This is a genomic window from Chryseobacterium sp. MP_3.2 (genome assembly GCF_035984805.1).
Lineage (GTDB): Bacteria > Bacteroidota > Bacteroidia > Flavobacteriales > Weeksellaceae > Kaistella.
Genome location: NZ_JAXCHW010000013.1, coordinates 1 through 57671, shown reverse-complemented (window position 1 = coordinate 57671; position 57671 = coordinate 1). Strand labels below are relative to the sequence as shown.

The following is a 57671-nucleotide window of genomic DNA, read 5'->3' as shown; positions in this document are numbered from 1 at the left end:
CGGCTTTCAGTTGTAAAAAGCTCATCATAAAGGTGAGCAGTAAAAATATTCTTTTCATTTATAAATTATTTATAGTGCTAAAATAAGAAAATCATTTCAATTGGAACTTTTTTGCAAAAAAAATGGATGAGAAAATCTCATCCATTTAAAAAACGTTTTAAAGAAATTTATTTTTTGATCAATTTAGTATTTTCTACCGCTCCATCTCCGTAGAATACTTGTAAAATATAAGTTCCTTTTACTAAAGAAGATACATTTACTTGACTTGTGGATTTAGAAGACTGCAATTTTTTACCAGTCATATCAAAAATTGAAATTGCTTTAATTGGTTGTTTAGCAGTTACATTAACTACATCTACTGCTGGATTTGGATAAATTTTCAATCCAGATTTCACTGCATTTTCGCCTGTTGCCAAAAAGTTTCCATTAAATTTAAGAATCCCTGTTGTTCCTGTTGTTCCATTACTAAATTGTCCAGCCCAACCTGTAGTAGGATTTAAGAATTGCACTTTTCCTCTTTGCACCCCTGCATCAATACTGGTCCAAGTTAATCCACCATCCGTAGAATAAGAAGAACCCATAAAATTAGGAGCTCCAGAATTAATTCCTGTACTCACGTAAGTATTTGCAGTTCCAGGAACGTGCGTGATGTCACCAAAATACCAGGTTCCGGTAGTAGTAACAGGATCCCAAGACGCTCCACCATCAGTTGTACTGTATAATACCGCAGAGGTTGTACCGACTGCGCCCGCTCCATCTACAGCAATTAAAAGTCCATTGCTTGTATCTTTAAAGGCCATAACACCAGATGAGCCAGAAGTTGTAACTCCTCCAAAATCCGTTACCGGGCTAAAGTATGATGTCCAGTTTAATCCCCTGTCCGAAGAACGGAAAATTCTACCGATATCGCTACCAAACCAAATTGTATTTCCAACTACTTCTTTTAATCCTACATAACTATAATCACCTATAGAAGCAGGTCTATTTGCTACAACAGTCCAAGTTGTTCCACCATTCATAGTTTTATACATTTCATAGCTACCACCTAAAGGATCTCCACAAGCCCAACCTTCATTAGCATCCCAAAAATAGATTTGGTTACCAAAAGATGGCGCTGTAAATCCTACCGTTTGGCTCGCCCAAGAAGTTCCGCCATCAGTAGTTTTATAAATTTTATTAGCAAGCGGTCCCGCTTCAGATGGAGCCGTAATTACCCACGCTGTAGTAGAATTAACAGCAGCAAGGTCAGAAATTAAAGCATTAGTTCCAGGACCCGTAATGTTGGCGGTTGTCCATGTAGTACCTCCATTTGTTGTTCTAGAAACAATTTGCGGATAAGTTCCTCCACCAGAACCATCATATGCAAATGTCCAAGCGGTGTTAGCATCAGTAATCACAATTTCGTCAGTTCCGAAATTAGTGGGGAATTTTGTGCCTTGTGGTACCCAAGACTGAGCCTGAGTAGCCATTGCAACGAGCACACAACTAGTAAGTAAAAGTTTTTTCATAATATCTAATATTTAACGATTTTTGGTAAAATTAGATTATCTAGTGATAATACGCAAATAATATTGCTAAAAATTAATCACTTTACCATCTTTCATTAAATATACAATATTTTTAAAAGTAACTTTTTCCCTCTAATCTATTCTCGCAACATCTCTGTATGGGGAATATCGTCTTCTAAATAATGAAGACCTATATCTTGAAATCCAAATTCTTTATAAAACTTTAAGAGGTAATCTTGAGCAGATATCCTAATTTTTCTAGATGAAAATCTATTTTCAATAGTACTTATTGCAATTGCCATCAAAGTTTTGCCCAACTGTAATTTTCGATAATTGGGGTGGGTGAGTACTCGCCCGATTGAACATTCGTCATATTTTACGCCTGCCTTAAAAACCCTACAGTAAGCTACAGCTTTCCCCTCATTTTCAGCCCAAATGTGAACTGCTTTTTCATCCGCGCCATCGGCATCAAGATAAAAGCAGGTTTGCTCCACGATGAAAACTTCTTGCCTGATTTTTAAAATTTCGTACAGTTCAATAGTAGTGAGTTGATGGAAGGTTTTGATTTTCCAAACGGGATAAGTCATAATTCAAAATTGATGTGATTCTCTTTTAAAAATTGATTGGTGACCGAAATAAATTTAAGAATTTCTTCACCACCAACTTTTTTCTCCGCAGAAGTAACATAAATTTCAGGCAGAGACTCCCAGGTTTCTAAAAGTACAGCCTTGTATTTTTCTACATTTTCTTTCAAAACATTAGGCTTTAATTTATCCGACTTTGTAAAGGCAAGGGAAAAAGGAACGCCATTTTCTCCACACCATCCAATAAATTCAAGATCAATTTTCTGGGGAGAATGTCTCGCATCAATCAAAACGAAAAGATTTACTAAGTTTTTTCGATTGAGAATATAATTGGTGATCAGTTTTTCAAATTCCTTTCTTAAACTTTTCGAGACCCGAGCATAACCATAACCTGGTAAATCCGTTAAATACCAATTCTCATTGATCATAAAATGATTGATAAGCTGGGTTTTACCTGGTGTCTGAGAAGTCTTTGCCAAATCTTTAAAGTTTAGCATCGCATTAATAAGTGATGATTTCCCCACATTAGACCGACCAATAAAAGCATATTCTGGCATAGTAGGTTCCGGACAGTCTTGCCATCTTGTGCTGCTTGTCATAAAAGTTGCGGTCTTAATAATCATAACTAAAATTTTTTCAAATTTAATCAAATAAAAAATGGAAGCTTAAACTTCCATTTTTTTATTTTCTACTTTCTTTAGCCACTCATATAAGATTTCATTAAACTCATTTGGTTTTTCCATCATGGCTGCATGGCCACATTTTTCTATCCAATACAAATCAGAAGTGGGCAAAAATTTATGCATATCTACTGCAACTTCTGGCGGCGTCACGTTATCTTGTTTACCCCAAATCAAGCAAACAGGTGCAGTAATTTTCGGCAAATCATTTAACATATTATGTTTGATGGCACTTCTGGCAAGCATTACCGTTTTGATGCCTTTCATTCGATCATTCACTACAGAAAAGACCTCATCAACCAATTCTGGAGTTGCAATTGCGGGGTCATAAAAAACCTCTTCAGTCTTCTTCTTTATATATTCTTTATCTGATTTTCTAGGAAAGCTATCTCCGAAAGTTCTTTCATAGAGACCTGAACTTCCTGTCAAAACAAGATTTTTCACAAGATGCGGACGCGCCAAAGTTAAAATCAAACCAATATGTCCACCCATGGAATTCCCAATTACTGTTACGGGTTCAGTAGTTTTTTCTTCTATAAATTTAGCAACATATTTTGCAATGGTCGTTAGATTCGTATTCAGAATGGGCAAATCGTAAATAGGCATTACAGGAACGAATACTTTATAATCCCGATCCGAGAAAAATTTAACGGTATTATCAAAGTTACTTAAACCACCCATCAAGCCGTGTAGTAAAACTAACGGATGCCCTTCTCCAGCTTCTATGAAAGAGAATTTTTTTTCTTTTTTCGTTATAAATCTCATATAATTGCTCAAATCAGCACCGCAAAAATACAAATTTAACACCAACTTCAATTTAGTTAGATCAAATTTCTGTATAAATCGCAAAGGAAGCTATTCATTAAATAGCATTTTAAAATCTGCTAATTAATGATCATTATCTAAAATGCTAACTCCTATTTAATCAAATCTTTAGTTAAAAAATCAAAACTTATTAACATTAAGTCAAAAAGTGGGAAAAAGTGGGAGGTTTCAAATTTTTTTATATAAATTTGTCCCAAATGAAGAATTTCATCGGCACATATGAATGTAAAATAGACGACAAAGGTCGCCTGAAACTCCCTTCCTCTTTGGTAAAACAAATGGAAGATTTCGGCGGTGGCTCCTTTGTAGTAAAACGTTCTGTTTTTCAGCCATGTTTAGAAGTTTATCCAATGAACGGTTGGGAAAAGCTGATGGAAAAAATCAACAAACTCAATCGATTTCAGAAGAAAAACGCAGATTTTATCAGGCAATTTACCGCCGGATTAAAGATTGTGGAACCGGATAATGCAGGAAGAATACAAGTTTCAAAAGATTTAACACTCTTTGCCAATTTAACCAAAGAAACGGTGATTACGAGCGCAGGAGAACTGTTTGAAATATGGGATAAAAGTGCCTATGAACAAGTTATCTCCACCAATATTCATGACTTTGCAATGTTAGCCGAAGAAGTGATGGGCGATATCAATTTCGATGACGAAATTAAACCCTGAAATCTCTACTTCAACGTCAATTAAATAAGACTTCACCTAAAAATAACACATGTATCATAATCCCGTTTTGCTGAAAAAAAGTGTCGAAGATTTGGTAACAAATCCAAGCGGCATTTATGTGGACGTTACATTCGGTGGTGGTGGTCATTCCAGAGAGATTTTGAGTAAACTCTCTCCAAAAGGAAAGTTATTTAGTTTCGATCAGGATTTAGATGCACTAAAAAACACCATCGAGGACGATAGATTTACTTTAATCAATCAAAACTTTAGGTTTCTGGAAACTTCTTTAATGGCTCATGGAATTACTAAAGTAGACGGAGTTCTTGCTGACTTAGGTGTCTCTTCTCACCAGTTTGATGCTGCAGAAAGAGGTTTCTCTACAAGGAGCAATGCGCCACTGGACATGCGAATGAATGTGATGCAAACTTTAGATGCAAAAAAAATAATCGCGGATTATGAAGAAGATCAGCTTGCTGATATATTTTATTACTATGGGGAACTAAGAGATGCGAGAAAATTGGCGCGTGCTATTGCAAAATATAGACTCACCAAAAAAATAAATACCACCGAAGACCTGAAGAATGTTTTCAGCTTCATTCCAGGACACAAGCAAAATAAATTTTTTGCGCAGGTCTTTCAAGCGATTAGAATTGAAGTGAATCAAGAATTGGAGGCGCTAAAGGAAATGCTCGTACAATCTCATAAAATATTGAAACCAAAAGGCAGATTAGTGGTCATTTCTTACCACTCTTTAGAAGACCGATTGGTCAAAAGATTCTTGAAAAATGGAATGTTTGAAGGAGAACAACCACGTGATATTTATGGAAATTTCCCAAAAACTTTTGATTTGCTGCAAACAAAAGCAGTAATTCCAGATGAAGTAGAGATAGAAGAGAATTCCCGCGCCAGAAGTGCAAAAATGCGCGTAGGGATAAAATTATAAAAAAAGACGGTAACCAAGAAAATGGCTAAAAGACCAACTCCACGACCACAAAAAAAACTTACGCTTATCGATATTGTTAAGGGTAATTTTCTTAATCGTGACGAGGTAAAAATTCATTACAAGTATTTTATGCTCATCTTCTTACTGATGGTTATTATCATCTATAGCAATCACTTGGTGAGCCAAAAAATTGAGTTGGTAAATGACTTAAAAGAGCAAACAGAAGAATATAAATCCAGAAATGCCTATGCCCAAAGCAAACTCATTAAAGTAAAACTGGAGTCAGAATTAGGAAAAGAAATGGTGGTGGATTCCCTTTTATCCTTAGAAAATCATCCACATAAATTATTGATAAAATTGGACAGTACAGATGGCAGTAAATAACGAATTCGAAAAAAAACGCTCAAGAACATTGAGATGGGGCTACCTTTTTGCAGGGTTTGCCTTTCTATTGTTCATGGTTTTTTTGGGTAGAATTCTGGTTTTACAAAATACAAATGTGCAAGAAATTAAAGATGACTACATCAGCAAAAATTACCGTGAAGCGAAACTGAAAGCTGCCCGAGGAAATCTATATGCTGCAGATGGGTCAATTCTCGCAACTACTGTAATGCGATATGATGTTTACCTTGATTTTAAAACAATTAAAGACACTGTATATACTAACAATATTGGAACGTTAACAGATTCCCTTTCCAAAATGTTTGGGAAACCTAGAAGTTATTTTCGAGACAGATTAGATCAGCAAAATAAAGTCGAGAACCAATATTATTCGTTGGTAAAAGGCCTAGATTTCGACGATTATGATCGCATTAGAAATTTCCCCATCTTTAAAAGAGGAAAAAATAAAGGTGGTTTTATTATAGACCGTAATTTCAAAAGAGAATTAGCCACTACCCAAATTGGAGCAGGAACCATCGGAATGGATAATGGTCCCTTACAATCTGGATTAGAAGGTGCTTTCTCGAAATATTTAACCGGTACAGACGGAACCCGATTAGAGCAACGTGTTAATTCTAGCCAATGGAAACCCATTGATTACTGGAAAGTAAACGAACCTATTGACGGTCAAGATGTGTACACCACCATTGATTTAAGAATTCAAGATATTGCAAGTTCCGCATTAGAAAAACAACTCGTTAATTTTGATGCAGATCACGGCTGTGTTTTGGTGATGGAAGTGGCTACTGGAAAAGTAAAAGCCATGGTCAATCTTCGCCGAACAGAACCCGGAATTTATGTAGATGCTTACAATTATGCGCTAAAAGATGCTACAGAACCAGGCTCAACCTTTAAAACAGTTTCTCTTTTAGCCGCTATGGATGATGGTTTCATTGATGAAAACACGACCGTAAATGTTGGAAACGGTATTTGGACCTACGCGAAACAAAGAATTTCAGATGGTCACGGCGGTGGCACTTACGATATTTCAGACGTCTTGGCAAAATCTAGCAACGTAGGCTCCGCTAAGTTAATTACCCAATATTACGCAGATCAACCCAACGTATTTTTAGACCATCTGAAAAGATGGAAAATGTTCGACAAAATGGATGTTGAGCTTCCAGGTGTCACCAAACCTTTCATAGTTACGCCAGAAAATAAAAGATGGAACGCCGCAACTTTGGCTTCTTTGGCTTATGGATATTCTTCCCGTTTTAACTTACTACAGCTTACTACATTTTACAATGGAATCGCGAATAGAGGAGTCATGCTAAAACCACTTTTCATCGATAAAATCATGAAAGACGGCAGCATTCTTTTTGAAGCAAAACCAAAAATAATGGTAAAAAAAATGGCTTCTGAGAAGGCAATTGCCATGATGACCAGCGCACTAACAAAAGCAGTAGAAAAAGGAACCGCGAAAAGTATTTTCACACCCAATCTTAAAATGGCGGGAAAAACTGGAACTGCAAGATTTGAATATTGGAAACCAGGTCCCGCAAAGTATCAGGCAAGTTTTGCAGGCTTTTATCCTGCAGATAATCCGAAATACACCTGTATCGTCATGATCAACCAGCCAGATAATTCCAAAGGGTTTTATGGTTCCACGGTTTCTGCACCAGTATTTAAAGAAATCGCTGGGAAAACATTTTTGAAAACACCTCAGAATATTGAGAAAGATCTTTTAGTTGACCGTAAAGTTGATTTAAGCAAGATGGTAGAACGCAATGTGAAGGTTTCTTTTTCTGCGAATCAAATGCCAAAAATTACAGGTCTTATCGGGAAAAATGTGATTCCTCAATTAGAAAATCAAGGCTATCGCGTAGATTATAAAGGTGTAGGCAGGATTAAAGAACAATTTCCTCTAGAAGGAACGATTATCAATAAGAATCAGAGAATTTATCTGCAACTTCAGAATTAGAATATAGAATCTGGAGGATTCAATGTAAAGAGCCGCACGTAAAATCTGCGGAATGTATCAAAAAAGAGAAAATGAATTTAGAAGAATTATTAGCCCGAATCAAAATTTTAGAAAAGTCTGGACCAGAAAATCCACCTGTTTCTAAAATCGTTTTCGACAGCCGAAAAGTTGTGGAAGATGCGGTTTATGTTGCGCTGAAAGGCACCGTTTCCGACGGCCATTCATTCATTGATTCTTCTATCGAAAAAGGCGCCACCGTAATTATTTGTGAAAATTTACCTGAAAATTTAAATGAAAACATTACTTACATTAAAGTAGAAAATTCCTCAAAAACTTTAGGGCACCTTGCCGCCAATTATTATGGAAATCCCTCCGAGAAATTAAAATTAATAGGAATTACTGGGACCAACGGAAAAACTTCTGTGACTACCCTTTTATTTGATATTTTCAAAACTCTAGGATTTAAATCTGCGTTAATATCTACCGTCGAATATAGAATCGCGGAAGAAATATTACCCTCTACGCATACGACTCCCGACATTATTCGGCTCAATGAAATATTGGCGAAAGCCGTAAAAGTTGGTTGTGAATATGCTTTCATGGAAGTTTCTTCTCACGGCATTCATCAAAACAGAACAGAAGGTTTGCATTTCCAAATTGCAGGATTTACCAATATTTCTCACGATCATTTGGACTATCACAAAACATTTGATCAATACATCAAAACGAAAAAAAGATTTTTCGATGAATTAAATGCAGACGCAATTGCCATAACTAATGTCGATGACAAAAATGGGAATGTAATGCTTCAAAATACAAAAGCTCAAAAGAAATCTTTCGCCTTAAAAACCATGGCAGACTATCATGGCAAAATGCTTGAAGGTGATTTTAATGGAATGCTTTTAAATTTTAATGGCAAAGAATTTTGGACCACATTATCTGGAAAATTTAATGTTTACAATTTGCTTTTGGCATTTGCCGTAACCGTGGAATGCGGATTTCATGAAGACGATGTTTTAAAAGCAATGTCCACATTACAAAGAGTAAAAGGAAGATTTGAAACCCTAAAATCGGAGGGTGGAATATTCTTCATCGTGGATTATGCACATACTCCAGATGCGCTTGAAAATATTTTAGATTCCATTAATGAAATCCGCACAAAAAATGAAAGAGTGATTACCATTTTTGGATGTGGCGGCGATCGTGATCAGGATAAAAGATCAGAAATGGGCAAAATTGCCACGCGAAAATCTACTCTGGCGATTATCACTTCCGACAATCCAAGAACGGAAAATCCCGCAAACATCATCAAAGAAATTGAAGCAGGGGTAGAACCGCAAAATTTTAGCAAATACACTTCAATCCCAGACCGGAGAGAAGCAATAAAAATGGCCATCAAATTCGCAGAACCGAAAGATATCATCTTGGTTGCAGGAAAAGGTCATGAAAATTATCAAGAAATAAACGGTGTAAAACACCATTTCGATGACCAGGAAACAATTGTAGAACTAGCGCGATTAATGTCAAAATAATGCATAAGCGATTGTTGATAAATGATTGTTGATGAAAGATGGAAAATATTTATAACCAGATAATTGCGAGCAGAACTAAGCTATTGACGATAAAAATTATCAGTTGCTTATCTGATTGCCTTATTCTGACAAAGTTTCGGTTATTAGAAAACAAATTTTTCGTTTCTCAAGTTCAACAGCGGCTAATTACAGAGCTATGTTCAGAGCAAGATCGAATAATGAAAAATTTGCGAAAATTTGCATTGTTCTAGAAGAAGCAGATGAAACTCTTTTTCGGCTAGAAGTTATTCGAGAATTAAAAAAATGATATCTACTAAGGAGCTAGAAGCGTTTTTAAAAGAATCGGAAGAAATCGTAAAAGTAACTTCTGCTTATAGAAAAAAAATTAGGAGACGCAAAAGTAAATCAATTATAAACGATCAATTATAAATCATAATGTTATACTACCTCTACGAATATTTAACCGCACATGGAATTCACATTCCAGGCATGGGCGTGTTGAAATTTATCTCCTTCCGTGCAGGAATGGCGGTTTTGCTTTCCTTGGTCATTGCCCTATTGTATGGAAAAAAAATCATCAACTATTTGCGCAATAAGCAAATGGGAGAAATGGTACGTGACTTAGGTTTGGATGGACAAAAGCAAAAAGAAGGAACGCCAACAATGGGTGGTTTAATCATCATCGTGGCCACCTTAATTCCGGTTTTGTTATTTACCCGAGTTTTTAATGTGTACATCGTACTCCTCATTGTTTCAGTAGTTTGGATGGGCGCCATTGGATTTATTGATGACTATTTAAAGAAAATCAAGAAAAACAAAGATGGCTTGAGCGGAAAATTTAAAGTAATAGGTCAGGTTGGTTTAGGATTAATCATCGGTGTTACCATGTACTTTCATCCAGATGTTACCGTAAAAAGAAAATATTCTGATGCGAAGGAATTGAACAGAAACAATGTAGAAAAAAACTTTATGGCGACGGAAAAAGCCACTGTTTCTACGGTTCCCTTCATTAAAAATAATGAGTTTGATTACAGTGGAATTTTATTTTGGATGACTCCAGAAGACGCTCAAGAATGGTCTTGGATCGTATTTATTCCCATTGTAATTTTTATTGTAACCGCCGTTTCAAATGGCGCAAATATAACTGATGGCATCGATGGACTCGCTGCGGGGACCAGTGTCGTCATACTCTTGACGCTCGCTTTTTTCGCCTACATTTCCGGGAATATCATTTTCGCAGATTATCTCAATATTATGTTCCTCCCAAATATGGGTGAAACTACCATTTTTGCACTCGCTTTGGTGGGTGCGGTGATTGGATTTTTCTGGTACAACACCTATCCGGCTCAAGTATTTATGGGTGATACAGGAAGTTTAATGTTAGGTGGTGTTATTGCCGTTCTCGCTATTATTTTACGCAAAGAATTGATGATTCCTGTTTTATGTGGAATTTTCTTAGTAGAAAATCTCTCTGTGATGTTGCAAGTCGGAACCTTTAAATACAGAAAAAGAAAATATGGCTTAGAACACGCACAAAATAATAGATTATTCAAAATGTCCCCGCTTCATCATCATTATCAGAAGGAAGGATATCATGAAAGTAAAATCGTTAACCGCATGATCATTATGGGTGTAATGTTCGCGATTATTTGTTTGATTACGTTAAAAGTTAGATAAATTAAAATAAGTACAGCAATAATTTTGATACAAATTGTACAGTACACATTTTAGAAAAAAATATATGAAAATAGTTGTTTTAGGTGGCGGAGAAAGTGGTTTTGGCGCAGCTTATTTGGCGAAGAAAAAAGGGCTGAATGTTTTCTTGTCCGACAAAGGCGTGATTAAAGAGGAGTATAAAAAACTCTTGACTGATGCAGAAATTGATTTTGAAGAACAGCAGCATGATGAAGCACGCATCTTGGCGGCAGACTGGATTATAAAATCTCCAGGAATTCCTAAGAAAGCAGACATCATCTACAAAATCAATCAAAAAGGAATTAGACTTTCTTCTGAAATTGAATTTGCCGCAGAGTTTACGAGTGCTAAAATTATTGCCATCACCGGAAGCAACGGAAAAACAACCACGACTTCGCTCATTTATCACATTTTAAAAAATGAAGGATTAAGTGTTGGATTAGGCGGAAATATCGGGAAAAGTTTTGCAAAGCAAGTTGCAGATGAAGATTTTGACTATTATGTTTTAGAAGTGAGTTCTTTTCAACTAGATGATATTCAAAACTTTAGACCACACATTTCCTTATTGTTGAATTTGAGCAAAGACCACTTGGATCAGTACAATTACAATTATGAAGAATACGCTTTAGCAAAATTCCGCATCACTGAAAATCAAGAAAATGACAATTTTTTCATTTACAATAAAGATGATCAAATGAGTATGGATTTGCTGGAGAAATTAGAAATCAAAGCGAAGATGATCCCATTTTCAACTCAGGAAAAACTGAAGGAAGGTGGATTCATTAAAGATGGCAAAATGATGGTAAAACTGGATGAAGATTTTTTCATGAAGATTGAAGAGCTTTCTCTAGTCGGTAACCACAATATAGCGAATAGTTTAGCGGCCTCTATTGCAGGTAAAATATTGAAAATCAGCAATGAAAGCATTAGAAATTCTTTAATGACTTTTCAGGCCGTAGAACATAGATTAGAACAAGTTGCGGTTATTAATGAGGTTAAATTTATCAATGACAGTAAGGCAACCAACGTGAACGCTGCGTATTATGCTTTAGAAAGTATGAAGCAACCAACTGTTTGGATTGTGGGTGGAGCGGACAAAGGAAATGACTATACAGAAATCGAAGATTTAGTCAAAAGAAAAGTAAAAGCTATAGTTTGCCTCGGCTTGGATAATGAGAAAATCATTGACTTTTTTCAAGGTAAAAAAGAATTAATCTACAGCACTTCCAGCATGGAACAAGCCGTAGAAGTTTCTAAATCTTTGGCAGAGAAAGGCGATACAGTTTTGCTTTCGCCGTGTTGTGCGAGTTTCGATTTGTTTGATAATTACGAAGATCGTGGAAACCAATTTAAAGCAGAAGTTTTAAAAAATAAATAAAGAAGAGTTAAATACAAATGAATTCCCAGGATACCGATAACAAATTTGAATTACTGAAGGGCGACAAAGTGCTCTGGATCGTGGTCTTATTGATCTCGTTCTTTTCCGTATTCCCGGTATATTCCGCGAGTTCCAATTTGGAGTACATTGTAAATAATGGAACCACTACTTCGCATTTACTAAAACACATGTTTTTCGTTTTTGTGGGATTAGCAGTGATGCGTGGAATGGGCTTCATCAAATATGAATACATTGGCAAATTGAGCAGCATTATGTTGGCCATCACCATTTTACTCTTGGGTTTAACCATGTTTACAGGTCAGCAAATTGACGGCGCTTCGGCTTCCAGATGGTTGAAAATCCCTGGAACACCCGTTTCTTTCCAGCCTTCTTCTTTTGCTTATTTAATGTTAATCATTTATCTGTGTAGATTCTTAACCAAACGGATTAAGCGAGAAAGACTTCCCATCGAAAATATTTTCTACATTTTCGGTCCGGTTTTGCTTGTTTTCGGCTTAGTTGCTAAGGATAATGGGTCCACCGCTTTAATGATTCTCATTGTATCCATGATTGTAATGGTTATCGGTCAGCTGAATAAATTATACATCATTGGTTTTTTAGGACTTTCTACAGTAGCTATTGGAACCTTTATTTTCGTGGCTTTAAATACCAATTTAATTGAAAATAACCGGGTTCACACCTGGATGAGTCGGGTAGAAACTTTTACAAATACAAAAAAAACTACCGATGTAGAAGATGAAACACTGAAGGCAAAAAATTATCAGGTGATGCAGGCAAAAGCCGCCATTGTACATGGTGGGATTACCGGAATGGGTCCCGGAAAAAGCGCCTTAAAACAAATGTTACCACAGTCAGCCTCGGATTTTATATTCGCCATCATCGTAGAAGAATATGGATTTATTGGAGCCATCTTTTTGGTCACGCTCTACCTCATTATGATTATAAGAATTGTGATGATCGCCAGTAAAATGCCGGCTTTCTTTGGGAGCTTGCTGGTGCTCAGTTTAGGCGTAATGATTTTCATGCAACTCTCCGTCAATATTGCGGTGGCGGTTAATTTAATTCCCGTCACAGGTCAACCTTTACCTTTGATTAGTTACGGTGGAACCTCCATGTTGGTGACGTATTTACAACTGGGAATTATCTTAAATGTAAGTTCCAGAATTCAAGTTTATGATGAAGAAGGAATGGGTAAAAAACAAAATATCGAAGAAATAAATGATATCGCTTAAAGGTGATTTTAAATAGTTAAAAAAATAAAATGAACAAAAAATTAAAGGTTTTAATGAGCGGCGGCGGAACAGGTGGACACATCTTTCCTGCTATTGCCATTGCCGATGAAATCAAAAAAAGATTTCCGGAAACCGAATTTTTGTTTATCGGTGCCAATGGTAAAATGGAAATGGAAAAAGTTCCGCTTTCTGGATATCCAATCATTGGATTAAATATCGCAGGATTTGATCGTGGTAATCTTTTGAAAAATCTCAAATTGCCCTTTAAAGTTCTTTCCAGCTTGTCCAAAGCGCGAAAAACCATCAAAAAATTCCAGCCCAATTTTGCGGTGGGAACAGGTGGATTTGCGAGTGGACCGGCCTTATTCATGGCTTCTAATGCTGGAATTCCCATTTTCGTCCAAGAGCAAAATTCCTTGCCCGGAAAAACGAATATTTTCCTCTCAAAAAAAGCCAAAGAAGTATTTACGGCTTATCCTGAAATGGGTAAATATTTTCCAAAAACCAAAACGACTTTTTTTGGAAACCCAATTCGGAAAAAAATAATCACCGATTTAATTGATCGAGTAAAAGCGAAGGAAAAATTGGGACTAGATCCAACCAAACTCACAATTCTGTCGGTGGGCGGGTCTTTAGGTTCCAGAACGCTCAATAATGGATGGGAAGAAAATCTCCAGCAAATAATCGAAAAGGATTACCAACTGATTTGGCAAACGGGGAAAAAAGATTTTAAAGAGTTAACCTCAACCTTGGAACCTCATGCCTCTATCCAAATTAAAGAATTTATTTCGGATATGGCTTTAGCGTATTCTGCGGCAGACGTTATTGTTTCTCGCGCGGGAGCAATTGCAATTTCAGAATTGGCCATGGCAAAAAAGCCTGTGCTTTTGGTTCCATTTCCTTTTGCTGCAGAAGATCATCAAACCGTGAATGCCCAAACTCTGGTCGTAAAAAATGCGGCGAAAATGGTGAAAGATTCAGAAATGAAAGAGAAATTCCTTCCAACGCTTTTAGAATTATGTGAGGATAAAAACCTGCGCGAAGAAATGTCTAAAAACTTAGAATTCTTTGCCAAGCCGAAAGCAACAGAAGATATCGTAGATCAAATTTTAACTGCCTTAAATATTAAATCCTAAACAAAAATGAAGACGCTGGAAAATTTTCAAAATTTCTACTTTGTTGGCATCGGCGGCATTGGCATGAGTGCTTTGGCGCGGTACTTCAATGCATCTGGGAAAAATGTGCTCGGTTATGATAAGATGGTCACCAAGTTAACTTCTGCTTTAGTTTCTGAGGGAATTGATATCATATTTGAAGATGGAATTACAGAAAAAATACAAAATTTAAATCCAGATAATACACTTGTTATTTATACCCCTGCCATTAAAAAACTAGACATTTTAAATCATTTTAATGACAATGGTTTTACAGTTTTAAAAAGAGCAAAAGTTTTGGGCATGATCACGGAGAAAACAGATTGCATCGCCATCGCAGGAACGCACGGAAAAACAACCACTTCTTCTTTGGTTGCGCATCTATGCAGAGAAGCTAAACTTCCTTTCTCTTGCTTTTTAGGGGGAATTGCCGAAAATTTTAAATCGAACTTTTACTTTAATGGGGATTCGATTTCTGTAGTAGAAGCAGATGAATATGACCGAAGTTTTCTACAGCTTTCTCCAGATTGGGCCGTGATCACTTCCACAGACGCGGATCATTTAGACATTTATGGTGATAAAGAAACCATTGAAAAAGGCTTTCGAGATTTCGCAGATTTGGTTCCTTCTGGCAAACAATTATTTGTAAGAAAAGGCATTGAAATTGGAAGAGACGCGAAAACGTACGCAGTGAATGAAGAAGCGGATTATTATTCCAATAACATTCGGGAAGTAGGTGATCAGATCGAATTTGATTTCCATTCTTCTACGGGAAATACGGAACATTTTTCCTGGGAAATTCCCGGTATTCACAATGTTGAAAATGCAACAGTTGCCATCGCGCTTCTGAATGATTTTGGGGTTGATTTTGAAACTTTACAACGTGGAATAGCAAGCTTTCAAGGGATTAAAAGACGCTATACGAAATATAGATTTGAAAGTGGAAAAATTTATATTGATGATTACGCCCATCATCCAACAGAGCTGAATGCGGTGATTGGCTCCATTAAAACGTTTTATCCGCACAAAAAATTACTGGTTGTTTTTCAGCCTCATTTATTTAGCAGAACGCGTGATTTTGCCGAAGGTTTTGCAGAAAGTTTAGAAGCTGCAGACGAGTTAATCTTATTGGATATTTATCCGGCGCGGGAACTTCAGGAGAATTTTGAAGGCATTGCTTCACAATGGCTTTTAGACCAAATAAATTTAGATAAAAAAGAATTTTCGACTTTAGATCAAGCTTTTGACAAAATAAAAGAAAAAGAATTCGATGTCCTATTAACGGTCGGCGCCGGAACCATAGACACTTTATCTGATGGAATTGTAGAGTGGCTTCAAAAATATAAGTAACAAGTCAAACAATAGAAAGTCAAGTATTATAAAATGAAAAACAAATTCAGAATATTAAAAATCTTAATTACAGTAATCCTTTTTGGATTTCTGCTGAGTTTTTCATTAAAAAGATTCAATGATAAATCCATGGAAAAAGTTTCTGTGAATATGATTAAAACGCAAACTCCCGTCTATTTCATCGATGAAAAAGAAGTGAAGGAAATTGTAAAAAAATTGAATCCAACGAAGAAAATTGGGGACATAGATATCCCCGAACTGGAGAAGAAACTGAACAATCTTCCCTCCGTTGATAGCGCAAATGTATATTTGAATCTGAATGGAAATCTCAATTTAGACATCCAACAAAAAGTTCCCGCCTTTCGCTTAAATACGAATGGTAAAGATGTTTACGTAGATCATAAGGGGCAAGAATTCCCAATTTCAAAGAATTATTCCTTTCCATGCATGTTGGTGACAGGAGATATTGATGAGTCAGAATACGTTTCTTTGGCGGCTTTGGTAGATAAAATTGACCGAGATTCTTTTAGCAAAAAATATTTCATCGGTATTTCTAAAAATAAAGAGGGTTACAATTTATTAACCAGCGAAGGAAATTACAAAGTAGAAATTGGTGATTTAGACAGAATTGATCTGAAAGTAAGAGGCTTTAAAACCTTTGTCGAAAAATATTTAATCAATCAGTCTCCAGATAAATACACCAAGATTTCTGTAAAGTATGACAATCAGATTGTAACCACTCTAAATCCAAACTTCGAGGAGAATGACAGCATTATAAAAGTAGGAAATAAAGAGTTATCAAAACTTCCAATTCTTGCTCAGAAAAAAGCAGAAGCCATCAAAAAACCATTGACTGCGGCAAAAAAAGAAGATCGCCCAAAACCGCCTGTCAAAAAAGCAGTAGTAAAAGCACCGGTGAAAAAAGCAGAGCTTACAGTGAAAAAAGAAACTCCGAAAGCGAAGGCACCAGTCCCCAAAAAAGCAACGGTTAAACCCAAGGCAACGGTTAAAGTAGAGTAAGCAAATAGTGACATTATAAAAAGATGGGATGGAAATCCCCAAAATTATCTAAAAATCAAATCGACATATAAATGGAAAATCACGAGTATTCAGTAGGCCTCGATATTGGAACCACAAAGATTGTGGTGATTGTCGGGAAAAGAAATGCCCACGGAAAAATCGAAATTCTCGGCGTTGGAAAAGCGAAAAGTTTGGGCGTTCACAAAGGTATCGTGAACAATATTTCCCAAACCATACAATCCATCAAAGCAGCAGTTTCGGAGGCACAATCCAGTTCTGGCGTACCTATTCATAAGGTTACCGTAGGTATTGCTGGCAAACACATTCGGTCGCTTCAGCATTCAGATTATATTATGCGGGAACAACCGGATCAATATATTACAGAAGACGACATCGAAAAATTAAAAGATCAGGTAAAAAAATTGGTGATGCTTCCCGGGGAAGAAATTATTCACGTTTTGCCTCAAGAATATAAAATTGATTCCGAAGGAGAAATTCAGGAACCCATCGGAATGCACGGTAAGCGTTTAGAAGCCAACTTCCATGTGGTAGTAGGACAAATGGGAAGTATTAGAAATATTGCACGTTGTGTAAAAGAAGCCGGATTAGAAATGGAAGCGCTCACTTTGGAACCGCTTGCCTCTTCCGAATCGGTGTTGACCAAAGAAGAAAAAGAAGCTGGAGTTGCCATCGTAGACATCGGTGGTGGAACTACGGATATTGCTATTTTTAAAGACAATATTATTCGTCATACCTGCGTCATTCCTTACGGTGGCGGAATTATTACGGATGATATTAAAGAAGGATGTTCAATTATTGAGAAACATGCCGAACAGTTAAAAGTGAAGTTTGGTTCTGCCGTTCCAGAATTGGAAAAAGACACCACTTTCGTTACCATTCCCGGTTTACACGGAAGACCAGACAAAGAAATTTCTCTGAAAACATTGGCTCAAGTGGTGAATGCAAGAGTAGAAGAGATTTTGGAAATGGTCAATACAGAGTTGAAAGCGTACGGCGCCTTTGAACAAAAGAAAAAATTAATTGCGGGTATCGTATTAACGGGTGGTGGTTCTAATCTTCGCCATCTTCGTCAATTGGCCAATTACACTACAGGTTTTGATAGCCGAATTGGTTTTGCTAATGAATATGTGGCAAATGATAAAAACGAACATTTAAAAGGGCCAGAATACGCAACTTCCATTGGTTTATTAATGGAAAGTTTAAAAATTCGGGACAAAAAACCCGGAACTGAAAAACCTCAGCAAATTGTTGAAACTCCAAAAGCAGAGACCACCGTAGACACAGAATTGATGGAGGCTCCACAATTTCGCGGGGAAGAAATTCACGTTCCCAAGGAGGAAGACAAGAAAAATGGCAGATTAACCATTGGTCAGAAAATTATGGAAAGTGTAAAAAAATTCTTCGAAGAAGTAGAATAACTTAAAAATACAAAAAATTATGGAAAATATCAATACGCCAGGATTTTCATTTGATTTACCAAAAGGAAATTCTTCAATTATAAAAGTGATCGGAGTTGGTGGCGGTGGAAACAACGCCCTGAAACACATGTACGAAAGAGGAATTCATGGAGTAGATTTCGTGATATGCAATACAGATTCTCAGACTTTAGATAATAATCCAGTGGCGAACAAAGTGCAGCTTGGATTGAATATTACCGAAGGTTTAGGCGCTGGAGCAGATCCAGAAGTGGGTGAAAAAGCTGCGATCGAAAGCATTGAAGAAATAAAAGCTGCGATGGGTCAAAATACCAAAATGGTATTTATTACCGCCGGAATGGGTGGTGGAACCGGAACTGGTGCCGCTCCTGTTATTGCAAAAGTGGCAAAAGACATGGGAATTCTTACGGTTGGAATCGTTACCGTACCTTTTAGTTTTGAAGGGAAAAGAAGATTAGATCAGGCAGAACTTGGTCTAGATAAATTAAGAAATAACGTAGATTCTTTAATCGTTATTAACAACGATAAATTGCGTCAGCAATATGGAAATCTCGGTTTCAAATCTGGTTTCTCCAAAGCAGATGAAGTGTTGACGAATGCTGCAAAAGGAATGGCAGAAGTAATTACGGGTTATTTTGATGTCAACATCGATTTCCGGGATGCGAAATCTGTATTGGCAAATTCTGGTACGGCATTAATGTCTAACGGAGTTGCTTCTGGAGAAAACAAAGCCGAAGAAGCCGTGAGAAAAGCATTGGACTCTCCTTTATTGAATGACAATAAAATTACAGGTGCTCAAAATGTCTTACTCCTCATCCGAAGTGGTTCGGAAGAAGTGACCATGGATGAAATTGGAGTAATCATGGATCACATTCAGCAAGAAGCTGGTAATACTGCAGATATTATATTTGGAGTTGGTACGGATGAAGAATTGGGCGATGCAGTTAGCGTTTTGGTCATTGCAACAGGTTTTGCAAAAGATCACCACAAACATTCGGGTGTTACAGAGAAAATTAAATTTACCTTAAACGATTCTCTAGATACCAATACAAAAAAGGACAATTCCTATAAGCAAAAAGGAGAAAGAGAAGAAATCACCAGAGAAGATTTTACCAGAAAAAGCCTCTTCGTTTTGGATGATGAAGATGATATGATTTTTCCTTCTCCCCAAATGAAAAGCGCGGAGCAACCCTCAATTATTGAAAAAGAAACTCCTACAGGTGTCCAATTTTTCAACTTAGAAGAAGAGGAAACTCCAGATCGTACTTTTGATATTGGTAATGGACCGAAAGCAGAATTTGATCTCTTTACTTTTGATAATGATCCGGTGGAAGAACCTGCCTCTCAATCTTTCAAATTTGAAACAGAGGAAAAACCGACGCAGCACAAAAATTTATTTTCCGAAGAAAATTCTGTCGATTTCAGTTTTTTCGTAAACGAACCGATTGAGGAGCCTAAAGTTGAGACCCCACAACTTAGAGCAGAGATTAAACCTGAACCGGTTCAGAAAATAGAGATAAAGGTGGAAGAAATAGTGGCAGAACAGCCAGCGGAAAAAGCAGAAGAAAAAATCAAATTTAACATCGAAGAAGATTTTACTTTTATCGCGAAAGCTACGGCTACAGAAAAAGTAACGGAACGCAGAAATAAACTGAAGGAATTTAACTCCAGATATCAAAATACAGAGTCTGATGATCATTTTGATACAGTTCCCGCTTTTCGTAGGAAAAATATTGTCTTAGAAAATGGAAACGCTTCTCGCCAACAAATTAATAATTTCTTATCTGAAAATGAGAACGGAAGAATGCAGGTGCGTGAAAACCGTTTTTTAAATAAAGACGTAGATTAAAAAACAATGTGATGCTTGCTTGATTCGATAATCAAAAAGTTCCGAGTCATCAAATCATTTAATTACCAAAGAAAATTATGAGCTTAGAAATAATCATCAGCGACGCGATTAAAGACGCCATGCGAGCGAAAGATAAAGTGGCCTTAGATGCGTTACGCGCTGTAAAATCACAAATTTTATTATTGAAAACGGAAGCAGTTGGTGCAGAAGTTTCCGCAGAACAGGAAATTGCAATTTTGCAAAGAATGATCAAGCAGAGAAAAGATTCTTATGACCAATTTACCGCCCAAAACAGAAGTGATTTAGCTGAAGTGGAAGAAGCGCAGAGTAAAGTCATTGAGAAATATTTACCGCAGCAGTTATCTGCCGAAGAACTGGAAACAGAGATGAAAGCAATTATTGCTCAAACTGGTGCAGAAAGTGCCAAAGATATTGGGAAAGTAATGGGAATGGCAAGTAAAAATCTTGCGGGGAAGAGTGACGGAAAAAGCATTTCCGACATGGCGAAAAAATTACTTTCCTAGAATTATAATTGATTAAAGATCTTTGATATTTGATTAGTGCCCATTAATCTTTCATAATTTATAATCGATCAATTATAATAAAAAGTAGGATATACAACCTTTGCATATCGATTTGATTGAAACCCGGAACATTAAGTTTCGGGTTTTTTATTTTCCTAAATTTGACTAAATTTTTTTAGATGCAGATTTATCATTACTTCACGGTCATCATTATTCTGGCCGCCGCTTTCGGATATTTTAATAAAAGATTTCTGAAACTTCCCAGAACCATCGGCGTTATGATTATTGCCCTACTTACTTCCCTCGGAATTGTTTTGGCGGCTTCTTCTTTCCCAGAATTATTTGTGCAGACCAAAGAAATGATTCTCTCCATTGATTTCTATACCATCTTAATGGAAATCATGCTGAGTTTTTTACTATTTGCAGGTTCTATTCACATTCGGCTCAATGACATCAAGTCTGAACGTGTTCCGATCATCGCTTTTTCTACCATTGGAGTTTTGCTCTCCACCTTTATTGTGGGTGGTTTGATGTATTTCCTATTACAGGCCTTCAACTTAAATATTCCTTTTATTAACTGCTTACTTTTCGGAGCCTTAATTTCACCTACCGATCCCATTGCGGTGATGGGTATTTTGAAAACTGCCAATATTCCAAAATCTTTAGAAACGAAAATCGCTGGCGAGAGTTTATTTAATGATGGAGTTGCTGTAGTTTTATTTTTGGCAATTCTAGAAATCTCCAAAGTAGGATTTGAGAATATGGGTTTTGCAGATATCTCATTATTGTTTGCTAGAGAAGCAGGGGGCGGAATTATTTTAGGTACTCTTTTAGGCAGCCTTGGAACTTATATTCTAAAAACAATTGATGATTATTCTGTGGAAGTCATGGTGACATTGGCTATGGTGATGGGTGGATATTGGCTCGCTTCATCACTTCATATCAGTGGACCTTTAGCCATGGTTGTTGCCGGAATTTTTATCGGTAATCGCGGTCGAGAAGTTGGGATGAGTCGCATTACTGAAGAATACATCGATAAGTTCTGGGAAATGGTAGATGAAATTTTAAATGCCGTTTTATTCCTCTTGATTGGATTGGAATTACTCGTCATAAATTTCGAAAAAATCTACATCCTTATTGGAGTGATTGCCATTTTCGTGGTGCTTTTAGCACGATTTGTTTCCGTGGGAATTCCTTTTTTCCTTTTAAAGAAGAGGGCTCATTTCGAAACCAATTCCTTTCCAATCTTAGTCTGGGGCGGCATTCGTGGTGGGATTTCTGTCGCCTTGGCTTTAGCTTTACCCCGAGAAAGTTCTGGTGATATGTTTGTAACGGTAACTTACATTATCGTTTTGTTCTCTATTATATTCCAAGGTCTAACCATCGGCAAACTTGCTAGGAAACTGACAGTAAAATCAGACAATAAGTCTCAATAGATAATTGGTATTGTTTTGATAGCTGTAATAAGGAAGAGGTTTGGTCAAAATGGTTTAATTTTGCAACCTTAAAGTTTAATTCAAAAATAAAAAATATGTACCCAGATGATTTAGTAATGCCCATGAAGCATGAACTTACAGATAAAGGCTTCCAAGATTTAACTTCTGCAGCCGCAGTAAATGAATCTCTTAAAAAAGAAGGAACCACTCTATTAATGATTAATTCCGTTTGTGGATGTGCAGCCGGTGCAGCAAGACCAGGTGCCGTTTTTTCTTTAACAGGAGATAAAAAACCAGATTACTTAGCCACTGTTTTTGCAGGTTATGATAAAGAAGCAGTAGACGAGGCAAGAAAACATTTAGCACCATTTCCACCAAGTTCACCCTGTATCGCACTTTTCAAAGATGGCGAATTGGTTCACATGTTAGAAAGACACCACATTGAAGGAAATCCAGCGGGCGCAATTGCAGCTAATCTGCAAGGCGCTTACGACGAATTTTGCTAAAAATTAATTTTTAGTACCTTTCTAATTCCGCTTTTCAAAAGGCGGAATTTTTTTGTTTAAAGTTTGTAGTAAAGCTTTAAGCGAAAAATATTATATTTGTCAATATGGCGACGAAAGCTCTCTTCAATACGGTGGTTAATTGGTTTATTCGGCAACGGATTGATCAAATCCAAAACTTTAAAGATCATCCGATTGAAACACAAGAAGGGGTCTTGTTTTCTCAGCTTTATCACGCAGAAAATACGGATTACGGTAAAATCTACGGTTTCAGTTCCATTTCTACCTATGATGATTTCCGAAGGAATGTTCCCATCGTTTGTTATGAAGATTTTGAACCTTTTATTGAACAGGCGCGACAGGGAAAACCAGATATTTTTTGGCCCGGTTATATCCGAAAATTTGCCAAATCATCTGGAACAACCAACGCGAAAAGTAAATTTATCCCCATTTCTACAGAGAGTTTAGAAGACTGCCATTTTAAAGCAGGGAAGGATTTGCTCTCTATCTACGCTAATAATCATCCAGAAAACACCTTATTTCAAAATAAAAATCTACGCTTGGGTGGAAGCGCAGAATTGTACGAAGATTTCAACACTAAATTTGGAGATTTATCTGCCATCATGATAGAAAATCTTCCTTTCTGGATAGAAATTACCACCACGCCGAGTAAAAAAGTTTCCCTCATGTCTGAATGGGAAAGCAAACTAAAAGCCATCGTAGCGGAAGTGAAAACGGAAGAAGTAGGCAGTTTAACGGGTGTTCCAAGCTGGATGATGGTTTTATTGCAAAGAACTTTAGCGGATACCGGAAAAAATAGTATTTCTGAATTGTGGCCCAATTTGGAAGTTTTTTTCCATGGCGGAATCAGTTTTAAACCGTACAAAGACCAATATCGCCAAATCATTGGCAAAGACATTAACTACTACGAAATTTACAATGCTTCCGAGGGGTTTTTTGCCATCCAGGATCAGCATGAAAGTGATGAAATGTTACTCATGCTGGATTATGGAATCTTCTATGAGTTTATTCCCATGGAAACCTTTGACCCTAATAATTTAGAAGCAATTCCTTTGGCCGAAGTAGAACTTGGAAAAAACTACGCCATGGTCATTACCACAAACAGTGGATTATGGCGCTACTTGATTGGAGATACGGTACGATTTACGTCCATTTCTCCCTTCAGAATTAAAGTCTCGGGGCGAACAAAACATTACATCAATGCATTCGGCGAAGAATTAATGATAGACAATGTAGAAGCTGCCATTCTTCGAACGTGTGAACAGACCAACGCTTCCGTTACAGAATTTACGGGTGCTCCTGTATTTATGAAAGATGGAGAAAATGGCGCGCATGAATGGATTTTCCAGTTTTGCAAAGAACCTGCTGATTTGGAGGAATTTTGTGATTTGTTTGATGGTCATTTAAAGGACATCAACTCCGATTATGAAGCGAAACGCTATCAAAATATTACTTTAAAAAAACCCATCATTCACGTTGCAAAACCAGAACTTTTTTACAAATGGATGGCTCAACGCGGAAAACTAGGCGGCCAGAACAAGGTTCCACGATTAAGCAATGACCGGGAATATATAGATCCGTTGCTTTTGCTGAACGAGTAAATTCTATTTCAGCACGAACTCCTGGTCCCACTAAATGACGGGTAAGCAATTGTTACAATTCAATAAGCACTTACACAATAGCCACTATTTTCTACTTTTACGGTACAAAATATATTCTTTTTCAAATCCATTTATAAATACCCGACGAACCCTATTAATTGGTTATATTTGAACGCTTTAAATAATAGATGAGTACCCAAACTAACTTGCAATGTTCGCCCTTAAAAAGTTCCATTCGGTGGAATTTTATATTGCTGTGCTTTTTACTTTTGAGCTGCATGTCTTTGCAGGCGCAAATGTACATTGGAGAAGGCGCAACGGTTACTGTTCAGGGTTCCACCATAATAAGTGCAGACAGCATCACTATTATTCCCAATTCTGAAACGAAACACAATTTTTTTGTAAAAAAATCAGAAACTGGATATCAATTAACAAGCACGGAGAAAACAGATGACTTGCTTGATAAGACTTTAAAACTAGCTTCTAAAGAAAGTGAGGAAACACCAGTAAAGTCAAAGGAGTTTCTAGGGGAAGACACAAGCAAAATTAGTCGTGCCCCAATCCCGAATCCAAAACCCAAAATTAATTACAGTGATAAAAGCAGTGATCATTTTAAAAGTAAAGCACACCAACAATTATTTGCGTTGGTTGGAAATTCTTTAAATAGCGGTAAAAAAGCGATCACAGCAGTCAATTCACGCGAAAAAACCGCAGCATTTATTTTTATTCAGATTAAAGAGGTTGGCAATACTTTCTATTTAAATAATTCGCCCCTTAACATCTATCTGAATTCCTACAGATCCAGACCGCCCCCATTCACGGGACATATCTAAAGTTTTCTTCTTTCTATAATCCTGTATTTCAGCAAAGCGTTTGTCTTTTCCTGAGAGGATTTAACATTTAATTTAATCATTTAATGAAAAATTTATATCAACTAAAAAACCATTTTAGTTTTAAAACAGCTGTTATTGCGCTGGTTCTATTAATAAGCAGCAATCCCCTTTTTGCAGATGGTTCCAAAGACCTTTATCCAAGTGGAACCCTTGGATATCGCGCGCATTTGCGTTCAAGTACTGCCATCACTACTAATTATCCATTTCCGACAACTGGAACACATTATGTTTATGCAAGGGACAATGAAACAATTACATTGGCTTCTAGCGCACAACTTGCAGGTAATGCTTCCGCTATTCAACTATATAGTCCTTCTGGAGCTGTAGTAGTAAATGATAATACTGCGGCTGGATTAATTCCTAATCGTGCTGCAGAGTTAGCGGGTCCACAAATAAGCGGAGCAGCCAGTGGTGGAACTTATATTCCTCTTTATTATAAGGTACCCGTGGGAGGTGCAGGAATTTACCGCGTAGAGTTTCTTGCCAGATCAACCACTGATTCTTCTACGACGATTCTTGCCAATGCTGAATTTACTCAGGCTGCTACTTCATCAGTCTTGGCTTGGGATATTTCCGTGATCAACACTGGTAATACTTCTTATATTAAAGGCCGTGTTTACAGCAATGTCTTCAATTTAAATACTGGAACTACTGCAGGAGAAGCTAATGGATTTTACGGATTAATGTATGTCCTCACCAAAGATGGCTACACCTACCGCGTAGATAATAATGGCAATAATGGTTTGTATTTCACCTTTTTTGTGAATAATAATGGCTTTTTGAATACCTCTACCCAGTTGCCACTTTATAAAAGTTTAAACACATCAACATTAACTACATCCAATGTGCAAAATCCTAAAAATGCAGATTTGGGATCGCAGATTACGCATAAAATATTTTACACTTTGCCTGCAAGTGACTTACCGACCAACTCCAATGGCGCGGTGCCGGGAAATAGTACCTGGCTAAAAAATCCCACGAGTAATCCAACCGTTTCTGGTGTATCATTAGTTGGTGCAGAGGGAGTAAACGGACAGGTGAGCAACAAAGGAGGGAACATTAATTTTACAGCATCTGCACAAGGCAATTTCTTAATCACCATTAAAAGTACCGCAAATCCTTTAGCTTTCCCTACACGAGTAATTAGTGGAGCTGCGATTATTGGAGCGAACAGCGTGTTGTGGGATGGAAAAGATGGTGCAGGAGCTTCTTTGCCTTCAGGAACATTTCCAGCAGAAATAAGTGTACAGTTTCAAGGAGGAGAGGTGCATTTCCCCTTTATTGATATGGAGTATAATAAAAATGGTTTCAAACTAGAGCTTTTAAATAAAGATAATTTGAGTCAAGTGCTTTCTAACATTGTCTATTGGGATGATTCGAATGTAGCAAATGGAACAAACGGAACAGATGCTCCAAAAGGAAGATATTCTGACCCGAAAAATAACAGTCACTTATCCCCAACCAATAGTTTAGGAATTAACAGTACTATAAATGGACACATTTGGGGTCAAGGTGCTACGGGAACTACGGGACAATTTGGAGATAATAAATCCATTGACACGTGGGCCTTCATTAAAGGAGATGTGGTTACCATTACAAGCTCCATTAATGTGAGAATTGCGGACTTGGAAATTTCTGCAGTCACCCCAAACAAAACTATAGTACTTCCGGGTGAAACTATTTCCGTAGTCGTAAAAGCTAAAAATGGTGGACCAGATTCTGTAACGGGTTCAAAATTCACCTTTACCCTCCCACTTGGTTTTGATCCGCAAAGTTTCTCTTTCAGTGGCAATTCTTGCGGTACAGAAGCTACCGTAATTTCTTATAATGCGGCTACAAGAACGTATACCTCACTTCTTAATTTGCCAAATGGATGTGAAATTACGTACACTTTTAATATGATTGTGACCAATGCGACCATCACTGGAAATCAAAATTTCACAGCAACAATATTACGTCCGAATGATGTTACAGATCCAGATGCTACCAATACAATCACCAATATTCCACCAACGGATGCTCAATTTGAATGTACGAATAATGGATTAGGCGGTACTTGTAATAACATTAAGTTTGCAATAGTTTCGTCGCCACCGTGTGTAAATCCAGCAACCACTTCTGGATTAGGAGCGGCCACAAAAATGGGAATCACCCTATTAAAAAGAGCTGGAAGTGAAAATACTGCGATTTGGCCGATGGTGAGAAAATCAGGACATCTCGCACTTGAATCAAATACGAACGGATTTGTAATCACGAGAGTTCCAACTACCAGTTTATCCGGAATTACGGGGCAAGAAGGAATGATGGTTTATGACACTACCGCCAAATGCTTAAAATTATTTTCAGATGGTGCGTGGAAATGTTTCTCTCAACCTGCTTGTCCCTAATTAAAAGTGTAGTAAAACAAAACACTTTAAAATTTTAAAAATTAAAGAAAAAAAATAATGAAAAATATATTTTCAATCCTCTGCTTTTCCCTGTCTACTGCGGTATTTTCGCAAGTAATATTAGGCGATAAAGTAGGAACTGCAACAAACAAAACTTCTGTTTTACTAGAATTTGCAGCCGGACAAAACAAAGGAATAATTTTGCCTTATGTTCAAACTTTACCTTCGGGAAGTGGCTTGGTAGAAGGAACCATCGTTCTAGACGCAACCATACCTACCAAAGCTAAAGTTAAATATTACAATGGAACTGCACCTTGGGTGGATCTAAGCAGTGGAAATGAAGCGGACATTACGTCTCAATTAACCATTCAACCCACTACTATTACTGAAGATGCTACTGCGAAAGCGATTATCGGTTCCAGCACATCTGCCGCGAATGGCGTTTTGATTTTAGAATCCCAAACCAAAGCCCTGGTTTTACCCATCGTAGCAAGTACTGCAGATGTTCCGGATCCTGCACCTGGAATGATGGTGTATGTAAATAAAGCGGGAGCAAAAAGACTAGCCGTTTTTAATGGTGCCAATTGGACCTACTGGAAACCGTAAGACGTTCCTCATAAAAAATCCCTTCCAAATTTTTGGAAGGGATTTTTTATGAGCCACTTAAGACTGCTATTCTTAGCAATCTTAATGTTTGAAGAATATGATACATCCTATTTTTTCTGCTCTTCTTTCGAATTTGTTCTGATGGTTTCCACTTCTACCTCAACTTTATCAGCGCCGCGGTTGGCAGCATCTTTTACATTTTCTCCGGCTTGCTGAAGTTTTTCTCCCGTTTTTTCCGCTGCAACATCTAGTTTTTCACCTACTATTTCTAATTTTGCTTTTGCTTTGTCTACGGTTGCATTAATTTTTGCAGAATCCGGGTAAAGGGACTTTTCCGTTTCAATGGTGGTAGTGGTTAGAGAACCATCGGGATTTTCTGCCGTTTCTATTTTGGTTTCAGATTGCGTGCAGCTTACTGCAGTAAAAGTAAGTGCTACAATACTTAAAATAAGTGATTTCATATTTGTAATTTTTTGATGTTTAAAGTTGATCTTCTAAAAAAAGTGTCCGTATATTATTGGGGGGAAACTTCTGGAATTGGCTGTGATTTTTCTTTTTTTATTTTCTCTGCCTCTTCTTTCTTCTTCTTTTCTGCTAAAAGTTTTTCTGATTTCACCTTTTCTTCGCCCTCCTTTTTCAGTTGCAACTCATCTTTTTGCTTTTTTTGAACTGCATTAAGGGAATCTTGGTACAATTGAGAAGAAATTCTAATTTTTCTCGCAACATCTACTGACGTTGCACCTTGAGAAAAAGAGTCGATCGCTACTGTGTCATACATTAACATCGCACTTTTTTCTTCTAGTTTAACAGGTTCTTCTGAAGGATCATTTCCACAAGAAATAATCATCAATAACAATAGAAAAAAAGAGAATAATTTCATACTTAATTAACTTTAAATTCAGCAATAACAGGAAAGTGATCAGATAATTGCACGGAGCGATCCACCCGATAACTTACTGCTTTAATTTCCTTGGAGTTAAAGATATAATCTATTCTTAAAGGAAATTTATAATCATGAAAACTTGTCGCACTTCCTCTTCCAACCTCCACAAAAGCGTCTTTTAAACCTTTCCCTAAAGTATAGTACTCATAAGAATTAGGAACCGCATTAAAATCACCCGCCACAATTACAGGATAAGGCGACTCATCAATGGCTTTTCGGATGGCTTCAATTTCTTCTTGATGACTTTTGAACGTAGGAATCAGACGTTTCAATACATATTTTACTTTGATTTTGTTATTTTCTAAATCGTCCGTAGGTTTTACTTTAGCCTTATCAAAGGAAAATGGATTCAGGTAAATATTAAAAACGCGGATGATCTTACCTTCAAATTTAATGTCTGCAAAAAAAGCATTTCCATTTTCACCCGTTGGCAATTTTTCTTCCCGAATAATTTCTGTCTTGGAATTAAGCGCTACTAAAACCTCTCCCTTTGTGCGGTGCGGATAACCCGGAATATTAAATTCTGAGCCATATTCCTGTCCCAAAACCAAGTCAGCATTTGTATCCTTCAAATAATCATAAACTTTTTCTTGCCCTTTAGTCGCCATTTTAAGATTGAGTGTTAATACTTTAAAGTTCGGAACTTCCGTAGATTGTTCTTTCCAGTTTACCCATCTTTGAGTCTGATTAAAAAGCAGAAATGAAGCTGCGACAAAAAACAGGGTTCTCTTTTTCCAGAGGATCATCCAAAAAAGACAGAGTGCAATATTCAAAATCATTAAAATCGGGAAAGACAGTGACAAGATATTGAGATAAGGAAAAGTCTGCGGGGAAACGAACGAATTCAGGGATGTTGCCAAAAGCAAAACCAAAATTCCCAAATGGACAAGGGTGAGTAACAGTCGAAGAATCTTCACTAATTTCTTAAATTAATTAATTCTGTATTGGTCTCTTTTCCAATATCTTGCCAGTAGAAAACCGACCAATGCGCCGCCAACGTGAGCGAGATGCGCAATACCACCCACATTTCCCGTCACCCCAAGAGCGATAGAACCAATGATAATTACGGGCAAAACATATTTTACTTTTACGGGAATTGGAATAAACATAATTCCAATTTCTGCATTTGGATACATGGTTGCAAAAGCGGCGATGATTCCAAAAATAGCACCGGAAGCTCCAACCATCGGGACGGAAATAATTGATTTTAGTTTCTCTACCAATTCCTGCTGGGTGAGAATTGCATCTGCACTGCCACTAAAAGCTACGCTTTCTCCCGCTAAATAGTCGGTTAAATTAAATCCAAACCCTTCTAAACTGGATTGGATTTGCTGCACCTCGTAGAAATTCCACAAATTAAAAAGGAAAAATGAGCCAAGTCCACTCACAAAATAAAGGATGACATATTTTTTATCGCCCAAAGTTCTCTCTAAAACCGGCCCAAAGCTATAGAGCGTGAACATATTGAAAAGAATATGCATAAATCCGCCATGCATAAACATGTGCGTGATGATTTGCCACGATTTAAAGTAAGGAGAAAAAGGATAAAAAGCTGCAAATTTCATATACAGCATTTGGCTATTCAGCAAATAGAAAAGGATAAAAACAACTGCATTAAGGATGATGATATTCCGGGTAATCGGCGGTAATGTGTTAAACATATTCTAAAATTTATTTTTTAATTCGTCAATCGGGATTTCCAAGAAACATCTTTTTCCAGAAGCCGTATATTCCGGGAAACCGAGTTCTGTAAAATCCTTAATGACTTGTTCAGCATCCATTTTATATAAAAAATCAAAGGTGGATTTGCTGTCTATTTTATTCCATTGATTATGATAAAAACTCAGGAATTCTTCTTCTGTTTTATAATCTAATATTTCGAACAGCTGCTCCATAAACTTCATGACCTGCGTTTCTTTTAATCCGTGTGGAACGGCGTCTATCCGCAAAACATTATCATTTGCCAAAACCATTTCAAAGCCTAATCCTGGCAAGAATTTTTTAATGGACCTGTATTTATTTTGTTCAATGGCGTTCATGTGATATTCCAAAGAAAAGAGCAAAGTTTGCTTTTCACTGCTGTGTTTTTTCTTTGCATTTCTTTCGCTTACAATCAGGCGATGCATTCTGCCTAAATCCAGCATCAAGGTCTTGCCACTTTTATTGTACAACCAATAACCATTGGGAAGTCGCATCAGATCTTCTTCAAAATCTTCATCCTCAAACAAATTTATTTTGGAGGGTTCACTTGGAATATTTTGCTGGTAAATATCCGCCATCGCCACTTTTTCGCCTGCAGGACTTCTTTCTTGCGTAAAAGGATTGTAGTTTCTATCCACAGAAATTTCCGGCTGTTTAAAACCGCTGCCTTTATTAACTTGATGCATGAAGGCATCAATACTGGAATCGCGCTCGAAATCCAATCCAGGCGCCACATTATAAATTCCCAGCGATCTTTTAATGGTGGAGCGAATAAGCGCAAAAATCAGATTTTCGTCCTCAAATTTCACCTCCGTTTTTTGGGGATGAATATTGACATCCACTTTTTCGGGATCCAACTCCAAGAACAGGAAAAATGTAGGAATATAACCCGGCAAAAGCAAACCATCAAAAGCTTCCTGAACTGCCTTGTTAAAATACGCGCTGCGAAAAAACCGACCATTAACGAAGAGAAATTGTTCCCCGCGTACTTTTTTTGCGCCTTCAGGTTTTGCTACAAATCCATCGAGTTTTACCCAACCTAAATCTTCTTTAATGGGCACCATCAAAGGCTGTAATTTTCGTCCGAATACATCAATAATCCGCTGAAGAGTATTGGTTTTTCTTAAGCGAAATATAATATCGTCATTATGGAAAAGTTCGAAATCCAAATTCTCATGTGCTAAAGCAACTCTTTGAAATTCATCCAGAATATGCCTAAACTCAATATTATTGTTTTTCAAAAATTTCCGTCGCGCCGGAACATTGTAGAACAAATTTTTCACGGAGAAATTAGAACCTTCCGTCGTCTGAATGGGTTCTTGAAATTGAAAACCACCTCCTTCGATGTAGATATTGGTTCCTGTAACCGCATCTTGGGTTTTCGTTTTTAATTCAACCTGAGCCACGGCCGCAATGGAAGCCAAAGCTTCACCCCGAAAACCTTTTGTAGAAATGCGAAATATATCTTCAGTTGTAGCAATTTTGGAAGTGGCGTGTCTCTCAAACGCGAGTCGAGCATCGGTATCACTCATTCCGGTGCCATTATCAACCACCTGAATTAAATTTTTCCCCGCATCCCGAATGATGAGCTCAATTTTAGTGGCTCCTGCATCAATTGCGTTCTCCATCAATTCTTTTACAATCGACGCGGGCCGCTGCACCACTTCGCCGGCGGCGATTTGATTGGCAACATGATCCGGTAAAAGTTTGATAATATCTGACATCTAAATAATTAATCGCCACAAAAATAACGATTCAAAAAGAGTTTAAAGAATAATTTTTGGAAATACTTTGTGCAATCAATATTTGCTTGAATTCGATTATAAAGAATTAACCATTAAGAAATTTAAGAGATTTAGAAAGATTAAGAATTTGCAGGCAAATCTAAGCGCACCGTTTTAGAAAAAATTAATTTTTCCTTAATCAAACTTAAAACCTCAATAATCTTAATGGTTAAATTTCTGTAAGTTATTTATACTTAATACGATCTATGTTGTCACTTACTTTTTTGGAAATTTTTTCAGTAATATTTCTTTGGTCCGCAAGATGTCTCAGCACAAAATCCCTTTTTTTTCTCAAGACCATAAAATGATAATCTTCTTCTTCCCAAATTCCATATTTTTCAAAAGAAATTAATTCCAAATCATGATTTTCCAAATGCTGCATCAAAGCAAATAATTCCACGGCCTGATCAATAACCTGCAGACTTTCTGGATGGTGAATTCTTGCGTAATCAATGTATCTGGGATTGGGAATATTAATGGTAACCAAGGTTTTTGGGGTCGCAATTTTGCTTAAATTTTCAAACAATTCGCCGTGTTGTTCCAAAGGAATATGCTCAATCACATCCATCAAAGTAATAAAATCAAAATCTGAATTTTTCGGTTGGTATTTTACCACATCGGCAACAGCCAAAAATAGATGCTTTTTACCTTTTAATTCTTCTTTCGCAACCGCAATGCTTTTTTCACTTAAATCCACGGCTTCTATGCTTCCGGTTGAAATCTTTTTGCCTAATAATTTCGTAAAAATCCCGACGCCACAACCTAATTCCAAAACTTTGGAATCTTCTTTCAATCCTAAATTGAGCAGTCTTTTATAGAGTGAAATCAATCTTTCATTGGCGCCAATTTTCAATTGCCGCTGTACGTATTCATCGTAGAATTCTGAAATTTCCTTTTGTTTCATGGGGTAAAAATAGGGAATATTCTTTATGTTTTTTGAAGGGAATTATTTGACATTGTTTAAATCTAATTCATAAATTTTTTATTTACCACCAAAGTAATTTACCAAAAATTGGTAACTTTGATGAAAATTTATATTATGAAGAACACCTCAGTATCTCTCGGAAATTACTTTGATCAGTTTGTAAGCAGCCAAGTTACGGTAGGTCGATATAAAAATGTGAGCGAAGTTATTCGTGCAGGACTTCGATTATTAGAAAATGAAGAAAGCAAAACAATAGCTTTGAAAGCAGCAATTCAACAAGGTTTAGAAAGCCCGCGAGTTGAAAATTTTGATTTTGACGAACATCTACTAAAATTGAAATCTCAAAAAAATGGCTAAAGTTAACTTTAGACAAGAAGCCATCAATGATCTGACAGATATTTGGGAATATACTTTGCACGAATGGTCAGAAAATCAAGCGGAAAGATATTATAATTCAATTAAGTTTGCTTGTAAAGAAATCGGAGATAAATCAAGTATAGGAAAGATTTATACTGAAATAAATACCAATCTTTTTGGATTAAGTTGCGGAAAGCATATCATATTTTACCAGCAAACCTCTGAGGAAGAAATCGAGGTAATTAGAATATTACACGAAAGAATGGATTTAAAAAACAAGATATTTATTTGAAGTCTTCTAAATGTGTGATTGCTTCTTTCCGCGCAATGACAGATAGAAAAAAAACTTTCTGAAAATATCCAGAAAGTTTTTTTTGATTATTGAGTAGTTCTCTATTTCTTCAAACTTTTAAAACCCATCTCATACAAACCGAAACTCAGGATATCTGCATTTTCACCAATCACCTGTTCCGTGCTTCTTCCCGCTCCATGACCTGCATTGGTTTCAATTCTGACCAAAATTGGATTTGCACAAGATTGTTTTTCCTGCAATTCTGCTCCGAATTTAAAAGAGTGCGCCGGAACAACCCGATCATCGTGATCGCTTGTGATAATCATGGTCGAAGGATAACAAACTCCTCTTTTCACTTGGTGAACCGGGGAATAAGATTTCAGATACTCGAACATTTCTTTGGAATCTTCCGCCGTGCCGTAATCGTAACTCCAACCCGCTCCGGCTGTAAATTTATTGTACCGCAACATATCCAAAACGCCAACTCCAGGGAATGCCACTTTCGCCAGATCTGGACGCATTGTCATGGTTGCTCCTACCAAAAGTCCACCATTGGATCGACCAGAAAGTGCCATATAATCCTTGGAAGTGTATTTACTGTTTTGTAAATATTCTCCGGCTGCAATGAAATCATCGAAGACATTTTTCTTGTCCATTTTGATTCCACCATCATGCCATTTCTTTCCATATTCTCCACCACCACGGATATTTGGAACGGCATAAATTCCGCCATTTTCCATCCAGATTGCATTCACTACAGAAAAAGCAGGCTGCAAACTGATGTTGAATCCGCCATAAGAATAAAGGATTGTTGGGTTTTTCCCGTCTAGTTTCAATCCTTTTTTATAATTGATCATCATCGGGATCTTGGTGCCGTCTTTTGAAGTGTAGAAAACCTGTTTGGACACAAAATTTTGTGGGTTGAATTTCACATTGGGTTTTTGATACACTTCCGACTTTCCCGTGTCTGCATTATATTTATAAATCGTGGGTGGCGTGATGTAGTTGGTGAAAGAATAGAACATCTCTTTTTCCGTTTCTTTTCCGCCAAAACCACCTGCCGTTCCTATTCCAGGAAGATCAATGGTGCGAATCAATTTGCCATTATAATCAAATTGTTTCATAGAAGTTACCGCGTCTTCCATATATTTTGCGAAAATAAATCCGCCTCCTGTAGAAACGCTGAGTACGTTTTCGGTTTCTGGAATGACGTCCATCCAAACCGACGGGTTTTTAATGTCGAATTTTACCAAACGCATATTCGGCGCGTTCTTATCGGTCAGCGCATAGATAAAATCACCTTTGGAATCGATGAAATCGGTATTGAAATCATATCCTTTTTGAATTGGAATAAAATCATTTTTCGTTTTTAAATCTTTCAGATAAAGTTCGTTTCCGTTTGTTGCTTCGGAAGCACTGAGAACTTCGTAGCGTTCATCATCAGAAACGCCAATTCCCATGTATCTTCTTTTGAAATTTTCGCCACCGATGACCATTTTATTCTGAGACTGTTTGGTTCCTAATTGGTGAAAATAAACTTTGTGAGTATCGGTTTTTGCAGATAATTCTGAACCTTTGGGTTTATCATAACTGGAGTAAAAGAAACCTTCATCTCCTTTCCAGGACGCGCCTGAAAATTTTACATCAATAATGGTTTCATCAATTATTTTTTTGCTCACGGCATCCATAATAATGATTTTATTCCAGTCACTTCCGCCTTCAGAGATAGAATATGCAACCAAATTTCCCTTTTTATTAAAGGAAACTCCAGCTAAAGAAGTGGTTCCTTTTTCAGAAAATTTATTAGGATCTAGAAAAACTTCGGTTTTTCCTGCTTTATTTGTCCGGTATAAAACTGATTGTGCTTGAAGTCCGTCATTTTTGTAGAAATAGGTAAAATCTCCTTCTTTAAAAGGTGCGCTGATTTTTTCGTAGTTCCAGATCTCTTTTAACTGCGCCCGAATTTCTTCCCGAAAAGGTATTTTAGCCAAATAAGCATTCGTAAAGGCAACTTCTCTTTGCACCCAATCTTTCGTATCTGCTGCCAAATCATCTTCTAACCAGCGATAAGGATCTGGAACTTTAATTCCGAAATATTCATCCGTGTGATCTACTTTTTTGGTGGTGGGATATTTTTCGGTCATCTTATTTTGAACGTTACAACTCTGCATTGCAAAAGCTGCAAGGGCAAGTGTTAGAATCTGTATTTTCATTAAATCATATTTTCTCAAATTTAAAAAATATATCTTATTTTAAGAGCAAGAGAGGTAAAGATTAACAATTTTTTAAAGTTTAAGATATTTAAAAGGTATAGCTTTTGCTAAGTTATGGACGTAAAAAATAAGATATGAAAAGAGAAACAGGAATTATATTGGCAAGCAGTTTCGGGATTTTAATAGGTTTAAGCATCTATGGATTTAGAAGATTTTTCTCCAGAAAACAGAAAGAATACCAAGAATATTACTCAGATTTTCACCGAAATTTTGAAAGATATCCTGAAGATATTAATAATGATGGCATCGAATTTTTAGCCATGAAATAAAGAAAAGAATTTTGCACTTCTATCAATCCTCTCCTTAATTGGTTAGGATTTTTTTGTTTTTGAAACTTCTACATTCAAATCATTTCCAATAATCTTAAAACGGAAACACGCTAAGAGAAACTTTTTAGTTATTTTTATCAAAATTTTTTAGAAGATGGTGTTAAGCAGGATTTGGAGTGGATTTATCATTGTAGCAATTATTGTAGCGAGTATTAAATATTTGGTTTCTGATAATTACAAGGCGATTTATAATGATATGGTTGTGGGGAAAAGTGGAGATACGGTTCAGATTATGTCTAAACCAATGAGCGAAATTTCTCCAGATGTGAAAAATAATCTTCTCTTAAGTCCAGATTTTACGAAAGACAGAATCAAGTATAAGACAGATTCAGCAAAAGCTGATGTTAATGTTTATAGGGTTCAGCAAACAGATGGAGTCATCGGAACCTCAGAAACGGCGGTGAAAATATCTTTAGGTTTAATTGGTATTATGACGCTTTTTATGGGATTCATGAGCATTGCCGAGCGCGCCGGCGGAATTAATCTTCTCTCCCGAATCATCCAACCTTTCTTTTCCAAACTATTCCCCGAAATTCCAAAAAATCACCCTTCTTTTGGACACATGGTCCTCAATTTTTCTGCTAATTTATTAGGCTTAGATAACGCTGCGACTCCCTTCGGCTTGAAGGCGATGGAGAGTTTGCAAACATTAAATCCAGATAAAGACCGCGCAAGTAATTCCCAAATTATGTTCCTCTGTTTGCATGCAGGTGGATTAACACTGATACCAGTTTCCATTATCGCCATTCGAGCATCTATGGGATCTGCCACACCTACAGATATTTTCCTTCCCTGCATGATAGCGACTTTTGCCGCTACCATGGCCGCAATGATTGTAGTGTCCCTTTACCAAAAAATAAATCTATTACAACCTGCCGTAATTGGTTATGTAGGCGGAATTTCTGTCATCATTGGATTATTGGTGGTTTATTTGGTCAGTTTAAGCAAAGAAGGTTTAACAAATTTCAGTATGCTACTCAGCAATGGAATTATCCTTCTCATTTTCTTTGCCATTGTAGCAGGAGCGATTTACAAAAAAATTGATGTATTCGATGCATTTGTGGAGGGAGCAAAAGAAGGTTTTTGGACCTGTGTAAAAATCATTCCCTATTTGGTAGGAATGCTCATCGCGATTTCCCTTTTAAGAACTTCCGGAGTTTTCGATGTTCTGATTGATGGAATGAAATGGGTTGCACAAGTTGTAGGTTTCGACACCAGATTTGTGGACGGTTTGCCTACCGCTTTAATCAAACCACTTTCTGGTTCTGGAGCTAGAGGAATGATGGTTGACACCATGCAAACTTTCGGAGCAGACAGTTTTCAAGGAAGATTAGCCGCAATTTTACAAGGAAGTTCGGACACTACTTTCTATGTAATTGCCATCTATTTCGGCGCGGTGGGAATTAAAAATACGAGATATACCGTTACTGCAATGCTTTTAGCAGATTTGGTGGGCGTGATTACTTCTGTGATTTTAGCGTATTTGTTTTTTGCTTAAACTTAAAGTATAAAACAATCATTTAAAAGTTTTTAAAATATGATACATGATAAAGATTACATCATCCGGATTGTTAAACAATTTTCAGAATTTCTGACAAAGATGATTATTGGTGGAAATAATGAGGGCGATCCCGATGAATTACAGCGGATTTTTGAAACCAATATGAATGATACTTTTAAAATGAATTTTGAGGAATTATCTTCTAAATCCGTAGAAGAGATCACGAGTTTCATTGAAGAAAAAGATGCCTCTCATTATATCCCATTTTTTGAACTATTAGGAAATCTCTTCTTCTTTAAAAATAAAGAAAATCCCCAATCTGACTGGGCAGAAAAAGCGCAGAAGTTTTATGAACTTTATCTTCAGAAGAGTGGAATATTCTCCATGCCCATCATTTCCAGAATTAATGAGTTAAAGAAATGATTGTAACAAATCAGTAAAAATAACGTCTTATTCTTTAAAATTGTCCATGAAGAGCTTTGTTGTTTTTTTGCTTTGTTTGCTGTCTGTTTCCCTATTTTCACAGAAAAAATGGACTCTGCAAGAATCCGTAAATTATGCAGTAGAAAATAATTTACAAGTTTTACGTGGAAACCTCAATACTAAGATTCAGGATAATACGCTCAAGATTGCGAAAAGAGAATATTTACCTTCCGTAAACGCCAATGCAGGTTTGAATGGAGCTTTCGGTCAGGGTACAGATCTTTTCGGCAACACCAATCGAAATGATAATTTCCGAAGCAATGCAAATGTAGGCGCAGATATTCTTCTCTTCAATTATGGTCGCTTGGAAAAAAATATTCGCAAAACTCAATATGAAGTTGAAGCAAATAATTTTGATTTGCAAAGAACAAAAGATGATATATCCCTCCAGATTGCACAGCAATATCTTTCAATTTTACTCAACCGAGAAATTGTGCAAATTTCTGAGAGTGCCCAGAACAACGCACAAAAATTATACGAAAGAGCGAAAATAACTACTGACGTGGGCACTACGCCACAAACGATTTTGGCAGAAGCTGAAGCAGCATTGGCTCGAGAAAAACAAAATGTAAACACGGCGCAAATCAACACTGACCGAAGTCTTTTCGCATTGGCAATGCTTCTGCAATTAAAAGACTACAAAAATTTCGATATTGTAAATGTCCCGGTTGATAATATTTTAGATGCCCCACTTTTTTCCGCGGAAACAATCATTGATAAAGCCTACGAAAATCAGCCACAAATAAAAGCTGCAGACAGCCGCATTAAATCTGCCGAAGCGCAAACCGAAATTACCAGAACCGCTTTTTGGCCCACTATTTCTGCCAATGCAGGTTTCGGGACCTCTTATTTTTACCGCTTTAAATTAGTGGATCCCACTGGAGCAACCATTCAACAGACCAACTTTATAGATCAGTTCACCGATAATTTTGGGCAGCAAGTTGGCGTATCAGCGAATATTCCTATTTTTAACAAAGGAATTACGCGATTGCAAGTAGAACAGTCTAAAATCAATGAAGAGTTGGCTAAAGTTGCACTGGAACAATCAAAACAAGATGTTCTGCAGAATGTACAGAAAGCACAGTTTGATGCAGAAAGTAATTATGGAGCTTATCTAGCCGCAACACAAGCGGAAAAAAGCTCACGGTTGGCTGTTGATTTTGCAGAGAAAAGTTTTGCCGCCGGTAGAACAACCATTTATGATTTAAACACGGCCCGAAATAATTTCGCAAATGCCCAAGGTTCTGTGGCACAAGCTAAATACAACTATCTCTTCAGTATGAAACTATTGAATTTCTATGCGGGAATTCCGTTGAGTCTTTAGGCAAACAACAATTTTTATCATTCCATTTCTACTGACTTGCAAAGCTGAAAGAATGTCCATTCAAAATTTAGAAAAATATTTACCCGAAAATACGCTCGACCATTTAAAGAATTGGTTCGCCGATTATTCCATTCATATTAAAATAACGAAAGAGCGAAATTCAAAGTTGGGAGATTACCGCAGAATGCCTGATAAATCACACCAAATCACCATTAATTCCACGCTGCAAGCGCCACTTTTTTTCTTTGTTTTGACCCATGAACTGGCGCATCTCATTGCTTTTGATCGCTATAGCTACAGAATTTCTGCGCACGGTGCGGAATGGAAAAACACTTTTAAAATTATGCTTTTAGAAAGTATTTCTGTTTATCCACCTGATCTGCAACCCATAATTTTTAAATTCTCAAAAGCACCGAAAGCCAGTTTTATGGCGAGTCCAGATTTGGTGAAATATTTTCGGATAGAAAACCTGGAAGATGAACAATCGTACGTAGAAGAATTAGAACCAGATGACTGTTTTACCTACAGAAATCAACTCTACATGCTTCTTGAAAAGCGTAAAAAAAACTATCTTTGTAAAAACCTCGGCAACGAAAAAAATTACATCTTTAAACCTTTGGCGAGAGTTGAAAAATTAAGTTAACTATGTCTAAATCAATTAATTACTGCGTAATAATGGCAGGTGGAATCGGTAGTAGATTCTGGCCCATGAGTACACAGAAATATCCGAAACAATTTCAAGATATTTTAGGAACTGGCCGTACCATGATTCAGCAGACCTATGATCGAATTTCTCAAATTGTTCCTGCAGAAAATATTTTTGTGATAACCAACAAAGAATATATTTCGCTGACAGAACAGCAGCTTCCAGAAATAAAAACGGAAAACATTGTTGGTGAACCGATGATGAAAAATACGGCGGCTTGCAATATTTACATGGCGAAAAAAATTGAGGCACTCAATCCATTAGCTAACCTCATTGTTTTGCCCGCGGATCACTTGATTTTAAAGGAAAATATCTTTTTGCGTAAAGTTGAACTGGCTTTTAATCTGGCAGAAAAAAATGATTACCTCATCACTTTAGGCATCAAACCAACCCGTCCCGATACTGGATTTGGGTACATTCAGTTTGTAGAGAAAAAAGGTGCAGAATATTTCAAAGTAAAAACTTTTACAGAAAAACCTAATTTAGAAATCGCGAAGACTTTTATAGAAAGTGGAGATTTCCTCTGGAATGCGGGTATTTTTATTTGGAATGTAAAATCAATTTTAAGCGCTTTTGATGAAAATTTAGAAGAAATGTCTCAGCATTTTGGAAGCTGCGAATACAATTCTGAGGGAGAAATCAGTTGCATCGAAGTGATTTATCCCAAGGTTGCAAAAATTTCAATCGATAATGGAATATTAGAAAAAGCAAAAAATGTTTTCGTAATTCCCGCAGATTTGGGTTGGAGCGATTTGGGAACTTGGACTTCCGTTTATGAGAACTCGCCGAAAGACGAGGAGAATAACTCCATTGGTTCTAAGCAGATTATCACTTACAATGCTAAAGGTAATTTAATACGCCTGAAAACTAAAAGTAAAGCTGCCATTATTGATGGATTAGAAAATTACATCATCGTGGATACAGAAAAAGCTCTTTTGATTTGTCCGCGAGAAAATGATCAGCTCATTAAAGATTATGTTCAGGATTTAAAGAATTTGAAAAAGGGCGATAAATTTTTATAAAACCAATTCCTTTTATCATTGATGAAAGGAATTTTTTTAGGCATTAATTTTATCCATAATTTGCTGCAAGTTAATTTCTTCCAAACATGCCCAATCACCACGGTAGCAAGGTTTATCTCCGAAAACAGAGCACGGTCTACAAGTTAAATCTTTTACTTGAACCACATCATTTTCATTTTGACCATAACCTAGAAACCCAGCGAAAGGATGGGTTGATCCCCAAATGGAAATACAGCGTGTTCCCACTAAACTTGCCAAATGCATATTCGCGGAATCCATAGAAACCATCATTTCTAAACTGGATATTTTTTTTAATTCTTCCGTTAAAGTCAAATTTCCCGCAAGGTTCTCAGAATTTGGTATTTGAGAGGCCCACTTTTCCAAAATATCAACCTCATTTTTTCCACCGCCAAAAAAGTAGATTTTCTTCGTTTCCGCTACTTTCTTTGCAATTTCAAATGATTTGTCTAAGGGTAACATTTTACCTTCATGCTGAGCAAAAGGTGCGAATCCAATTCCTGATTTTTCCACGCGTTCTGGTCTGTATTTATGCGATAAAGTAAGGGAAAAACCAAGCTCCCGAAAGACATCTGCATATCTTTCTGTAGTGTGTTTTAGGGGCGCTTTATCCAGATTCCATACGTCTGTTAAATGCTCTTTTTCCTCTTTGCCTTTATCAATAACGGCTACATCAAAACCTTTTCGCGTAAAAATTCTGTCTAATATTTTGGTACGGATAACATTGTGTAAATCTGCTACATAATCTGGATTAAATTGGGTGCGTAATTCTTTACTTAGGCGTCTCATCCCAAAGAAACCTTTGTAATCATCCAGATCAACACCTTTAAAAATAATACGCGGAATCTCTTTGAATAAATCAGCAAAATTTTTCCGCGAAACGAAAACAATTTCTACAGTAGGATTCTGCTCCAGCAACTCCCGCAAAACAGGAACAATCATGGCTACATCTCCAAAGGCAGAGAAACGATATGCTAAGATTTTCGTCAAGTTTTAAGTTGAAATGCTACGGCGTAAAACTTAATTTGCTTGGTCATGGCCATTAATCCGTTCGCGCGAGAGGGAGATAAAAATTCTTGCAGTCCAATCTCGGAGATAAACGCAAAATCTGAATCCAAAATTTCTTGCGTAGGATGCCCACTGTAAATAGAAACCAATAGGGAGACAATTCCTTTGGGCAAAATGCCATCGGAATCCGCATTAAAGTATAAGTTTCCTTCTTTAAAATCAGCATCAATCCAAACTTTCGATTGGCAACCTTTAATTAAATTTTCTTCCTTCTTTTTGTCTTCAGGAATTCCGGGCAACTCTTTTCCTAGGTCAATGATGTACTCGTATTTTTGTTCCCAATCTTCTAAAAAGGCAAATTCTTCTACAATTTCTTGCTGTTTTTCTTTGATGGTCATTTTTAAAAATTTCTAGGTACAAAGATAAGAAATTCGCTTTTAGAACTCTGCCAATTTAACGGTCTTAAAAAGTGTCAATAATTTTTGTTCTTCTTTTTCCCAACAAAGTTCTTGAGCCGCATGATTTAAATTGGATTCGTAAAAACCTTTTCCTTTTTCTAAAACGCTCAGGATTTTTTCTGGCAATTCCGAATAATCTGAAATTTTTTCTCCCGCGTGATATTGATCAATAACTTTTTGCATTTCTGGAAAATCTGACACCACCACAGGAACTCTTGCCTGAATATAATCAGATATTTTATTCGGCATGGAGTAGTAATAACTCAACCCATTATTTTCTTCGATGCTTATACCAATGTCTGCCTTTGGAGTAAGTTCTCTCAATTTTTTAGGCGAAAGTTTACCCAGGAATTTCACCTGATTTTCTAAGTGCAATGACTTCGAAAGGTTTTGGTATTCTACTTTTTTTGGACCATCACCCGCGATCCAAAGTTCAGCGCCCAGAATATTTTTCATAGCAGGAATCATTTTATCCAATCCGCGGGAAGGATTGATGACGCCTTGATAGAGTATAATTTTTGGCTTATTATCTTCTAGATAATTTTGTGGATTGGGAGTGTGCTTTGGAAAATTTTGCACTACGAAAGGTCGTTGGATTCCATATCGGTTGTGAAACCAATCCGCATAGCTTTCACTCGCAGTCATCATGTATTTCATTTTTGGCCCTATACAAGATTCTAATTTTCGCCAAATTTTCTGCGTGAACCTTCCGTTAATTGAAGGCATCTCTGTGAAAATTTCGTGGCTATCAAACACTAAAGGAATGCCGAGCTTTTTAGAAATTAAGTAATTGGGTAAGAGCGTATCTAAATCATTAGCGAGCAGAATGGTGTTTCTATCCGTGGTTCGTAATAAATTCTGATAAAGTTTAAACTGAAATTCCAGATAGGCAAATTTTAAAATTTTGGATTTAAGGAGGATTCTGGAAAAGGAGTATTCTCGGGACATTTCGGGTAAACCGGTCCAATTGTTACCAATCAATTCTACCTCGTAACCATTTTCTAACAAACTTCGGCAAACCTTTTCTACACGTTGATCCGTCGCTAAATTATTAAAAACGCTTACTAAAACTTTCATCTTAGAAAATTACTTCTTTTTTATCAAATGATAACCTTGAATAAAGCATAAAATCCCATTCGGAATGATTATTGGCCAAAGGAAATTACTATAAATGCCGTAAAGTACAAATAAGATACATCCCACTAAATTCACTACGCGAATTTTTTGAATATCTTTTAGAATAAAACTCAGTACAACAAAGACTGAAGCTGCATAGCCAACGTAGTTCGTAATTTCTGGGGTCATAGGTTTTTTTAGGGAGACAAACCTAATCATTTTCAGGCAGATAGTCAAATTTAAATCTGCCATAAAGTCTTTAAACATTAATTGGTAAAGTATTTGTAACTTCTGGTAAGAAATAGTAGCACTTTAATTACCTTTATAATAAGATAGAAAGAAAAATATGGATCATAAATTTTCAAACGGTTTGGATCAGGTATTCAAACATAGCAAAAATGAGGCGCGACGGTTGCAGAGTGAGTTCCTCAATACAGAACATTTCCTCTTGGGAATGATAAAATCAGATAACTCTGCGAAAGAAATATTACAGAATTTAGGTGCCGATTTAACCCAAATTAGACGTAAGATCGAAACTTTGTCTGTGGTTAGTCTAAACCCTTATACTGCAGATAGCGAAAAAATTAACTTTACGAAAATGGCGGATCACGCCGTAAAACGCTCTGAACTAGAATGCCGCCAATATCAAAGTGCAGAAATCAACACCATTCACTTGTTGCTCGGAATCTTGTTTAAATCTGAAGATCCAACGACCAATATTCTAAGTTCCTATGATGTAGATTATGAAACTGTGACCAAAGAATATCAAGCCATGCTTAAAAATTCTGGGCAAGGTCCAAAAATGAGTGCGTATGATGATGACGAAGAACGTGAAGAATTCGGGCAAATGAGAAAACCGACAGGAAACCTAGGAACTGGCAAAACAAAAACGCCAACCTTGGATAATTTCGGACGGGATTTAACATCGCTTGCGAGAGATGGAAAATTAGACCCTGTAATTGGTAGAGAAAAAGAAATTGAAAGAGTTTCTCAAATCCTATCCCGAAGAAAAAAAAATAATCCATTATTGATTGGAGAACCTGGAGTTGGTAAATCTGCCATTGCTGAAGGTTTAGCGTTAAGAATTCAGCAGAAAAAAGTTTCCCGCGTTCTTTATGGAAAACGAGTAATCACCTTGGATTTAGCAAGTTTAGTTGCGGGAACAAAATACCGTGGACAATTCGAAGAACGGATGAAAGCAATCATGACTGAATTGGAGAAAAACCGCGATGTCATTTTGTTTATCGATGAACTACACACCATTGTAGGTGCAGGAAGTTCAACCGGAAGTTTAGATGCTTCCAACATGTTCAAGCCAGCTTTAGCAAGAGGAGAAATTCAATGTATCGGTGCGACGACTTTGGATGAATACAGACAATACATTGAAAAAGATGGAGCATTAGAAAGACGTTTCCAAAAGGTAATGGTAGAACCTACCACCGTAGAAGAAACGATTCAAATCCTAAATCAGATCAAAGATAAGTATGAAGATCACCATAATGTTACTTACACCGATGAAGCAATTCTGGCATGTGTAAATTTAACGGCAAGATATATTACGGACCGATTTTTACCAGATAAAGCCATCGATGCGATGGATGAAGCGGGATCACGTGTTTATATCAAAAACATGAAAGTTCCCACTGAAATCATCGATTTTGAAACAAAAATTGAAGAAATCAAGGAGAATAAGCAGAAAGCGGTGAAAGCTCAGGATTATTTGGAAGCACGAAAATTGAAAGATGAAGAAGAACGCTTGCAAATTGAACTGAACATTGCGCAGGAGAGCTGGGACAAAGATGTGAAGGAAAAGAAAGAAGTGGTTACCGAAGAAAGCGTAGCAGAAGTGGTTTCCATGATGAGTGGAATTCCAGTTACCAAAGTTGGTAAAAATGAGTTGGATAAACTGGCTCAAATGGATGGTCAACTGAACGGAAAAGTAATTGGACAAGAAGAAGCGGTGAAAAAAGTGGTGAAAGCCATTCAAAGAAACAGAGCCGGGCTGAAAGATCCAAACCGTCCAATCGGTACTTTTATCTTCCTTGGGACAACGGGTGTTGGTAAAACCGAACTTGCGAAAGTAATGGCGCGGGAATTATTCGACTCAGATGATGCTCTGATCAGAATTGACATGAGTGAGTACATGGAAAAATTTGCGATTTCGCGGTTAGTCGGTGCTCCTCCGGGATACGTGGGTTATGAAGAAGGTGGTCAGTTAACGGAAGCCGTTCGAAGAAAACCATATGCTGTAATCCTTTTGGATGAGATTGAAAAAGCGCATCCAGATGTGTTCAATATTTTACTGCAGATTTTGGATGAAGGACATATCACGGATTCTTTGGGTAGAAAAATTGACTTTAGAAATACGATTATTATCCTAACTTCTAATATTGGAACACGGGATATTAAAGATTTCGGAGATGGTGTTGGTTTTGGAACGAATGCAAAAAATTCCAATTCAGATTCCAGAGCGAGAAGTACCATTGAAAAAGCTTTGAAAAAAGCCTTCGCACCAGAATTTTTAAATAGAATTGATGATATCGTCATCTTTAACTCTTTAGGAAAAGAAGACATTGCAAAAATCATTGATCTAGAACTGAATAAATTGTATCTAAGATTAGAAAAATTGAATTACAAAGTAATACTAGAAGATGATGCGAAAGAATTCATTGCAGATAAAGGCTGGGACAGAGATTTTGGAGCGCGACCATTAAAACGGGCAATCCAAAAGTATATTGAAGATTTATTAGCAGAAATGTTAGTCAACAAACAATTGTCTGAAGGCGAAACCGCCGTCTTAAAACTTAATGAAGCTAAAGATGGTTTGGAAGGCGAAACCTTAAAGAAAAAGCAAAGCGCAAAATAGCGTGATACTCTATACATAGAAAAACCTCACTCTAATCGAGTGAGGTTTTTCTATGTAAAAAAGCGTAAAACTACTTTTTCTTGGTTTTTACTTTATCAACTTCCTCCTTAATAAAAGGATATTTTTGCTGCATGTCTTCTAGTAACTGGGGGTCTAAATCCAAGGCAACTCCCAAAACTTTTCTCCCTTCTTTCTGATTATTCATCTGAAAATAACAATTGCTTAACTGGTAAAACAACTCTGCTCTATTGTGATTTTTCGTGGCTTCTAATAGAACGGTAATAGCTTCTTCAAACTCACCAAGGAGCATTAGAACTTCGCAGTAAGCGTACCAATTGTAAAATCTGGTTGGTTCATATTCTGCCAATTTTTTCAGGCAAAGTAAACTTTCTTCAAACTTGCCAGCATCGATATAAAGAAAAGCCAAACGTTTCTGATAATCTAAATTATTATCATTTAAAGAAACAGCTTCTATGGCGAAATGCAGTGCTTCTTTCATGCCGCCCATTTCCTCGTAAACATAGGATTGCTCCATCATCGACAGATAAAACTGAGGATCATCTCTGAGGGATTTTTGGAAGGCATTTAAAGCCAAAACCATTTGTTTGTTTTCTTTGAAACAAAGTCCAATTTTATAGTACGTAAAAGATTTGGTGTATTCTAATTCCAGCATCTCCTCATAAACCGCAATGGCTTTCGTCCACATTCCCAAAGCTTCATAACACGCCGCTTTATTTGCATAAACACCAACTGACTGAGAATTTACCGCCAATAAAAAATCAAAACCACGGATGGCTTCTTCGTAATTTTTCCGGTTGAAGTAAAACTGGCCGTATTCATACCAAGCTGTTTCAGAAAAGGCAAACTGATCCAAGTAACCGTTTAAAAACTCGATTGCTTCTTCGCTTCTGTTCAATTGATTGTAGCAAAACATGACATTTTCTAAGGAATATTCATCTTGTTGATCAAAACCTAAAGCCAGTTTATAATGCTTCAAAGCTTTAAACGGATCTTCTAAATTCACATATTCATCTGCGATAAAATTGTGGAGAAAGTTCTCTTCTTCTTCCAATTCTAAAGCTGTTTCGCAAAAGGTAATGGCTCGTCTTGGGTTACCAAGATTAGAGTAATATTTGGCACAACATACCAAAAAATCAGTGCTTTCCATAGACGCTTCCTGAAGTTCCCGCATGAGTTCTTTTGCCTGCACGTAGTTTTCGAGTTCCAAAAGAACCTCGAATTTCTTAATTTTTAATTCTAAAGATTGCGGGTGAAGTTGCAGTGCGAACTTCGTGGCCATTTCTGCAAAAGAGATATCGCCCATTTCTAAATAGTAAATAATGATGTCCTCATATTCTTCGGTTTCGAAGTATATTTCCTCATTATTTTCTACCATGTCTTCGAACTTTTTTACCAGTTCATTGTCAAAAAATTCTTCCAATATATATATGTGCTGTTATAATCCAAATTGGAATTTTACTTGCCAACTTTGACCAAACAATTTTTTTTAAACATTTTTCAATCTAAGAAATTTGATTTAAATCAAACTCTTAATCTTTGCAATCATCTGATCGCCTAAATCATCTGCTTCTTTCTGAGAGAAGGCTTCTGTATAAATCCGAATGATGGGTTCTGTATTCGATTTTCTTAAATGTACCCAATTATCTTTGAAATCAATTTTCACACCATCTACGGTAGAAATCTCTTCGTTTTGATATTCATTTTGCATTTTAGTTAAAAGAGAATCTACATCAATATCTGGTGTTAATTCAATTTTCTTTTTCCCCATGAAATAACTTGGGTACGTGGCTCTTAATTCTGAAACGGTCTTGTCCTCTTTTGCCAAATGCGTCAGGAATAAAGCGACTCCCACTAAAGAATCACGCCCATAATGCAAATCAGGATAAATAATTCCGCCATTTCCTTCGCCACCAATCACGGCGTTTTTCTCTTTCATCAAGGTAACTACATTCACTTCCCCCACCGCGCTTGCGAAATATTCTGAATCCAAATTTCTTGCAACATCACGTACTGCACGACTTGAAGACAAATTAGAAATGGTAACTCCTTTTTTATTTCTTAAAAGATAATCGGCTACTGCAACCAAAGTATATTCTTCCCCAAAAAGTTCCCCGTTCTCATCCACCAAAGCCAATCTGTCTACATCTGGATCTACCACGACACCTAAATCAGCTTTTTCTTTTTTGACAAGTTCACAGATATCACCTAAATGTTCTTTTAAGGGTTCTGGATTGTGTGGGAAATGTCCTGTAGGATCACAGTATAATTTTACTACCTCACAGCCTAATTTTTCCAACAATTGCGGAATAGCGATTCCGCCGGTAGAATTTACTGCATCTACCACCACTTTAAATTTCTTTGATCTAATGGCTTCTGCATCCACCATTGGCAGGTCTAAAATCTGTTGAATATGAATATCAAAAGCATCATCACGTGTTTCATATTGGCCTAAATCATCAACTTCTGCATATTCAAAATCTTCACTTTCTGCTAAAGCTAAAACTTCTGCACCATTTTCTCCTGTTATAAATTCTCCTTTTTCATTGAGTAATTTCAACGCGTTCCACTGCTTTGGATTGTGAGAAGCGGTTAATATAATTCCACCATCTGCGTGAAGTTCTGGAACCATAATTTCTACGGTAGGTGTGGTGGATAAACCTAAATCTACCACATGAATTCCTAAACCCTGAAGGGTTGCAGTAACCAAAGAATTGACCATTGACCCAGAAATTCTGGCGTCCCGACCAACAACTAACGTTAAGTCTTTTTTATTTCTATTATTTTGAAGCCAAGCTCCGAAAGCAGAGGTAAATTTCACCACATCTAGTGGAGTTAGATTTTCGTCAACTTTACCGCCGATGGTACCACGAATTCCCGAAATGGATTTAATTAATGCCATTCTATACTATGATTTAAATTTGGTGCAAAAATACGAATAATTAAAGTAGGATGCGTGTTTTTACGAACAGCCGCAGTCTGAATCACAACCAGGCTTGCCTTTTTTAAATCGCTTCGGAGCAAGGTTTTTGGCAATAATCTTAAAAAGGTAGTATCCTGCAAATAAGACAATTAAAGCGATAATGATGTATTGAAATACTAGAGAATCCATAGAGGCAAATTTACAAAATTTATACTAAGTAGAAATGACCTCCTTTAACCTCAACCATAAAATAGATCAATGTCCGCCGCATTCCTGATCACACCCGAATTCGCCTTTTTTCTTCTTCTTGGAACTGAAACTGTCCGCAACAATATTGAATAAAGAATAGCCCGCAAATAAAACAAGCGCTGCGATAATGATATATTGAAAAATAAGAGAATTGTCCATTATTTTAGCATTTGATAGGCAATTAAGGATGCAATATAAGCCAAGCCAGACATGCCGAACAACTGCGCCATGGTCCATTTCCAGGATTTGGTTTCTCTGTAAACTACCGCTAAGGTAGAAATACATTGCATGGCAAAAGCATAAAAGAGAAGAATAGAAATACCCGTAGCAAAACTGAAGACTTTTTCTCCGTTGGGTTTTACATCACTCCTCATTTTTTCTATAATCGTTCCTTCTGGTGCCTCTTCATCTAAACTGTACAACGTAGACATGGTTCCCACAAAAACTTCTCTTGCCACAAAACTCGTTAAAATACCAACTCCCATTTTCCAGTCATATCCAAGTGGTTCAATGGCTGGCTCAATGGATTTACCCATTTTCGCAAGATAAGATTGTTCCAATTTCACATCGGTTGAAACCAAATCTTCTTGATTTTGGCTGGGTCCAATGTAACTGAAAAACCAAATCACAATGCTGAATAGAAAAATAACCTTACCAGCACCTGTAATAAATTCCCAAACTTTACCGAGAACGATTTTAAAATCATACGCAAAAAGAGGTAATTTATAGGACGGAAGATCCATGACTAAAAAAGAAGCTCCTTTGCTTTTAATCATTTTTTTTAGGACAAATGCTGCCAATAAAGACATAAAAAATCCGAGGAAATACATCGCCATTAAGGCTAAAGCTTTGTAACTAATGCCGCCAAAAAATTTATTGGGAATAATTAACCCGATGATAATACTGTAAACTGGCAATCGAGCAGCACAAGTCATAAATGGCGTAACCAAAATAGTGATCAAGCGCTCTTTTACATTTTCAATGTTTCTGGTCGACATAATTGCGGGAATTGCACACGCTGTTCCCGAAACCAATGGCACGATACTCTTTCCATTCAGTCCGAATGGCCGAAGAAAACGATCCATGAGGAAAATTACTCTCGCCATATATCCAGAATCTTCTAAGAGATAAAGAAAGTACAGCAAAATTCCAATTTGCGGCGCGAAAATCATAATTCCACCCAATCCCGGAATAATTCCGTTAGCAAGCAAAGAATTCACAGGACCTTCTGGCAAATTGGTGTTAACCAAACTGGATAGCCAAAGGAAAAAATCCGAAATCCAGTTCATAGGATATTCTGCAAGGAAAAAAACACTTTGGAAAATAATGAGCAGAATTACTCCAAAAATGACATAACCCCAAAACTGATGTACCAAAACTTTGTCTAGTTTTTCTGTCAACAACTCTTTAAACTGAGGTTTTTTCGAAAGGACTTTAGAAATAATTCGATCAATATTTTGATATCTTCGGATGGTTTCTTGCGTTTGTAATCTTTTCGGGACCAAACACTTCACCTCATCATCATTAATTTGCTCATGTACTGTTTCCAGTTTGCCCAGATATGTATCTGAGGAAAGTAAAGTCCAGATTTTATACTGATTGCTTTCTTTGGTGGCAGAAAATATTTTGAAAACCAGGCCTTTTTGTTCAACAGGAACTTCAAAAGAGGCTTTTTCAGAAACGGTGAAACTATTTTTATAAATTTCCGCACGAATTTCTTCGATTCCCTGATTTTTTTTCGCATTACTTTGCAAAACCGTCACGCCTAATTCCCTTGAAAGCGCATCTAAATCAATATTAACTCCGCGTCTTTCTGCCTGATCAATTTGGTTTACCACCAATAGAATGGGAATTCCAAGATCCTGGATTTGTTGAAATAAGAGCAAGCCACGTTTAATACTCAGGGCTTCTAAAATATAAACAACACCTGTATAATTTTTCTGCTCATCAACCAAAAATTTGGAGAGAATGGCTTCATCTTCAGAGGTTGGATAAATACTGTAGGAACCTGGTAAGTCTACAACTTCTACCGTTTCGCCTTGATGATCGTAATCGCCAGTATGACTTGCCACGGTAACTCCCGCGTAATTTCCGGTTTTTTGATTTTTATGACAAAGCAAGTTGAAGACGGTGGATTTACCTACATTGGGATTACCGACCAGAAGAATTTGTTTGATGGGGGTAGCTTTTTGCATCACATGTGTTCTACAATGATAAACTGTGCTTCCTCTTCGCGCAGGGCAATTCGGCTTTTTTCATCCCCAAATTCCACATACAAAGGACCCTTAAAAGGCGCCTGATAAAGAATTTTGAAATAGGTCTCTGGTAAAAGTCCCATTTCAATAATCTTATTGGGCATTTTCAGGTCATCATTTTCATAACCTACAATTTTACCCATTTTTGCCTTTGGGAAACAACACAATTTATTTGAAATATCTCTCTTCAAGATTAAAATATTTGAGGAGCAAATGTACGTTATTTAAATTAAATCTAAATAAGAAAATAGGGAAAAAGCGCCTAAAAAGGCAGTAAATACCCTTGTAAATATCTGAATTATATCATATTTACCGAATTTTTTCAAAGATTTGCAGAAATTAAACATAGAAAAACCGAGAACATTTGTCCTCGGCAACAATTATAATCAGTATTTCTACAAGCTTATTTTTTCTTTTTAGGAACCGCAACTTCCCCTTCAATTGGATTGTTGTTCGCCTCATAAAATTCTTTGGTTGTTTTCTCTTGTTCCTTAATAAAATCACCAATGGTGGTTTCTGTTCCTGGCATTTTTGTACTCATCATTTGAGGAGACATCATGGGTCTCATGGATGCAAAAGGATCTTTTTTATAATCAGAAAAAGTTTTGGTGAATTTTTCGCGGCTGAGTTCCTGCACTTTTCCACCACTTCCGCCCGGCATTACGGACTCTAAGTAGGTAATTTCATTAAAATTAGGAACTTGTTTGTTTCCTTTTAATTCCCAAGAATAATCCTTGGCGTCGTCTTCAATTTTCACAATTAAACCTGGAAGTCCGTGGAATTTATAAGGTCCATCTTGAAATGGTAAATCGGCCGCAAACCAAGCAGTCCATTTTCTTCCGCCAAATTCTGTAGTCGCTTTCTGCGTATTGTAACTTCCAATTTTCATTTTTTCATTATCAATTTTCCAATTGAATTTTAAATCTTCACTATAGCCAATATTTACGGGAGTAAATCCGCTAGAAACACGATCTACATATTGAACTTTCATTTCTGGATAAAATTTGTAAATCTTCTCCGAAAACTTAGGCATGGTCATGGTCTTAGAAATATCTTTAAAAGTACCTGACTTCTGCATGGCTTCTACTTGAATCTTCATAATTGAATCCTGAGCAACAACGGTAAAATCTCTGTAAATGGATTTATCTTTCGTGATGTCCAAAATGGTCATTACTTTGTCTGTAGTTTCTGCGCCTTTTTTTGGTTTGAAATTAAGCTCATAGAAAAATCTGTTCGAGGTTTCCTGTGCCTGCAGCGCAAAAAAAGCGGTGATCAAAAAGAAGGATAAGAATTTTTTCATTTGTTTCTATTTTATATAATAAGTATAAAAAGGAGGACTAATGTTACACTTATTTTTAAATATTATTAGTTTTTGTGATAGCAAAAATTTCATAAATCGATAACTTTATCCCATAAAAATCAACTTATGGAAAGCTTAAACATCCTTAAAATGGAATTGGAAGAGGAGTACCAAACCACAAAAAAATTTATCAATAATTTCCCCGACCATCTTAATGATTATGCGCCGCACGAAAAAAGCATGAAATTAATGCCGCTTGCATCGCACATTGTAGAGGTTTTCGCCTGGCCGAAAATAATTTTGGAGACCTCTCAAATGGATTTTGTTGCAGGAGATTATAAACCCGCAGTTTTAAATACGAAAGCTGACCTTCAAGAAAAATTAGAGCAAGATTACCAGATTGGAAAAATCGCGTTGGAAAATATTACGGAAAATGATCTGGAACCAACTTGGTCTATGAGAATAGGTGATCAGGTTTTAAAGGAGTGGTCAAAATATGGCGCAATTAGACATGGATTGAATCAAATAACGCATCACAGAGCCCAATTAGGTGTTTACTATCGCCTGAATGATATTCCATTGCCCGGAAGTTATGGGCCGAGTGCAGACGACGAAAGTTTTTAAAATCAAATCCTAAAAAAAAATTACCGGTCCTTTCTCAGAGCGGTATTTCTATTTCTAAAGTTTGGGACTATTTAAAGTTGAATTTCACCGTAAACATCACTTGACTTGGTCTTATTTCTATACTGTTTCTGGTGGTAGAAAAATAAGTGGTATTATATCCAATGGTTTCATATGCTCTGGTATTCGCAATGTTTAACCATTTTACTTCGAAATCAATTTTCTTTTTTGCCCAAGTATATTGGTAAGATAAATCGTAGAAGGGATTTCTTAAAGTGGTATCTCCTTGAGAAGTAGAAATATCATCCCAAACAAAACCAATGGTGTGATTTTCTATTGGATACAAATACAAACTCATATTGTGATTCCATCCCGAATATTTATTCACATTATTTCTGTAGTTGTCGGTATTCTTATTCCAGTTCAAAGAAATATTGTAATCTAAACTCATCCAAGAAAAATAGGTGTTGTTAAATTTAAAGGCTAAAGTTTGGGTATTATTTTCACTTTCAATAAAATTATCCACATTATTTTGATCCACTAAAATGCTGAAAGAATTGGAATCCCGATTGGCAAAGTTAATAGAAGCATTGGTTTTAAATTTCGGGAAATACTTGCCAATTTCTGCACTTTCAGACTGGCTAAAAGAATTGTTATCGATGAAGGCTAAAGTTACATTGGAAGCTCCAGAAGCAAAAGGTCTGGATCTGGTAATAATGTTTTTCTTGAAGTCATTATAACTGTAGCGAACATTGAAAAAGAGATTGTTCAGCGGATTTCTATATTCTAAACGTGCAGAAGAATTGATGTTTCTGTTTTCTGGCAAAAAGTCACTATCTCTAAAATTAAGAACTTTCGGACTGGTTAATATCAAACCTTCATAGACTGACCCGAAACTTCCGAAATTGTAATTTAATCCACCGAAAGCTGAGAGTTTCCAGAAAGAGGCGAAATCATAACTCCCAAAAAAGGTAGGCTCAAAAACGGTTCTGTTAATTTCTGAGTCTTTATTTCTAATTAAATCTTTGTAATCTACGCCATACATATTGAGCGGTAGATTAACGCTTAAGTTAAAAACGGTTCCCTTATAATTCAGGCCAACTTGCGAATAAGGATTAATTTCATTCCATTCTAAATCATTTTGAAAACGACTTTCCAGCAAGCTTCGGTCTCCATAAAGCTGAGAACTCATGTCATTAAATGATAAATTAAGACCAGCTTCTGGCGTGAGCGTCCATTTTTTATAAGAAAAACCTACAGACGCACTATGATTTGCGTTAATGGTGGTAGAAGATACGTTTTGATCCAAACGATCATAGTGTTTTCCGCCCAGAGAAGTAGGGTCAAAAATCTGATCCAAATCAAAAAAGTTTTCATTTGTCGCGGAGAGATTTTGGCGGTCTCGCTGGTAAGAAAGGTAACTCATAACATTCACGAGTTTATCTTTATAAGGAATGATGGTGCTCAATGAGTTTTTAATAATTCCCGTGGGCGAACTTAAAGATTCATTCAAAAAAATATCTTGGACACCAGATTGTGGCACTGCGAAATTAAAACGCGTGGCGCTGTTTGCACGGTCTTCATTCCAATAGCCATTATAGGTGGTGGTATTTTTAAAAAATCCTTTCTTCGCATTTTTGGTGAAGATAATTTCACCTTTTGCCGCATTGGTGTAAAAATTATTGGATTCTGAGGTCGTAATAGTTCCTTCTTTAAAGAAATCTGTATCCTGCTCATACGTGGTTTCTCGGTAAGAATCTCGGCTGATGGAATTATTGCTGAAGCTGGTATTGGCTTTTAATTCCCATTCTTTATTTTTGAAAGGCGTGGTTAAAACATTGGCAGAAAAATAATGCACATTATTCATCAAATATCTCTTTTCTGGGATATTCGGAACGTCGGCTTTATCTACATTTAGCCAAGTGTTTGGCGAAGATTGACCACGTCTTCCTTCAAAACGACTTCCAAAAGCCAAAAGGTTTCCTTCTTTTTCTACACTTTCTCCAGTATTGTTCGTTTTGTAATTCACTACCCATTGGTTTTTTTGGCCAAAAAACATGGGCGTTAATTTAATATTCCAGAGCAAAGGATTTAATCCGATTCCAACTTCTCCACGTCCCGTCATGGTGACGTTTTTTTTCAATTTAATATTGAGGGCAGCATTTTCGGAGGGTACTTTATCCTGAAGAATTTTTACGGGTTGATGATTTTCTAGAACTTCAATCTTCTGTACAGCTCCAGTTGGCAAAGAGTTATTTATTGTTCCATAACCACCTTCCATCAGATCTTTTCCATTTACATAAAATTTATTGATGGGTTCTCCCTGATAAAGAACAGTTCCATCTGGATTCACATCGATTCCCGGAATTTTCTTTAAAACATCAGACAAAGTTCGGTCAGATTTACTTTCAAAAGCCTTAATATCGTAGGAAATGGTATCTCCTTTTTTGGTAATCATTCTGGCTTTTAATTTCACCTCTTTAATTTCTGTAGCATCAGAATCCATGGTATAATTTAGATTTTGCGACTGATTTTTGATAGACCGAAAAAGGGGTTTTTGGTTAAATGCTTTGATTTTCAGATCTACATCTCCAGATTCGGAAGTGAAGGTTACTTTATATTCTCCTTTAGCATTAGAAATAGAAAAAGCCATGATCGCATCTTGTCCTGGCTCTTCTACCGTTACGCTTGCACTCGGAATTGGTTGCCCATCTGCATCCACAATTTTTCCTGTAACAACTGTTTGTGCCTGAGCAAAATAGATGATAAAAACAGAAAATAGAAAAGTAAATAATATCTTCATAAATGTATTATATTTTCTTATTAGTAAAAAAACCTTTGTAATAGTTACAAAGGTTTAAATATTTAAATGTTGTCTAGTCCTGAAATAGCGATACACAAAAAGTATCATTATGAAAGAACAGGAAGTTACGCGTTATGTAAAGCGCACTCAAAAGGATTATTCGA

General features: G+C 36.7%; 54 protein-coding genes (1 of these 54 running past the window's edge). 31 read left to right on the top strand and 23 right to left on the bottom strand.

Translation table 11 applies throughout. The features are described from left to right. The 5 genes from RCH13_RS13125 to RCH13_RS13105 all read right to left on the bottom strand — a co-directional run. Positions 1–58, bottom strand: partial view of a S46 family peptidase gene (locus tag RCH13_RS13125; RefSeq protein WP_326987704.1) — the beginning only. It extends 2081 nt beyond the left edge of the window; the window shows 58 of its 2139 coding nt (coding positions 1–58); it begins with the start codon at positions 56–58; the stop codon falls past the left edge of the window. 109 nt (positions 59–167) lie between these two features. Next, positions 168–1508: a T9SS type A sorting domain-containing protein gene (locus tag RCH13_RS13120; RefSeq protein WP_326987703.1), complete on the bottom strand. Its 1341-nt coding sequence runs from the start codon at positions 1506–1508 to the stop codon at positions 168–170. A 137-nt stretch (positions 1509–1645) separates the two neighbouring features. Beyond that, on the bottom strand, positions 1646–2095 hold the full coding sequence (locus tag RCH13_RS13115) for a GNAT family N-acetyltransferase (RefSeq protein WP_326987702.1): 450 nt from the start codon (positions 2093–2095) through the stop codon (positions 1646–1648). Next, complete coding sequence (gene yihA, locus RCH13_RS13110) at positions 2092–2715, bottom strand: ribosome biogenesis GTP-binding protein YihA/YsxC (RefSeq protein WP_326987701.1); 624 nt, start codon at positions 2713–2715, stop codon at positions 2092–2094. The genes RCH13_RS13115 and yihA overlap by 4 nt, the downstream gene beginning before the upstream one ends. Before the next feature lie 42 nt (positions 2716–2757). Continuing rightward, positions 2758–3537: an alpha/beta fold hydrolase gene (locus RCH13_RS13105; RefSeq protein WP_326987700.1), complete on the bottom strand. Its 780-nt coding sequence runs from the start codon at positions 3535–3537 to the stop codon at positions 2758–2760. A 257-nt stretch (positions 3538–3794) separates the two neighbouring features. Here RCH13_RS13105 and mraZ point away from each other — a divergent pair, with 257 nt between their 5' ends. The 21 genes from mraZ to RCH13_RS13000 all read left to right on the top strand — a co-directional run bounded on the left by mraZ (position 3795) and on the right by RCH13_RS13000 (position 28232). Continuing rightward, the gene (gene mraZ, locus RCH13_RS13100) at positions 3795–4268 is read left to right on the top strand and encodes a division/cell wall cluster transcriptional repressor MraZ (protein ID WP_326987699.1); all 474 of its coding nucleotides are present in this window, start codon (positions 3795–3797) and stop codon (positions 4266–4268) included. A gap of 49 nt (positions 4269–4317) precedes the next feature. Beyond that, positions 4318–5211: a 16S rRNA (cytosine(1402)-N(4))-methyltransferase RsmH gene (rsmH, locus tag RCH13_RS13095; protein WP_326987698.1), complete on the top strand. Its 894-nt coding sequence runs from the start codon at positions 4318–4320 to the stop codon at positions 5209–5211. A gap of 21 nt (positions 5212–5232) precedes the next feature. After that, positions 5233–5595 (top strand): FtsL-like putative cell division protein, encoded by a 363-nt coding sequence (locus RCH13_RS13090; protein WP_326987697.1) that lies wholly within the window; start codon positions 5233–5235, stop codon positions 5593–5595. After that, positions 5582–7573, top strand: a complete 1992-nt coding sequence (locus tag RCH13_RS13085) for a penicillin-binding transpeptidase domain-containing protein (protein ID WP_326987696.1) — start codon at positions 5582–5584, stop codon at positions 7571–7573. The genes RCH13_RS13090 and RCH13_RS13085 overlap by 14 nt, the downstream gene beginning before the upstream one ends. A 71-nt stretch (positions 7574–7644) precedes the next feature. Continuing rightward, positions 7645–9105, top strand: a complete 1461-nt coding sequence (locus tag RCH13_RS13080; RefSeq protein ID WP_326987695.1) for a UDP-N-acetylmuramoyl-L-alanyl-D-glutamate--2,6-diaminopimelate ligase — start codon at positions 7645–7647, stop codon at positions 9103–9105. Between the two features lie 115 nt (positions 9106–9220). Further along, positions 9221–9412, top strand: coding sequence for a four helix bundle protein (locus tag RCH13_RS13075; protein WP_326987694.1), 192 nt, complete (start codon positions 9221–9223; stop codon positions 9410–9412). 128 nt (positions 9413–9540) lie between these two features. After that, on the top strand, positions 9541–10782 hold the full coding sequence (mraY, locus tag RCH13_RS13070; RefSeq protein WP_326987693.1) for a phospho-N-acetylmuramoyl-pentapeptide-transferase: 1242 nt from the start codon (positions 9541–9543) through the stop codon (positions 10780–10782). A gap of 64 nt (positions 10783–10846) precedes the next feature. After that, entirely contained in the window at positions 10847–12178 is a 1332-nt protein-coding gene (gene murD, locus RCH13_RS13065; RefSeq protein WP_326987692.1) for a UDP-N-acetylmuramoyl-L-alanine--D-glutamate ligase, read from the top strand. A gap of 17 nt (positions 12179–12195) precedes the next feature. Beyond that, on the top strand, positions 12196–13431 hold the full coding sequence (locus tag RCH13_RS13060) for an FtsW/RodA/SpoVE family cell cycle protein (RefSeq protein WP_326987691.1): 1236 nt from the start codon (positions 12196–12198) through the stop codon (positions 13429–13431). A 29-nt stretch (positions 13432–13460) separates the two neighbouring features. Continuing rightward, positions 13461–14567, top strand: coding sequence for an undecaprenyldiphospho-muramoylpentapeptide beta-N-acetylglucosaminyltransferase (murG, locus tag RCH13_RS13055; RefSeq protein ID WP_326987690.1), 1107 nt, complete (start codon positions 13461–13463; stop codon positions 14565–14567). A 6-nt stretch (positions 14568–14573) separates the two neighbouring features. Next, complete coding sequence (gene murC / locus RCH13_RS13050) at positions 14574–15935, top strand: UDP-N-acetylmuramate--L-alanine ligase (RefSeq protein WP_326987689.1); 1362 nt, start codon at positions 14574–14576, stop codon at positions 15933–15935. A gap of 33 nt (positions 15936–15968) precedes the next feature. After that, positions 15969–16955 (top strand): cell division protein FtsQ, encoded by a 987-nt coding sequence (locus RCH13_RS13045; RefSeq protein WP_326987688.1) that lies wholly within the window; start codon positions 15969–15971, stop codon positions 16953–16955. A 71-nt stretch (positions 16956–17026) separates the two neighbouring features. After that, positions 17027–18394, top strand: a complete 1368-nt coding sequence (gene ftsA, locus RCH13_RS13040) for a cell division protein FtsA (protein WP_326987687.1) — start codon at positions 17027–17029, stop codon at positions 18392–18394. A gap of 19 nt (positions 18395–18413) precedes the next feature. Beyond that, a complete protein-coding gene (gene ftsZ / locus RCH13_RS13035; protein WP_326987686.1) occupies positions 18414–20261 on the top strand; it encodes a cell division protein FtsZ in 1848 nt (615 codons plus the stop codon). A 77-nt stretch (positions 20262–20338) separates the two neighbouring features. After that, positions 20339–20785: a GatB/YqeY domain-containing protein gene (locus RCH13_RS13030; protein ID WP_326987685.1), complete on the top strand. Its 447-nt coding sequence runs from the start codon at positions 20339–20341 to the stop codon at positions 20783–20785. Positions 20786–20964: 179 nt separating this feature from the next. Then, positions 20965–22221 carry a cation:proton antiporter gene (locus RCH13_RS13025; protein ID WP_326987684.1) on the top strand — a complete coding sequence of 419 codons (1257 nt, stop codon included), beginning with the start codon at positions 20965–20967 and terminating at the stop codon, positions 22219–22221. A gap of 95 nt (positions 22222–22316) precedes the next feature. Next, positions 22317–22727: a BrxA/BrxB family bacilliredoxin gene (locus RCH13_RS13020; protein ID WP_326987683.1), complete on the top strand. Its 411-nt coding sequence runs from the start codon at positions 22317–22319 to the stop codon at positions 22725–22727. 104 nt (positions 22728–22831) lie between these two features. Continuing rightward, complete coding sequence (locus tag RCH13_RS13015) at positions 22832–24346, top strand: GH3 auxin-responsive promoter family protein (protein WP_326987682.1); 1515 nt, start codon at positions 22832–22834, stop codon at positions 24344–24346. Between the two features lie 188 nt (positions 24347–24534). Beyond that, entirely contained in the window at positions 24535–25179 is a 645-nt protein-coding gene (locus tag RCH13_RS13010) for a hypothetical protein (RefSeq protein WP_326987681.1), read from the top strand. Positions 25180–25262: 83 nt separating this feature from the next. Next, complete coding sequence (locus RCH13_RS13005; protein ID WP_326987680.1) at positions 25263–27626, top strand: hypothetical protein; 2364 nt, start codon at positions 25263–25265, stop codon at positions 27624–27626. Positions 27627–27683: 57 nt separating this feature from the next. Continuing rightward, positions 27684–28232, top strand: a complete 549-nt coding sequence (locus tag RCH13_RS13000; protein ID WP_326987679.1) for a hypothetical protein — start codon at positions 27684–27686, stop codon at positions 28230–28232. 107 nt (positions 28233–28339) lie between these two features. Here RCH13_RS13000 and RCH13_RS12995 read toward each other — a convergent pair whose 3' ends face one another. The 6 genes from RCH13_RS12995 to RCH13_RS12970 form a co-directional block, all read right to left on the bottom strand. Then, on the bottom strand, positions 28340–28693 hold the full coding sequence (locus RCH13_RS12995; RefSeq protein ID WP_326987678.1) for a hypothetical protein: 354 nt from the start codon (positions 28691–28693) through the stop codon (positions 28340–28342). 53 nt (positions 28694–28746) lie between these two features. After that, the gene (locus RCH13_RS12990; RefSeq protein ID WP_326987677.1) at positions 28747–29112 is read right to left on the bottom strand and encodes a hypothetical protein; all 366 of its coding nucleotides are present in this window, start codon (positions 29110–29112) and stop codon (positions 28747–28749) included. Positions 29113–29114: 2 nt separating this feature from the next. Beyond that, on the bottom strand, positions 29115–30092 hold the full coding sequence (locus RCH13_RS12985; RefSeq protein ID WP_326987676.1) for an endonuclease/exonuclease/phosphatase family protein: 978 nt from the start codon (positions 30090–30092) through the stop codon (positions 29115–29117). 12 nt (positions 30093–30104) lie between these two features. After that, positions 30105–30836, bottom strand: coding sequence for a rhomboid family intramembrane serine protease (locus RCH13_RS12980; protein ID WP_326987675.1), 732 nt, complete (start codon positions 30834–30836; stop codon positions 30105–30107). A 3-nt stretch (positions 30837–30839) separates the two neighbouring features. After that, entirely contained in the window at positions 30840–32600 is a 1761-nt protein-coding gene (gene mutL / locus RCH13_RS12975) for a DNA mismatch repair endonuclease MutL (RefSeq protein WP_326987674.1), read from the bottom strand. Positions 32601–32844: 244 nt separating this feature from the next. Further along, positions 32845–33564 carry a class I SAM-dependent methyltransferase gene (locus tag RCH13_RS12970; RefSeq protein WP_326987673.1) on the bottom strand — a complete coding sequence of 240 codons (720 nt, stop codon included), beginning with the start codon at positions 33562–33564 and terminating at the stop codon, positions 32845–32847. Positions 33565–33699: 135 nt separating this feature from the next. Here RCH13_RS12970 and RCH13_RS12965 point away from each other — a divergent pair, with 135 nt between their 5' ends. Together RCH13_RS12965 and RCH13_RS12960 are read left to right on the top strand one after the other, a co-directional pair. Then, on the top strand, positions 33700–33942 hold the full coding sequence (locus RCH13_RS12965) for a type II toxin-antitoxin system ParD family antitoxin (RefSeq protein ID WP_326987672.1): 243 nt from the start codon (positions 33700–33702) through the stop codon (positions 33940–33942). Further along, positions 33935–34234: a type II toxin-antitoxin system RelE/ParE family toxin gene (locus tag RCH13_RS12960; protein WP_326987671.1), complete on the top strand. Its 300-nt coding sequence runs from the start codon at positions 33935–33937 to the stop codon at positions 34232–34234. Before RCH13_RS12965 ends, RCH13_RS12960 begins: the two co-directional genes overlap by 8 nt. A 101-nt stretch (positions 34235–34335) precedes the next feature. Here the strand turns inward: RCH13_RS12960 and RCH13_RS12955 are convergent, their stop codons facing one another. Then, the gene (locus RCH13_RS12955; protein WP_326987670.1) at positions 34336–36447 is read right to left on the bottom strand and encodes a prolyl oligopeptidase family serine peptidase; all 2112 of its coding nucleotides are present in this window, start codon (positions 36445–36447) and stop codon (positions 34336–34338) included. Positions 36448–36581: 134 nt separating this feature from the next. Here RCH13_RS12955 and RCH13_RS12950 point away from each other — a divergent pair, with 134 nt between their 5' ends. The 6 genes from RCH13_RS12950 to RCH13_RS12925 all read left to right on the top strand — a co-directional run bounded on the left by RCH13_RS12950 (position 36582) and on the right by RCH13_RS12925 (position 41872). Then, positions 36582–36776 (top strand): hypothetical protein, encoded by a 195-nt coding sequence (locus tag RCH13_RS12950; protein WP_326987669.1) that lies wholly within the window; start codon positions 36582–36584, stop codon positions 36774–36776. A 154-nt stretch (positions 36777–36930) separates the two neighbouring features. Continuing rightward, a complete protein-coding gene (locus RCH13_RS12945) occupies positions 36931–38334 on the top strand; it encodes a nucleoside recognition domain-containing protein (protein WP_326987668.1) in 1404 nt (467 codons plus the stop codon). Between the two features lie 39 nt (positions 38335–38373). Continuing rightward, the gene (locus RCH13_RS12940) at positions 38374–38760 is read left to right on the top strand and encodes a hypothetical protein (RefSeq protein WP_326987667.1); all 387 of its coding nucleotides are present in this window, start codon (positions 38374–38376) and stop codon (positions 38758–38760) included. A 46-nt stretch (positions 38761–38806) separates the two neighbouring features. Beyond that, entirely contained in the window at positions 38807–40144 is a 1338-nt protein-coding gene (locus tag RCH13_RS12935) for a TolC family protein (protein ID WP_326987666.1), read from the top strand. Between the two features lie 52 nt (positions 40145–40196). Continuing rightward, the gene (locus RCH13_RS12930; RefSeq protein WP_326987665.1) at positions 40197–40787 is read left to right on the top strand and encodes a SprT-like domain-containing protein; all 591 of its coding nucleotides are present in this window, start codon (positions 40197–40199) and stop codon (positions 40785–40787) included. 2 nt (positions 40788–40789) lie between these two features. After that, positions 40790–41872, top strand: coding sequence for a mannose-1-phosphate guanylyltransferase (locus tag RCH13_RS12925; RefSeq protein ID WP_326987664.1), 1083 nt, complete (start codon positions 40790–40792; stop codon positions 41870–41872). Positions 41873–41908: 36 nt separating this feature from the next. On the opposite strand, the gene RCH13_RS12920 is transcribed toward RCH13_RS12925, so the two are convergent. The 3 genes from RCH13_RS12920 to RCH13_RS12910 are packed head-to-tail and all read right to left on the bottom strand — an operon-like array spanning position 41909 to position 44433. Beyond that, positions 41909–42832 carry a glycosyltransferase family 9 protein gene (locus RCH13_RS12920; protein ID WP_442784634.1) on the bottom strand — a complete coding sequence of 308 codons (924 nt, stop codon included), beginning with the start codon at positions 42830–42832 and terminating at the stop codon, positions 41909–41911. 44 nt (positions 42833–42876) lie between these two features. Further along, positions 42877–43296: a SufE family protein gene (locus tag RCH13_RS12915; RefSeq protein WP_326987662.1), complete on the bottom strand. Its 420-nt coding sequence runs from the start codon at positions 43294–43296 to the stop codon at positions 42877–42879. Positions 43297–43335: 39 nt separating this feature from the next. Then, complete coding sequence (locus tag RCH13_RS12910) at positions 43336–44433, bottom strand: glycosyltransferase (protein ID WP_326987661.1); 1098 nt, start codon at positions 44431–44433, stop codon at positions 43336–43338. Positions 44434–44818: 385 nt separating this feature from the next. Between RCH13_RS12910 and RCH13_RS12900 the strand changes: the two genes are divergently transcribed. Next, on the top strand, positions 44819–47338 hold the full coding sequence (locus RCH13_RS12900) for an ATP-dependent Clp protease ATP-binding subunit (RefSeq protein WP_326987660.1): 2520 nt from the start codon (positions 44819–44821) through the stop codon (positions 47336–47338). Between the two features lie 70 nt (positions 47339–47408). Here the strand turns inward: RCH13_RS12900 and RCH13_RS12895 are convergent, their stop codons facing one another. From RCH13_RS12895 to RCH13_RS12865, 7 genes are all read right to left on the bottom strand, one after another. Next, on the bottom strand, positions 47409–48779 hold the full coding sequence (locus RCH13_RS12895; protein WP_326987659.1) for a tetratricopeptide repeat protein: 1371 nt from the start codon (positions 48777–48779) through the stop codon (positions 47409–47411). Between the two features lie 96 nt (positions 48780–48875). Next, complete coding sequence (gene glmM, locus RCH13_RS12890; protein ID WP_326987658.1) at positions 48876–50258, bottom strand: phosphoglucosamine mutase; 1383 nt, start codon at positions 50256–50258, stop codon at positions 48876–48878. Between the two features lie 60 nt (positions 50259–50318). Further along, a complete protein-coding gene (locus tag RCH13_RS12885; protein WP_326987657.1) occupies positions 50319–50468 on the bottom strand; it encodes a hypothetical protein in 150 nt (49 codons plus the stop codon). A gap of 66 nt (positions 50469–50534) precedes the next feature. After that, on the bottom strand, positions 50535–50687 hold the full coding sequence (locus tag RCH13_RS12880; RefSeq protein WP_326987656.1) for a hypothetical protein: 153 nt from the start codon (positions 50685–50687) through the stop codon (positions 50535–50537). Then, positions 50687–52723 (bottom strand): ferrous iron transport protein B, encoded by a 2037-nt coding sequence (gene feoB / locus RCH13_RS12875; RefSeq protein ID WP_326987655.1) that lies wholly within the window; start codon positions 52721–52723, stop codon positions 50687–50689. The genes RCH13_RS12880 and feoB overlap by 1 nt, the downstream gene beginning before the upstream one ends. Continuing rightward, on the bottom strand, positions 52723–52926 hold the full coding sequence (locus tag RCH13_RS12870) for a FeoA family protein (protein ID WP_326987654.1): 204 nt from the start codon (positions 52924–52926) through the stop codon (positions 52723–52725). Before RCH13_RS12870 ends, feoB begins: the two co-directional genes overlap by 1 nt. Before the next feature lie 260 nt (positions 52927–53186). Next, on the bottom strand, positions 53187–54083 hold the full coding sequence (locus RCH13_RS12865) for a GLPGLI family protein (RefSeq protein ID WP_326987653.1): 897 nt from the start codon (positions 54081–54083) through the stop codon (positions 53187–53189). Positions 54084–54209: 126 nt separating this feature from the next. Here RCH13_RS12865 and RCH13_RS12860 point away from each other — a divergent pair, with 126 nt between their 5' ends. Next, the gene (locus RCH13_RS12860; RefSeq protein ID WP_326987652.1) at positions 54210–54707 is read left to right on the top strand and encodes a DinB family protein; all 498 of its coding nucleotides are present in this window, start codon (positions 54210–54212) and stop codon (positions 54705–54707) included. A 67-nt stretch (positions 54708–54774) separates the two neighbouring features. Here RCH13_RS12860 and RCH13_RS12855 read toward each other — a convergent pair whose 3' ends face one another. Continuing rightward, on the bottom strand, positions 54775–57507 hold the full coding sequence (locus RCH13_RS12855) for a hypothetical protein (protein WP_326987651.1): 2733 nt from the start codon (positions 57505–57507) through the stop codon (positions 54775–54777). Positions 57508–57671: the final 164 nt, after the last annotated feature.

Excerpts from the sequence above, each read along its gene's own strand:
- murG (WP_326987690.1), top strand. The coding sequence starts at position 13,461 with ATGAACAAAAAATTAAAGGTTTTAATGAGCGGCGGCGGAACAGGTGGA.
- RCH13_RS12870 (WP_326987654.1), bottom strand. The coding sequence starts at position 52,926 with ATGGGTAAAATTGTAGGTTATGAAAATGATGACCTGAAAATGCCCAAT.
- RCH13_RS13060 (WP_326987691.1), top strand. The coding sequence starts at position 12,196 with ATGAATTCCCAGGATACCGATAACAAATTTGAATTACTGAAGGGCGAC.
- RCH13_RS12855 (WP_326987651.1), bottom strand. The coding sequence starts at position 57,507 with ATGAAGATATTATTTACTTTTCTATTTTCTGTTTTTATCATCTATTTT.
- ftsA (WP_326987687.1), top strand. The coding sequence starts at position 17,027 with ATGGAAAATCACGAGTATTCAGTAGGCCTCGATATTGGAACCACAAAG.
- RCH13_RS12915 (WP_326987662.1), bottom strand. The coding sequence starts at position 43,296 with ATGACCATCAAAGAAAAACAGCAAGAAATTGTAGAAGAATTTGCCTTT.
- RCH13_RS12945 (WP_326987668.1), top strand. The coding sequence starts at position 36,931 with ATGGTGTTAAGCAGGATTTGGAGTGGATTTATCATTGTAGCAATTATT.
- RCH13_RS12955 (WP_326987670.1), bottom strand. The coding sequence starts at position 36,447 with ATGAAAATACAGATTCTAACACTTGCCCTTGCAGCTTTTGCAATGCAG.
- RCH13_RS12860 (WP_326987652.1), top strand. The coding sequence starts at position 54,210 with ATGGAAAGCTTAAACATCCTTAAAATGGAATTGGAAGAGGAGTACCAA.
- RCH13_RS13090 (WP_326987697.1), top strand. The coding sequence starts at position 5,233 with ATGGCTAAAAGACCAACTCCACGACCACAAAAAAAACTTACGCTTATC.
- RCH13_RS12980 (WP_326987675.1), bottom strand. The coding sequence starts at position 30,836 with ATGTTTAACACATTACCGCCGATTACCCGGAATATCATCATCCTTAAT.
- RCH13_RS12995 (WP_326987678.1), bottom strand. The coding sequence starts at position 28,693 with ATGAAATCACTTATTTTAAGTATTGTAGCACTTACTTTTACTGCAGTA.
- RCH13_RS13030 (WP_326987685.1), top strand. The coding sequence starts at position 20,339 with ATGAGCTTAGAAATAATCATCAGCGACGCGATTAAAGACGCCATGCGA.
- RCH13_RS13000 (WP_326987679.1), top strand. The coding sequence starts at position 27,684 with ATGAAAAATATATTTTCAATCCTCTGCTTTTCCCTGTCTACTGCGGTA.
- RCH13_RS12880 (WP_326987656.1), bottom strand. The coding sequence starts at position 50,687 with ATGGACAATTCTCTTATTTTTCAATATATCATTATCGCAGCGCTTGTT.
- RCH13_RS12920 (WP_442784634.1), bottom strand. The coding sequence starts at position 42,832 with ATGATTGTTCCTGTTTTGCGGGAGTTGCTGGAGCAGAATCCTACTGTA.
- mutL (WP_326987674.1), bottom strand. The coding sequence starts at position 32,600 with ATGTCAGATATTATCAAACTTTTACCGGATCATGTTGCCAATCAAATC.
- RCH13_RS13085 (WP_326987696.1), top strand. The coding sequence starts at position 5,582 with ATGGCAGTAAATAACGAATTCGAAAAAAAACGCTCAAGAACATTGAGA.
- RCH13_RS12910 (WP_326987661.1), bottom strand. The coding sequence starts at position 44,433 with ATGAAAGTTTTAGTAAGCGTTTTTAATAATTTAGCGACGGATCAACGT.
- RCH13_RS12935 (WP_326987666.1), top strand. The coding sequence starts at position 38,807 with ATGAAGAGCTTTGTTGTTTTTTTGCTTTGTTTGCTGTCTGTTTCCCTA.
- glmM (WP_326987658.1), bottom strand. The coding sequence starts at position 50,258 with ATGGCATTAATTAAATCCATTTCGGGAATTCGTGGTACCATCGGCGGT.
- murD (WP_326987692.1), top strand. The coding sequence starts at position 10,847 with ATGAAAATAGTTGTTTTAGGTGGCGGAGAAAGTGGTTTTGGCGCAGCT.
- RCH13_RS12925 (WP_326987664.1), top strand. The coding sequence starts at position 40,790 with ATGTCTAAATCAATTAATTACTGCGTAATAATGGCAGGTGGAATCGGT.
- RCH13_RS12965 (WP_326987672.1), top strand. The coding sequence starts at position 33,700 with ATGAAGAACACCTCAGTATCTCTCGGAAATTACTTTGATCAGTTTGTA.
- RCH13_RS12930 (WP_326987665.1), top strand. The coding sequence starts at position 40,197 with ATGTCCATTCAAAATTTAGAAAAATATTTACCCGAAAATACGCTCGAC.
- RCH13_RS12885 (WP_326987657.1), bottom strand. The coding sequence starts at position 50,468 with ATGGATTCTCTAGTATTTCAATACATCATTATCGCTTTAATTGTCTTA.
- RCH13_RS13080 (WP_326987695.1), top strand. The coding sequence starts at position 7,645 with ATGAATTTAGAAGAATTATTAGCCCGAATCAAAATTTTAGAAAAGTCT.
- RCH13_RS13005 (WP_326987680.1), top strand. The coding sequence starts at position 25,263 with ATGAAAAATTTATATCAACTAAAAAACCATTTTAGTTTTAAAACAGCT.
- mraY (WP_326987693.1), top strand. The coding sequence starts at position 9,541 with ATGTTATACTACCTCTACGAATATTTAACCGCACATGGAATTCACATT.
- RCH13_RS12990 (WP_326987677.1), bottom strand. The coding sequence starts at position 29,112 with ATGAAATTATTCTCTTTTTTTCTATTGTTATTGATGATTATTTCTTGT.
- RCH13_RS13045 (WP_326987688.1), top strand. The coding sequence starts at position 15,969 with ATGAAAAACAAATTCAGAATATTAAAAATCTTAATTACAGTAATCCTT.
- RCH13_RS13025 (WP_326987684.1), top strand. The coding sequence starts at position 20,965 with ATGCAGATTTATCATTACTTCACGGTCATCATTATTCTGGCCGCCGCT.
- RCH13_RS13120 (WP_326987703.1), bottom strand. The coding sequence starts at position 1,508 with ATGAAAAAACTTTTACTTACTAGTTGTGTGCTCGTTGCAATGGCTACT.
- mraZ (WP_326987699.1), top strand. The coding sequence starts at position 3,795 with ATGAAGAATTTCATCGGCACATATGAATGTAAAATAGACGACAAAGGT.
- RCH13_RS12970 (WP_326987673.1), bottom strand. The coding sequence starts at position 33,564 with ATGAAACAAAAGGAAATTTCAGAATTCTACGATGAATACGTACAGCGG.
- feoB (WP_326987655.1), bottom strand. The coding sequence starts at position 52,723 with ATGCAAAAAGCTACCCCCATCAAACAAATTCTTCTGGTCGGTAATCCC.
- RCH13_RS12940 (WP_326987667.1), top strand. The coding sequence starts at position 38,374 with ATGATACATGATAAAGATTACATCATCCGGATTGTTAAACAATTTTCA.
- RCH13_RS13115 (WP_326987702.1), bottom strand. The coding sequence starts at position 2,095 with ATGACTTATCCCGTTTGGAAAATCAAAACCTTCCATCAACTCACTACT.
- RCH13_RS13015 (WP_326987682.1), top strand. The coding sequence starts at position 22,832 with ATGGCGACGAAAGCTCTCTTCAATACGGTGGTTAATTGGTTTATTCGG.
- RCH13_RS12950 (WP_326987669.1), top strand. The coding sequence starts at position 36,582 with ATGAAAAGAGAAACAGGAATTATATTGGCAAGCAGTTTCGGGATTTTA.
- RCH13_RS12865 (WP_326987653.1), bottom strand. The coding sequence starts at position 54,083 with ATGAAAAAATTCTTATCCTTCTTTTTGATCACCGCTTTTTTTGCGCTG.
- RCH13_RS13010 (WP_326987681.1), top strand. The coding sequence starts at position 24,535 with ATGAGTACCCAAACTAACTTGCAATGTTCGCCCTTAAAAAGTTCCATT.
- rsmH (WP_326987698.1), top strand. The coding sequence starts at position 4,318 with ATGTATCATAATCCCGTTTTGCTGAAAAAAAGTGTCGAAGATTTGGTA.
- RCH13_RS12960 (WP_326987671.1), top strand. The coding sequence starts at position 33,935 with ATGGCTAAAGTTAACTTTAGACAAGAAGCCATCAATGATCTGACAGAT.
- RCH13_RS13020 (WP_326987683.1), top strand. The coding sequence starts at position 22,317 with ATGTACCCAGATGATTTAGTAATGCCCATGAAGCATGAACTTACAGAT.
- RCH13_RS12900 (WP_326987660.1), top strand. The coding sequence starts at position 44,819 with ATGGATCATAAATTTTCAAACGGTTTGGATCAGGTATTCAAACATAGC.
- ftsZ (WP_326987686.1), top strand. The coding sequence starts at position 18,414 with ATGGAAAATATCAATACGCCAGGATTTTCATTTGATTTACCAAAAGGA.
- yihA (WP_326987701.1), bottom strand. The coding sequence starts at position 2,715 with ATGATTATTAAGACCGCAACTTTTATGACAAGCAGCACAAGATGGCAA.
- murC (WP_326987689.1), top strand. The coding sequence starts at position 14,574 with ATGAAGACGCTGGAAAATTTTCAAAATTTCTACTTTGTTGGCATCGGC.
- RCH13_RS13105 (WP_326987700.1), bottom strand. The coding sequence starts at position 3,537 with ATGAGATTTATAACGAAAAAAGAAAAAAAATTCTCTTTCATAGAAGCT.